The following is a 57,056-nucleotide window of genomic DNA, read 5'->3' as shown; positions in this document are numbered from 1 at the left end:
TGGCGACAATGAGGCCTTGGTCAGTGACTTTACGGCCTTCTTAGATCAGGCCCCTGTCACTGGTGAAGTGACCATCGAGGAAGATGGGGTTCACCTGCATGTCGACGGGAAGGCTTCTCACGGCGCGATGCCTGAAAATGGGATCAATGCCGGGACTTACTTAGCGGCCTTTTTAGCTGGCCAAACTTTCACTGGTGCAGCAATCGACTTTTTAACGTTCGTGCGCGACGATGTTCACGATGATACAGTCGGTGCACATCTAGGTGTTGCCATCACTGACGCGGTCATGGGTGCTTTGTCACTGAACATTGGGATTTTACGCTTTGCTGGACAAGCAGGTCAGGTAACTTTGAACTTCCGCTATCCTAAGAATACGACTGCTGAAGCACTCACTGATGCGGTGGTAAAGGCTGCTCAAGCGCACAATGGCACGGCTAAAGCTGGTCGGGCGATGGTGCCACATTACGTGGACGCCGAGGATCCGATCGTTAAGACCCTGTTAAACATTTACCACGAACAGACCGGCTTACCAGCCAAAGAAGAAGTTGTTGGCGGTGGCACGTACGGTCGGTTGATGAAGCGGGGCGTTGCCTTTGGTGCCATGTTCCCAGATACACCTGATACGATGCACCAACCCAATGAATTTATTCCGGTGGACGATCTATACCGAGCTGCCGCGATTTACGCACAGGCCATTGCTGAATTAGGTAATCAAACGGATGCTGATTAGTTTGAAATTTTTACCGGGCTAGTCACCTTAATAACAAAATAAATCCCCCACAACCGGCTTAGCTTCGAGCTGTTGTGGGGGATTTATTTTGTTATTGAAAAGATTAATGGCGAATTGCCGCTAGATGTTCATCAATTTCGGCTAAGACTTCTTGGATGTTTTTAGGATCCTCTAAGTCGTATTTTTGCAAATCAACCTTCATTTTTGGTGAGGCATCATATTCGCGGTACCAATCCTTGTAAGCGGACCACATCTTGTAGTAGTAGTCGCGTAGACCTGGGTCGTCATCAAACTGCTCGTAATCACGACCGCGTTTTTTAATCCGGTAGAGGATCGTTTCAAAGTCGGTTTCAGAATAAACCATTAAGTCGGGTGCCTTCTTCGGCAACTCTTGCAGCTCATTCATCATATTGTCGAGTAATTTTAGGTAGACATCAAGTTCAGTATCCGAAATGTTGCCTTCCTTGTTGTTTTCTTTTGTGAATAAGGCGTCTTCGTAGATTGACCGGTCGAGGACGTTATTATCGTCCGCCAACGCTTGCTTGATCATTGAAAAACGTTTATTTAAAAAGAAAATCTGGAGCAGAAAACCGTATTGCTTCGGATCCTTGTAGTATAGGGGAAGGACCGGATTATCACCAACCGGTTCAAAAAAAGCTTTCGTGTGTAAGTGATCTGCGATTAATCCAGTCAGAGTGGTTTTACCAACCCCGATCATGCCTGCGGTAATTATCACCATGATATCTCCTCATTCAAGTTTTTTAACACTACCACATATAGTACAACATTTTGCGGCTGGCTACCGGATGTATTGCTGACAATTCATTGAATAAAAGAGCGCCAGACAAGGTGTCTGACGTTCAAAAAAAATTTATTCCTTTGGTGCGTGGTCGTTAGCTGCTTTTAACTCGTCCCGAATTTCCATCAACAGCTGGTCTGTTTTGGTATCTTCCGCTTGATCGGCTTCTTTTTTGGGCATAAAACGATTGATCGCCTTTACCATGAGGAAGACAACAAACGCGATGATCAGAAAGTTAATGATCGCATTGATGAAACTACCGAACCGAAAGCTGGCGCCACCTAGTTTAACGACCCAACTGGAGAAGTCGATGCCGCCAGTAAATAAGCCTAGGAGCGGATTGATTAACGTGTTTACCAACGACTTAACAATCGCGGTGAAGGCGGAGCCAATGATCACCCCAACGGCTAGGTCGATCACATTGCCTCGCGCAATAAATGTTTTAAACTCTGACCACATACTCGATAAATCCTCCATTTTGTCAATTGACGATCATGAAAATTGCCAATTTGGTTTAGATTTATTGTAGCGAATGCAAGCAGTTGTGACCAGTCTGCTGATTAAAATAACGCCTTTACTGCGGGATTTTTGGTTACGGGTTAACGATGAATTTGGCTTCATGCCCAGCATCTAATGCAATGACGTTGTTGGCCACGATTTCAGCCATCGCGTCACGGGCTTCGACCGTTGCATTACCGATATGCGGTGTTAATACGACATTATCTAATGCTTTGAAGCCATCCGCGACATGAGGCTCATCGGTATAAACATCGAGGGCTGCGCCAGCAAGTTGATGATTTTGCAGGGCTGTTAGTAAGGCTGCTTCGTCAATAATTGGGCCTCGGGCCGCATTAATTAACACGGCACTAGCTTTCATTTGAGCCATTGCATCAGCGTCGATGAGGTGACGGGTTCCATCCGTCAGTGGAACATGGACGGTAATGATATCAGCGGCACTGAGAATTTCAGGGACCGTCGCGTAGGTCGCGTCTAAGGCGAGTTCGGTTTCACTCGGCAATGGTTTACGCTGACTGTACAAAATATGCATATCAAAAGCATGGAGACGTTTAGCGACTGCTTGGCCAATGCTGCCCATGCCAATAATTCCGACTGTTTTACCGGCAAGTTCGTGGCCTAAGAAAAATAAGGGAGCCCAACCGGTAAAACCAGTGCTGCGCATGAGTCGGTCACCTTCAGCAATGCGATGAAGCAACGCCAGAATTAAGCCAACCGTGACTTCAGCCGTCGATGTTGTGGAGACTGCTGGGGTGTTGGTGACCAGAATGTGATGCGCCTTCGCACTAGCAATATCGATGTTATTGAATCCAGCGCCATAATTAGCGATCAATTTCAAATGTGGTGCGGACTCAATAATGTCGTTGTCGACTTGCGTTGATAATGCGGTGATGAGAAAATCTGCATCAGCCACGGCCGTTTTTAATTGATCATGGTCAATTAAACCATCACCGGTGTAAGCATTAACGGTCAAACCGGCATCGTGTAGCAGGGCACTTGCCTTGTCGGGAAGTGGTGCAGATACGAAAACTTTACTCATAAGGATTCACTTCTTTCATTTTTTTAACGTGTCACATTGATTCGACTTAACTATACACCACGAAATCGTTTACATCATTGTCACGCCCTTGCTTTTTCGGTATGCTGAATGAGAAGCAGAGACGATGTCATGATGACAACGATCTAAATGGGAGTGACAATTTTGATTAAATTAATTGCAAGTGATTTGGACGAGACGTTGCTCGATACAGATGGCACGTTGAGTGCTAAAAATATTCAGGCGATTAAAGCAGCGACAGCAGCTGGTGTGTACTTCGTGCCCAATTCAGGACGAGGATACGAATCCTTTGAAGATAATTTACAGGCGCTGGGATTGGCGCAACAGCCTGGTCAGTATAAAATTTCGTTTAACGGCGCCGCTATTTTGGAGAATGCAGGTGACCGTGTGTTGGCGACAAATGGCATTCCGTTTGCGGTTGCTAAAGGGGTCTTTGATGCAGGACGAACGTTTGATCAGGTGAGCTGTCATGCCTACACCTTGAATCAGTTGTACATTTATCATCAAACACCCACGGACGCCGCCTACATGGCTTCACGGGCCGTTCCGTTTACGCGATTGGATGAACCTGACTTAGGCTTTTTAGCGAGCGAGCCAATCATGAAAGTGATTTTTGAAACACCGGATGTGGCCCGGCAACATGAATTAGCTGATTTTGTGATGGCCCAGTACGGGGATGACGTCGACGTGACTTTTTCTTCTGGACGGTACATCGAATTTAACCGCAAAGGCATCAATAAAGGCCGTGCTTTACTGCAGTTGGCCGAATTACTGCAGCTTGACCAAAGTGAAACGATGGCGGTGGGGGATAATTTTAATGATTTATCGATGATTGAAGCAGCTGGTGTTGGGGTAGCAGTAGCTAATGCCGTGCCTGAAGTCGCGGCCGCCGCAAAGTTTGTGACCAAGGCGACCAATGATCAAGCAGCGATGGCCGAAATTATTCAAGAACATGTTTTACCGAGTTATCACCATGGCTGATGTAGTTGAACAGTTGGCTACTGCAAAAGCTCGTCAATCACTAGTCGCTATTTATAATTTTGCCGATGCTGAAACTTTTAGCGTTGGAACAATTCTAGCAACAGACGCCTCACATGTGTTGTTAAAAGTAGTTGATCCAAATGGTTCGACCAACGGCATTCAGTTAATTAATCGAGCCTTTATTGGCGAAGTCAAATTAACTTCTGACTATTTACGGAGCATAGCCGTCTGGCAGCAAGCCGCTCAAATAGGTGGGTATGGTGATCCCTGGCAGTTAGCTAACCAGCTAGCTAAGGTCACGTTGCCGACGGAAGACCTACTGCGCTAAATTTTGCGACAAGCACTTCAAACCCAACAGGTGATCAATATCGCGACCATTCAGCAATTGGCTGACGAACAGTTAATTGATACTGATTTTACTGGGGTTATCAGTGACTTTGTGGGGGATACAGTCGTGTTGGATTATTTAGATCCGTGGGATTTAAGCGACAAATGGCAATTACAGATTCAGCTGAGTGAAATTAATTCATTGCGTTTTGGGGCAGCGGTTTGTGTGCGCATGGCTGCCTTACGAGCTCAATATTTATGACAATGATTACGGATTTTAAGCGATAATGTTTGCTTATCTCAAAGAAGTCCTGTATAGTGACTTTATTGTGTTGATAGTACGGTTATAAATTACTTGTTCTTCAAATGAATGAATGATGACTTTCTAGCTCACTTGTAAATGCAAAATTAATGATGCGCAATGCGCAGGAGGTTTCATTCTTATGGAACAAGGTACAGTTAAATGGTTTAACGGCGACAAAGGTTTTGGCTTCATCACTCGTGAAAGTGGCGATGATGTGTTCGTTCACTTCTCAGCAATCCAAGGCGACGGCTTCAAGACGTTGGATGAAGGCCAACACGTTACCTTTGATGTTGAAGACAGCGACCGTGGCCCACAAGCTACTAACGTTGTTAAAGCGTAATTTTTAAATCGATTAGGTTTTAACACGTTTGTGTGTTATGCTTGGTCAAGCGATGTGAAATAAATCATCGCACTCTCAGTGACTTGGAACAGCATTGAGTCACTATTTAACGTTTTACGAGATAAGACAAATAGGTGCACCTACCGATACATCCTGTATTGGTGGGTGTTTTTTTGATTTGTAGTTTCTGTCGATTCATTGTTGTCGATGTACCGGTTGCTAACCAGCAAGTCCGAAATTGTCATTGACACAGTTGGCAACTGTGGTTTACCATGATGTCATTCCAGTCAGATATGATTGACGGGTTACCGATTCACAGAGAAGAACTGATCGCTGCAACAGTTCTATTCGGGCCCGTTCGTTACTCCTGACTCAAGCGACCGGTGACCCAAAGCCGGACCGATTGACCGCGTTATTGGTCACGAGAGGCAGCCTTTGTGATGTGTTGATATTGTATATTGTCAAGGGCTGTGAATTTTGGGTGGCACAACGTTAATGACGTCCCTAACTGCATTTGCGGTTAGGGATTTTTTTATGATTTTTTACGACTAAAGAGGAGTGAGTGGAATGGCAGAAATTAAGATTACGTTTCCAGATGGTGCAGTAAAATCCTTTGAGGCGGGAATCACAACTGAAGAGATTGCCAAATCAATCAGTATCAGTTTGGCGAAAAAAGCTGTTGCCGGCAAATTGGATGGTGAATTAGTCGACTATAAGGCGCCATTGATGGCGGATGGTAAGCTGGAAATTGTTACTAAAGATGCACCTGAAGCGCTAATCGTTTTACGGCATACGGCCTCACAGATTTTAGCAAACGCGCTGCATCAATTGTATCCTGATATGCACTTTGGGGTTGGCGAAGCCAATGAAGATGGTTTCTTCTTCGACACGGATAATCCTGCCCAACAAGTTAGTTCTGATGATTTGGCGACAGTTGAAGCGAAGATGCGTGAACTGGTGAAGGCTAACTTACCCATTAAACGGGAAGTTTTGAGTAAAGCTGATGCCTTAGCGTTAGTTGAAGGCGACCCTTATCAAACGCAACTGGTTGAAGAAGCAGCTGCTCAAAATGAGAATCAAGTCGTGGTTTACCACCAAGGCGATTTTGTTGATTTAAGCGACGGGGTCCAAATGTCAGCCACTGGTGCCGTTAAAATCTTTAAACTGTTATCGGTTGCCGGTGCCTATTGGGAAGGCAAGTCGTCTAATCCCATGCTACAACGGATTTACGGAACAGCATTCTTTGATCAAGCTTCACTGGATGCAGATGACGTTCGGCGTCAAGAAGCGCATGACCGTGACCATCGGGTGATTGGTAACGACCTGGACCTTTTCTTCGTCGATCCTAAGGTCGGTGCTGGTTTACCTTACTGGATGCCAAACGGTGCCACGATTCGTCGGACGATTGAACGCTACATCATCGATAAAGAGTTGGAACACGGCTACGAGCACGTTTATACGCCAGTGCTGATGAACTTAGATGCGTACAAGACATCTGGTCACTGGGACCACTACCGTGAGGATATGTTCCCACCAATGGATATGGGTGATGGTGAACTGCTAGAATTGCGGCCAATGAATTGTCCGAGTCACATTCAAGTGTACAAGCATCATATTCGCTCTTACCGTGAGTTACCATTGCGAATTGCGGAATTGGGGATGATGCACCGTTACGAAAAATCTGGGGCTTTGTCTGGTCTACAGCGGGTTCGGGAAATGACGTTAAATGATGGACACACGTTTGTGACGCCAGACCAAATTCAAGACGAATTTAAGAAGATTTTGAACTTGATGGTTGAAGTTTATGCAGACTTTGATATTAAGGACTACTCATTCCGTTTAAGCTATCGTGATCCAGAAAACACGGAAAAATACTATGCTAATGATCAAATGTGGGAAAAGGCACAAACAATGTTGAAAGGGGCCATGGATGACCTCGGATTAGACTACGTTGAGGCTGAAGGGGAAGCCGCTTTCTATGGACCAAAATTAGACGTTCAAACGAAGACGGCCCTTGGTAACGAAGAAACGCTATCAACGATTCAACTAGACTTCATGCTGCCAGAACGATTTGACTTGCACTATGTGGGTGCTGATGGTGAAGAACATCGCCCAGTGATGATCCATCGTGGATTAGTTTCCACCATGGAACGTTTCACAGCGTACTTGACGGAAATCTATAAGGGTGCTTTCCCAACCTGGTTAGCACCACATCAAGTTTCCATTATTCCTGTCAGCGATGATCATCAAGGTGATTATGCACAGAGTTTACGGAAACAATTTGCAGCAGCAGGTATTCGAGCAACGGTTGATGATCGCAACGAAAAGATGAACTTTAAGATTCGTGACGCACAAACGCACAAGATTCCTTACACGCTGGTTGTGGGTGAGAAGGAAAAAGCTGATGAATCAGTCTCTGTTCGGCGCTATGGGCAAGATGACTCAGTTAGTCAGAGTCGCCAAGACTTTCTGTCCACGATTTTGGACGATTTAGCCAGTTATTCACGTGATTAGTAGGTTGATTGCCAGCCAATAAATTTTTGGCTAAGTTGCGGTGGCTAGCGCACTGAAAACGCGTTCGCCAGACCTGAAGCCTCTGCCCAACCAACAACCACAACCGGGCCAAATATGCCCAATTGTGATTGCCCGTTGGTGCTCGGTTTCAAAACGGTCTGGTTCACGCTCTGGAAAAAGGACTTGACGCTAGCTCATCAATTTATTATGCTATTAGCAATCAAATATGAACCTTTAACGTAGTCCTGTGAGGCTAGTAAGGGATCGGCTAACGTTTACCTATTTATGAATAGCTAAACGCCTCGAAACCACTTGCCTACTCGGTAAGTGGTTTTCTTTTCGGCCGGCAACCTTTCAGACAACGGGTTCAATCCTTGTGTTTTTGGAAAGGGGTTTCCTATGCAACAGCAGACGTACCATGATGATGAGGCAGTCCTTGATATCCACGATCGACCAAAATTTTGGCCGTGGGTCGGCTTGTCACTTCAGCACATGTTCTCCATGTTTGGCTCGACAGTAATTGTGCCCTTATTGGTTGGCTTGAGTCCCAGCATTGCGCTCTTTTCCTCAGGGGTGGGGACGCTTTTACACATCATGATCACCCAACGTAAAATTCCAGCCTACATGGGCTCAAGCTTTGCTTTTATCACACCAATGTTAGCGTTAATGAAAACGACTGGTTATCCTGGCATTGGGCAAGGGGTTGTCGCGGTTGGATTAGTCTATTTAATCGTGGCTGGTTTAATCGGCATGATCGGATCCGGCTGGGTCGATCGGGTGTTACCACCGATCGTGGTGGGACCGATTGTGATGGTCATCGGTTTATCGCTAGCCGGTAGTGCGGCGACGGACGCGATGATGAAAAATGGTCACTACAACTTGATGTACTTTGGCATTGCCATGGCGACGCTGTTACTGGCCATTTTCTTCAACATGTTATTCAAAGGATTTCTGGGTTTGATTCCCGTATTATTGGCGATTGTGTCGGGCTACATCATCAGTATTTTCGCGGGGATTGTTGATTTACATGCGATTGCCGTGGCGCCTTGGTTTAAATTGCCAGACTTTCAAGTCCCTGGTTTGACGTATCACTTTCATCTGGAGTGGGGCGCGATTGTGACGATTGCACCAATTGCTTTTGTGACCATGACCGAGCACATGGGGCACATTATGGTGTTAGACAACTTGACGCACCGGAACTTCTTTAAGGACCCAGGTCTAAACCGCACGTTGGCCGGGGATGGCGCTGCATCAGTAGTGGCTGGCTTAGTCGGAGGCCCAGCAGTGACAAGTTATGGGGAAAACATTGGGGTGATGGCCATTACCAAAGTTCATAGCGTGTATGTGCTGATGGGTGCGGCTTTGTTTGCCATCATCTTCGCCTTTGTGAACAAGTTAAATGTATTGATTATGGCAATGCCACTTCCGGTTATTGGGGGAATCAGTTTCTTATTATTTGGGACAATTGCCACCAGTGGTGTGTCTGTTTTGATCAACAACCACATTGATTTGGGGAAGAAACGTAATTTGATGATCGCGTCGTCAGTGATGGTCATCGGAATTGGTAATGCTTATCTACAACTTGGTAATTTTCAATTCACTGGCTTAGCCTTTGCGACGATTTTAGGCATTGTGCTTAATCTAGTGTTGCCTCAAGATGCGGCCAGTGAAAAAGTGAGTGGCGAATTGAAACCGAATGAGGAAGCGGAGTAATCTAAGTCAACCACTTGATCGAGCTGCTTGACATCTCTTAGGACGTCCTGTATTATATTTAACTGTTGAGAAAAGCAGAAGCACCCGCTTCTCGCCTCGGTGATATGGTTGCCAGGCTAAAGATGAGTTGAACCGGATTAGGGTGACCTAGTGCGGACGGCGGGTGATTTCAATCACCCGTCTTTTTTCTGTTAAATCTCTTCATTGTTGATTCGCTAAGAATTTATGGAGGTGAATACCATAGCTCAAGATACTTTGGTAAATAACGCAATCCGTGCCCGCGAGGTTCGGTTGATTGCCGCTAACGGTGACCAGCTTGGTGTTAAGCCAACCAGCGAGGCCCAACAGCTTGCCGATGATGCAAACTTGGATTTGGTGCTGGTGGCCGCAAAAGCGAAACCACCAGTTGCCAGAATCATGGATTATGGGAAGTACCGCTTCGAGCAACAAAAGAAGCAGCGTGAAGCTCGTAAGAATCAAAAGACGGTCGAAATGAAAGAAATTCGGCTCAGTCCAACGATTGACGAAAACGACTTCAATACGAAGCTGAAAAATGCGGAAAAGTTCCTGCAAAAGGGTAACAAGGTTCGTGTTTCGATTCGGTTCCGTGGTCGGGCGATTACGCATAAAGAAATTGGACGTGACGTTTTGAACAAAATGGCGGCGGCCACTAAGGAAATCGCTGATGTTCAACAACACGCCAAAATGGATGGCCGGAGCATGTTCTTGGTTCTGTCACCAAAGCCAGAAAAGTAAGTTAATTTATTTAGGAAAGTGAGTGTTGAGCTGTTCGTGAACTTGACGCTCCTGTTTAGAGGAGGACATTCTTATGCCAAAGCAAAAGACTAACCGTGCCGCTGCCAAGCGGTTCAAACAATCCGCAAAGGGCGGTTTTATCAGCGGCAACGCTTATACAAGTCACCGTTTCCACGGTAAGACCAAGAAGCAACGTCGTCAATTACGTGGTACCAAGATGATGGATGCAACAACGGTTAAGACTTACAAGAAGTTGTTATTGACCAAGTAATTATCAACACTAGAATCTGACCAGACTTGGTCAATTATTGGAGGAAACAATTATGCGTGTTAAAGGTGGAACTGTTACTCGGCAACGTCGCCGTAAGATGATCAAATTAGCTAAGGGCTATCGTGGTCCTAAGCATATTCAATTTAAGGTTGCCAAACAACAAGTTTGGAAGTCATGGCAATATGCTTACCGTGACCGGAAAGCAACTAAGCGTAACTTCCGTAAGTTGTGGATTGCTCGGATTAACGCAGCGGCTCGTCAAAACGACATGAGCTACAGCACATTCATGCACGGTTTGAAAGTTGCCAACATTGAAATGAACCGTAAGATGTTAGCTGACTTAGCGGTCAACGACACCCGGGCGTTCAACTCATTGGTTAAAGAAGCTGCCAAGGCTTTGAAGTAACCTCATCTAAATGCATTTAGGGATCACTACCAGATTTGGTAGTGGTCTTTTTTTGTTTGGTGTGCATTTATCGGCCGGCAAATAATTCACAGTGAAATATAATTTATCGTTCGGGTCTGGCTATTGACGCCACTTAGGCAAACCTGCTAAATTAGTAACAATTTATTTTGAGTAGTTACTCGTTAAGTAAACGTAATCATAACGTGCTCGGCATAACGTTATATAGGAGGAATTGATCACCATGACCAACTGGAATGACAAGTTCGCTAAACAAGGTTTAACTTTTGATGATGTGCTGCTGATCCCCGCAGCTAGTGATGTATTACCGAATCAGGTTCAGCTACAGACACAATTGGGACGTAATTTAAAGCTGAACATTCCCATCTTAAGTGCCAGTATGGACACGGTGACTGAAGCACGTCTGGCAACAGTCATGGCCCAACAGGGTGGTTTAGGGGTCATTCATAAAAATATGAGTATTGAAGCTCAGGCCGAAGAAGTTAGTCACGTTAAGGCGGCCACGGTTGATCTGTCATCCACACCTGATGCGGCTGTGGATGAAAAAGGTCGCTTACTAGTTGCCGCGGCGGTCGGAGTTACCGCTGACACGTTTGAACGAGCAGAACGTTTGTTTACCGCTGGGGCGGACGCCATTATTATCGATACCGCACATGGTCATTCTAAAGGGGTGCTCGATAAGATTGCTGAAATTCGTGAACAGTACCCAGAGCGAACATTAATTGCCGGTAACGTGGCAACAGCTGCTGGGACTCGCGCCTTGTTTGAAGCTGGCGTGGATGTAGTAAAAGTTGGAATCGGGCCAGGTTCGATTTGTACAACGCGCGTAGTTGCTGGCGTTGGGGTACCCCAAATTACGGCGATCTTTGATGCCGCGCAAGTTGCTGCCGAATATGGCAAACAAATCATTGCCGACGGTGGCATTAAGTATTCCGGTGACATCGTTAAAGCATTAGCGGCTGGTGGCAACGCCGTGATGCTGGGCAGTATGTTAGCCGGAACTGATGAGGCACCGGGCGAGATTTTCACTGGTGATGATGGTAAAAAGTATAAAACGTATCGTGGCATGGGTTCCTTGGCTGCGATGGAACACGGCTCTTCTGACCGCTATTTCCAAAGTGGCGTTAAAGAAGAAAAGAAGTTGGTTCCAGAAGGTATTGAAGGCCGGACGAGTTACAAAGGTCCAGTGGCCGATGTCTTGTTCCAAATGATTGGTGGCCTGCGCTCAGGAATGGGTTATACCGGTGCACATACTGTGGATGATTTAATTAATCATGCGCAGTTTGTACAAATCACGAATGCTGGGTTGATCGAGTCTCATCCTCATGATGTACAGATCACGAAAGTTGCACCAAACTACAAACGGGCTTAATAACTAACTGACGATTGATGAGGAGAACCCATGCAAACAATGGATCAAACAAAATTTGATCGGGTCGTTGTATTAGACTTTGGCAGTCAGTACAACCAGTTGATTACCCGACGAATTCGCGAATTTGGTGTTTATTCTGAATTGAAACCGCACACGATGACGGCAGCTCAAATCAAACAGATGGGCGTTAAAGCGATCATTTTTTCCGGCGGTCCCAACAGCGTTTATGCAAAAGACGCATTGACGGTTGACCCAGCCATCTATGAATTAGGCTTACCGATTCTAGGGATCTGTTACGGAATGCAGTTGATGGCTAAAGACCTGCCTGGTGGCCAAGTAGTGCCGGCTGAAGATAACGGGGACTATGGTCAATCTACCATGCATATCGATGATGAACAGTCGCCACTTTTCAAGGGGATGGCTGCTGATCAGCAGGTGTTGATGAGCCATGGTGATTACGTTAAACAACTGCCCGATGGTTTTGAAAAAATTGGCAGTAGCGCTAATTCGCCAGTGGCAGCGATGCAAAATGTCGCGCGGGGCTTTTATGGCTTGCAATTTCATCCAGAAGTGCGGTTGACTGAACACGGCAACGACATTTTACGCCACTTTGTCTTTGACATTGCCGGCGCTACTGCGAATTGGACAATGAGTGATTTTATCGACATGCAGTTGGCTGAGATTAAGCAAACGGTCGGCGATAAAAAGGTCTTATTAGGCTTATCTGGTGGCGTAGATTCCAGTGTGGTTGCTGTATTGTTGCATCGGGCAATTGGCGACCAATTAACCGCGGTCTTTGTTGATCATGGTTTGTTACGTAAAGATGAAGCCCAACAAGTCCTCGATAGTCTACAAGGCAAATTCGGTGTGAACATCGTCGCAGTTGATGCCAGTGATCGTTTCTTAGGCAAACTAGCGGGGGTAACGGATCCTGAAACCAAACGTAAGATTATTGGTAAGGAATTTATTGAGGTCTTCAGTGATGAAGCCCGCAAGTTAGATGGGGTCGACTTCCTTGCCCAAGGCACGCTGTACACGGATGTGATTGAATCCGGCACGGATACCGCACAGACGATTAAATCCCATCATAATGTTGGTGGACTGCCAGAAGACCTGCACTTCAAACTTATCGAACCACTAAATAAGCTGTTTAAAGATGAAGTGCGTAAGCTTGGCGAAGAACTTGGTATGCCGCATGAACTTGTGTGGCGGCAGCCATTCCCAGGTCCAGGATTAGCGATTCGGGTGCTTGGTGCAGTGACACCAGCCAAGCTAACACTGGTCCGCGAATCAGACGCAATTTTGCGCGCTGAATTTGCCGCGGCCGGCTTGGACAAAACCGTTTGGCAATATTTCACCGCTTTACCTGGCATTCAAAGTGTCGGCGTGATGGGCGACGGCCGCACCTATGACGAGGCCATCGTGATTCGAGCAGTCACCAGTGTCGACGGCATGACCGCCGAATTTGCTGAAGTTCCTTGGACGGTGCTTGGTAAGGTATCAGCTCGCATTGTCAATGAGGTGCCTGGGGTTAACCGCGTCCTGTATGACATTACGGGCAAGCCACCGGCAACGATTGAGTACGAATAAAATGTAAAATAAACAGCCATTATCTGTGGGTAATTATCCTTAGATAATGGCTGTTTTTACTTGTTTATAGGTATTCTTGAATCTGATAGATTCGTATGTTTTAACACTAATTCTTGGGAGAAAATCTGGGAGATTTATTTTTAAGTATTTTCTCCCAGATTTATCGCTTGATCCCATTCATGACATGCAACATACCGGCCTCTGTTCCACGGGTGTAGTCTTCTGTCATCTGAACATGTTTATGGCCTAGCCAGTGCATGACGTCCATACTAGGCAAATTTGATCCTGTAGCTTCAGTAGCAAAGTAGTGCCGAAGCAAATGTGGATGCACTTCAATTCCATACGCCTTGCTCACTTTCTTTAGCATTCGATTAGGATACGTTGGATGAACGGGCTTACCATTATCTTCATTCAAATAAACAAAATCATCATCCGAAATAGGGAGGTTATTGCGTCGTCTAAGGTTTTCAGATTCATCGATGACATAATGACACATTTCTACGATATCGCCAAATACATAAATGGAACGGTTAGTGTCAAGTTTTCCTCGGCTTCCGCTAATTGAGTTATATCTTGACGAACTTTTAGTTCAAACGCATTAGCGCTTGTGCCATTTTGTTAAAGTTGTGTCCTGCCGCTGCGTGTTCTTTAATTGTCCCCTGTAAAACACTAACATGAGCGACAAAGGGTGGGTTCATTAAACCACGTGTCGATGGCTTAGGAGATTGCTTTAAAGGCGTCTCAAGTAGCGGGGGCTGCGATAAGCTCTTGATTAAGTCCTCATTTTGTTCGCAATCAATAATCCGCAACATCGCAGCTAATCCTGCTTTCGACCATGATCGACCTTGTTTCTTCAAACGGTAGGTATAACGCCGATGATTGGCTTCACAATTACCCAGGCCTTTTAGATTTAAGTCTTGTGATCGTGGGCTCAGATAAGTCCAATTACGCCTAAGGTAAGCCCGCAATAAAATGAGATTCGTAACCGCATCGGGATCGACCTCCAAACGAGCAGTGGCGATGCTCTCAGCTGTATCCAAAACGACTTCGACCTGATCCCAATTCGCATAATAGATGGCTTGTCGTAGCTTCTTGGTTAAGATCGGAAATGGCGTCATTCGTTCTTTGATCTTGCGAGACAAGTGGTAATGATCAAGGACATGAATCTGATACTTGACATGTGGGACTAACTCACGAAAGCGTAGTGGCTCGTAACCACTCCCATTATCACTGCCTGTAATGACGGTGGTCTGTTGGACATCATAATATTGACCAATGTAGGCACTGGCTTCCGCAAATGCCTGGGCATGACTCACATGACTGATCACATGTCGCTTCATCAACCGATGACGATACCCATTAATCATGACACCTTCACTAATCTGTATGCGATGGACCATGACACGCTGTTGACCTTTAAGTTTGACTTCAAAGGCATCGCCTTCAATGTGTAATCGTGAAACTTGGCGGCGTTCAGAAGTCCTTGTGCCATAAGCCGCCTCGGCTTGACGCACTTCTTCAAGCTGAGCACCCACTTCATGACCAAGCTGATTGATCGTCTGATGACTGATGACTGATGGTGGCTGGTGTTAATTGATTAACTGTCAGGGCTATACTACGCATCGTGCCATGTGAAATCAGCTTCGCCACGCGCGCCTTGAAGAGAGCAGAATACCGTTGCTTGGACTGGAGGCCTATCGCTTGGTCAAATGGATAAAAGCAGTCACCATTAGCCGTCACAACTAACCGCCGTTTAAAGGTCACTGAACCAAAGAGACGTTGAATGGTTCGTGAATCTTTGCGCAGAATCTGATGACCTTGATGAAGACATAATTGGTCATCAAAGGCTTCAAACGTGACACTGACTTCGGCACAAATAAACTCAGAAAATTTTTGAAGTAACTCATTCTCTAATGTTAAGAATGGCTGATTTGTGTTTAAACTGGCGCTAACTATTGATACAATCGGAGACATGGAAGACCGCTTCTTTCTAATTTTGTGTGGTAACTCAATTAGAAGATAGCGGTCTTCTTTTGTCAATTTGACCTTACCGAGAGAAACTTTACACTAACATCGATATCGAAGCACTATTTCCAGACATTGACCGAAAGCAGACTGCTGCTGTTCGTCAATTCTTCAGCAAAGATTTTCAGCAGTTTCGGCGGTATACAAATGAGGACTTGACTGCGTTAAAGTCGCCGGTAAGCGATGGCATGCCTAAATCACCTAGTTTTCGCAATACCGCCGAAGAAAATATCAGCCGTCAACTTGCCGCACAGACCATTTTCGACGAGGTTATATGGTCGATCAGAAGTTACAAGCAGCCCAGTAAGAAGATCTTAACTACCTGCTATCTTCACGATGTGGCAGACTTTGAGATTCACTCTCAGATAAATGTTGAACACACTCGTTACAACGAGCTAGAAACGAATGCACTGGTTGAGTTCGCTGATGTGTTTGACAAGTATAGTTCGGAGTATGACCTTCACGTTTATAAAAAAGCGGACTTCTAGCGGGAAAAGAGTGGGCGAAAAGTGGATTCGAGCCGGCGTATAGTGGTAGTGTGAAATAGTTAAGGTGAGAGTCTACATGCTAGTTCACTCCTTGACCAGCTTTATTCATTCACGAGAGCGTTGTTACAGTATTGTAACGGCGCTCTTTTTATTGTTAAATAAGTGTGAATGAATAAAGGTGAATGAGGATATGTGAAATGAATGAAAATGATGCACTTAAGGAAATAACAGATGTTCGTCGGATGGTTGGTCAGGCTGACTTGGAGATTAAGCTGTTTCTTATTTGGAGAAGACCGACAAAAAAAGAAACCGTGTTTAGCCTTGCTGAGAGTACAGCAGAAGACATAAAGCGATCTTTTGTGGATCGTCTTTTGAATGATTACAAGGAAGACGCCGAGCTAGTTAAGTATAGTGTTGAATTAGAAAATACGGGATGTACAATTTTTGGGGATGTGCCGGACTTTCCTTTAATCACTGATTATATTGACAAGCTTGACCCGGAAAAAGAACCACTGGAATATGTAAAAAATTTGAAAACTATTCGTCAACATCTGAAATGGGTCAAGGGATACGTTGTAGATCTTTCTACGGATGATGATGACGCTTATTTATTTGGGACTACAACGAGTTTTAACTCGCTCGTCTCTAAGCATAGCTTAGGGTTGGTAGGAAATGTTGATGACGACGGGATTTCAAAGCTGGGTGATGATGATAAGCTCATTGGGCTAAATCCGGTAACCACTTGTTTTGTTCATGGCGCAGCTTGTATAATCGCTAAAAAAAAGCAATTTGAGGATCTTTTTCATTTGCTAGATTTGTATAAGAGTAATGCTGCAAAGACGATTGGCTATTTGCGTCAACGATCATCCTTTTACCAAGGATTAGAAGGGATTGAAGAAGACTTGGATAAGCACCCTGTTCTTTACAGGAGTTTATCTAATTTGGCAAATCATGAGGAACGTATCGATGCAATTACGAACCACCTACCAGAAATTAAGGACATATTAAAAAACAAGACCTTTGAGGAGTCCTACGATAAAATCGTTTTAAACGATGAAGGGTTGCTTTATTCGTCAGATTCATTAAACCAGTTTCTAAAATTACTGAATGAAAAACCAGTCAGCTCATTAATCACAGGAGATGAGTTTGAGGCTGCTAGGCTAGAATAGGAGGTTGAAACCTTATTTATAGACTTCTGCTATTTCTGATCTCTTATATACCGCTATATGTTGTGATTTTTGCTCAGGAGCTTATACGGAATCTTTCCGTTAAGAAGCATGTGAGCCTTTGTTCTGCACTTAAAGTCATGTTTACTCACATTACTCTAGGAGGGATTTCGATCAGCATAGCCATTCTTGCCCCACTTTTCTTAGTTATTTTATGCAAATGGAAAATCAGGAAAGGGATGGGAATATCGGTGGATGTTGAGGAAATGACTATGACGAGTGATTCGATTGTTGGATACTTAATGACGTATGTTATTCCTTTTTTGAGTATTGGAGTAAAAATCACCACTCCAATTCTTTTGACTAATATATTTTTATTTTTAACGGTCATGATTCTTTTTATAAGATTAAATATTGTTTATCTAAACCCGCCGTTGGTTTTAGCAGGATTTAATGTATTTGTTGGCAGGGGCGGACAAGTTCATTACCTCACTCGTAATAGTTTGGACGATTTAGAAAGTTTGCGTCTATCAAAACAGCGAATAAAGAGATATAAATTAACGTCTGATTTTTATTTTTTACCCAAACAGAAATGAGAAACCTATAACTAGGAGGTGATGTGCCATCAAAAAGAAAAAGTTAACACCGCAACAGTGGGTGTTCGCCGATGAGCACGTCATTTTCTGCAACGCTACTGAAGCGGCAATTAAAGCGAAGTACGCGAAGAAGTCGGTTGGCAGAATGCTAGTCGACTTTTAAAACTGTACATGAATGGTTTAACAGATAAAGAAGAGCGCCCGGACGATTACCGAAAAGAATTACGAACTCAGTGGCAAGCATAGAGGGTATAGCTCAGTGCTGTATCGACGGAGTGAGGGAGGTGGTCAATCGCAGCTGATAACGAGGTGCACATCAGAGTGCATGCCTGATAAGCATGAGGTCGGTGGTTCGAGTCCACCTATACTTGTTGGCGTAAGTCAAAAATAAAAAAAGAAGGCAAGTCTTAGATAATGGCTGTTTTTTCACTTACGTACATGTTATGGCGTTGATATAAGTCAGATTGAAAAAATGTCACCCGTGAAGTACCTGTTTATCAGATTTAATTTTCAAGTCTGAGCTTATTAGACCGTCATAAAATAATAAAGCTTTTACCATAATTATTGACTCGATTAAATGATAAATGCTTCTATGCAAAAACAATGCTTTTTTGTAAATCAACAACAGCTCTGATTTATCTAAGTGATTTTCTGTATCCTGCTGCTTGGGCTTCTGCTTCTGAACTGAATATTACTTCATAGGCCGGATTAATGTGATAGTTAGCTTGATCAGGGGTATGGTAAATAAGACTACGTGAGTTTCCGATGATTGGGCCAGAGTTGGTATTTACAGTAGATGTGGGAGTGTTTGCTTGCCGTGAACTTTCAAGTGCAGCCTGTGAAGCAGCTTTAGAGGAAGCTTCTAATTCACTCACAGCTAGAGAATTTGCGATAGATGAACTTTCTTCTAATGATTCGCTTCGACTTTCCGCAATTGATTCACTTTCGAATTGGCTGGACGCAATGCTTTCGGAGTTCTTACGCGATGATTCTTTTTGGAACGTTTTAAAAGCCTCTTTATTTTTTTCTTTGTTACTCCTGGTATGTTTTGATTTGTGTATTTTTATTTGGGTTTGCATATTACTTTTCGGATTGGCTGGACTAGAACTGTTGCTGTTAAATGGACTGATTAGTGAGGAGAGCGCAAAAAGTGCTGTGAAGAAAATCAGGGTCCATTTTAATGATTTATTCATTTTATTGTTTGTATAAAGTCGATAGGCAAGGTATCCAAAAACAATTGCAAAGATAATACTTAATATTACAGTCATAGAATGAATCTCCTGATATATGTATTTTTAATGAATTGTAGTTCTGGTTATATTTCTCGTTGTGCGAAAACTTATATAACTCATTATTTAAAATTAAGAGTTGTATATACTGCTAATAATATAAATATATAGTGAACCCAAACTCTGTGCAATAAAAGTTAGCGAATTATTTGTTTTTTGTTATAAGGATACATATACTTTAGCCACTATTGAAAACTCTTATTGGTTTGCGAAAAGCAAAAGAATTAATCATTAAAAATAGTGACCGAACATCTGTATCCTCAAATCAAAAGTTTGGTAACCACGAAGAACTATGCAGTTTGAAAAACGTTTTAAGTTGGAAAATGAACTAGATGGTAGTGGCTTGCATAACGATTGATTTTACAACTTAAACAAATATGTAGAAGTATCATATTTAAAAATAAGTTCATTACTATTGTCCACGTGAATGGGTTAGTTGATATACAGTATTGTCATCACGCTTGTGATTTTGCTTTCCGCCAGAAATCTCCCTAAATTTTCGGTATACTTAAGCTATCCTAAAGAAGTGAGGTTATCTCGATGTATCGAAATAAGGTTTACTTAGCGAGTCCGTTTTTCTCAGACGAACAAAAAGCCCGCCTTGAAACAGTGGTAGCGGCATTGCGGCAGAATCCAACGATTGCTGGCGATGATATTTTTATTCCTCAGGAGCATCAAGAAGAATCGTTGCCTTTTGGTTCCTTTAAGTGGCAAGATGCAGTGTTTGCCAGTGATACCCGTCAGGTTAAACGCGCGGATGTGGTGGTCGCGATTTTGGATTATAAACACGAAGACGGCAATCCGGAGCCCGACGCGGGGACCATTTTTGAAATCGGGGCCGCTTGGGCGTGGCACATTCCCGTGGTGATGGTGCAATTTAACCCCGAGAATGAATTGAACTTGATGTTGGCGCGGTCATTAACCGCGATGTTTACCGGTGATAAGATTGCGAATGGTTTAGCAACGTACGACTTCAATAATTTGCCAACTCGTTATAGCGATATGAAAGTATTCTAAAAAAATAAACGCGACTTGCCCGTGTCACCTAAGACATCGGTTAGTCGCGTTTGTTTTTGATTAGTAAAATTAACGACCGTGGTGTTGATCCCAAACCATCAGTCCGAGAACGATCAGTAAGATAAGCACAACGCCTAATAGCGATTGGACACCGATCGTTCTGGTCATGATCGTGGAAATGAATGCACCAATTCCAAAGCTCGCAGCTACCCAAAAGCTATCACGGAGCAGTAAACGGCTGGTGGCGCGATCACCATGCCCAATAAGTAAATTGAGAAGTGAGGCGCCGACCGTGCGCAAATTTCCCGTGGTCATCGTCGTATTGTAGGGATGATTGTTTAGCACCCGAAACGTGTGAACCTGAAAAGCCGCAAAGAGTGATAGGCCACTGGTGACGGCAAGACTGGGTAAAAATGGCAATAACAGATCGATTAAGAATACTCCAGCTAATTCAGCAATAATGCTGAGTTCCTGCCAAATGATGGCACCGGGACGATGAAATAATTGCTCAATAACATTAGCCAACCCGGCACCAATCACAAAACACAAAATTGGCACGATGTAGGCTAAGGCCTTGGTTAAATGACCATCAGCGAGATTAAGCCCTAGTAAGATGACGTTCCCAGACTGAAGACTTGAAAAGACTTCACCGTGGAAAATATACGTGTAGGCGTCAAGATAACCACCGACACCGGCAAGCAACACGCCGGTGATAAGTGACTCATAGATTGGTCGGGGAGATGGCGTGGTCGATTGCATAGTTAGACTTCCTTTCATATTGGGACTCACTTTGTACCATAGCCACTATTTTAGCCAGAATGGGGGTTAAATGCGATGATTTATTCTTCATCAATTGGTGAATTAATTTTTCTCAAAGCCGGTACTGGTTGGTGGACAACTTGGCAGACAATCTGTATCCTTATGCCATTGATTGAAAGGACATAGGTCACATGATTACAAATACAGCAGCATTTTTAACCGATTTAAAGAAAATTCTTCGTGGCTCTTTTGATGATGACCAATATTTAGTTGAAGCTGTCGTCAATCGCCTGCAATTGTCGGACACGACGCATTATGAAGTGTCAAAATGGCGAGCCAATGATCATCAGGATCACGAATTTACGTTTAAACAAAATGAAGATAGTACTTATACTTATTTGACGGCCCGTTAATTGATAAGTGGGTTCGAATAAAAAAGCCGCTTAGCTGGATTCCTTACGAATCGAACTGAGCGGCATTTTTATTAACCAGTTTTCGTTTGAGTAATATCCAGCAACTACTTAGGATTGCTGGATGTTGCGTTGTGTTTTTGGTGTCGCTGATCCCACCAGAACAAGCCAGCATAAGTAGCAAATGCTAGGAGGCTAATCACTAAACCAGTTCTGAATCCAGGGGTGATGTAAGTTAGCCGAATCTTGTGATGACCTGGCGCAAGTGTCACCGCACTCAAATTATGCGCAACTCGTTGAATTGGTTGTTGCCGGCCATCTACGCTAACTTGCCAACCAGGATCGTATGGAATGCTCAGGAACAAAAGTGGCTTGTCTTTGGGCATGTTAATTGTGCCATGCAATCGATCTGGTCGCCAATGCGGCGTTAGCTGGAGGGTATGGCGATGGAGTTGTTTAACGGAAGCCGCAAATTTGTCGGCATCCAATGTCTTTACCCAACGATCCGGGTGGCTGATCAGGTGTTTTGAACTTACTTTCAATTGAAATGACTGGCCTTTGTGGAACCGGCCTAACGGTAACACTGCTTCGGAGGAAACACTTAGCTTTGTTCGCTTTTTGGTTTGGTTGACGCGAATATTGGCGCTATCGATGGGGACGTGGGGCAAGTACATATAAATGGGGCCGTTGGTTTTGGGCCGCAAGGTGAAGGTGTAATTGTAATGATCAACGACTTGTTTTACTGTGGCTTGTTGCACCTCAACGGACCGGAAGTAGTCTGTTTTTCGTCCAGTAATCCCTTGCCACAAATGATTTTGATTCGATAAGGCTTCGTGTGGTTTTAACGTCACGTTTAATAAAGACTGGTTAGCTGCAAATCCCAGCGGTAGCGCGTTTGGGAACGTAATCAGATCGTAATCGTGTGGGGTCATACTCAACAAATAACGAACTGCAAATAAGGTGTTGGTCAATTCTGTACTACCGGCTGAGCTAATCCGCCGTTCATTTTTACTATAGAAGCCCAAACGCTGTAACGTCAGTCGTGTAGACTCGTTGAGGGTAGAACTATACAGATCAATGCCATAACTATTGAACAATAGTGGATCATTGTAATTGTTATAAACTTCACCATAAGCGGCGTTCAATAATGAGTTTTGATTATCCACTCGGTAAAAAGCGTTCGTCTGTTGAATTTTTTTGAAATAACGCTGTTCAATTGTAAAGTTACGTTGGTAACGGGCTTGATTGCCTAACTTGGCTGGGGCCAAGCCAAAATAAAAGTTAGCACCTAATTCAAGTAACGTCAGTGCCGTTAAACTAAGGACAACTAGCCACCGTTGACCGTGGGATCGTCGTTTTAAAAGCCACCAGGCGCAAATTAACCCTAGGCTACTAATGAGCCAAAAGAGGGGGCTAACGTAGTAGCTAGCGAGCGCGTCGCTTCGTCGCACGATCGGTTGAGCGATGATCGCCGTGATATACCCGATCGCTAATAGACTTAAGGCGATCAATAAATTCCGCAATAATGGTCGTTGTTCGGCAAAGGTATGGGCTTGCCAACTTTCATAAGCACACAATAATACGATGAAACTGAAAAAGTACGCATTCCGAAATGGGAATCCATTAGGCTGCTGCATCATGTGCCAGATGGTATTGAACAAGGTGATAAACATGCTGATCGCCAGGGTGGCGAGTAATCCACCTAATGCCCACTTATGGCGCCGTCCAATATTTTTTGCCGTAAAAAAGCCAAGACATAAGAGAAGCGCTAAGCTGCCTAAGTAGATGCTCGGATCATGTTCGAGTCGCGCAGGATAGTCAGCCGCATTCATGCCAAGCTGTGCTAACGCTTCCGGCCCAAACTGAGGCAGCGGTAAGAATGCCTTGATGGATAGGCTCTGTTTGCTCGTTCTTAACATGCCTAATAGCGTGGGATAAAGCACTACCAGTGAGCTCAAGCCACTTAAAATCGAGATCGCTAGATAGTGTCCAATTAAGCGACGATGGGTTCGCCAATAAATGCGCCAGGTAATCCGCCGCGGTGTCTGATCAAACTGCAAATAGATGAAGTAACAGAGCGAAAAAAGGCAGGTCATATAACCCAGATAATAGTTGGTAATAATTGTGGCCCATAACGCAAAAAAGTACAGCCGTGAATCACGACCAGCCACAAGTAATCGCAAACCTAGTGTCACCAGCGGCAATAAGATCAAGGCATCAAGCCACATGATGTCATAGAAATAGGTCGCCACAAAACCACTCAAAGCAAAGATGCTGGAAAAGAGCAAGTTTGACCAATTCGTATTGTGGTAGACGCGCCGCAAGTAGTAAGCAGTACTCAAACCAATACTACCAACTTTCAGTAAGATGATGTATGTGACTGCCAGTGGGACCTGGCTCGCTGGGAAAAAGAAAAGAATCAGGTTAAATGGGCTTAACATGTAGTAGGCAACTAATGGAAAAGCGTTGTCACCTAAGGATAGGCTAAACGAATAGAAAGAAAATTGGCCGGTCGTGATCACATGTCGAAATTGCGTCAGCCAAGCGACGTATTGGGTTCCCATATCGCTGATAAGCAAATTATGGGCGCCAAAGGGAGCGATTCCTAAGCAAGCAAAGACAATACTCACCACCACCATTGGTAGTAGAAACGATCCTAGATCATAGTAAAAGCGTTTTTGTCCGTAGCGGTTCATCATTGCATAAATTTCCTTTAGGGCCGGTTTATTTTTCTTCTTTAACGATGTAAATTGGGCGATGTTTGCTTTCTAGATAGAGGCGACCGACATAGCGACCCAAGATACCTAAACAGAAAAGTTGAATTCCGCCGATGAGCAGCATAATGCTAACCATCGATGGCCAACCAGCGACGGAACCGCCAAAGAAGAGTGCTCGAACAACGATAAAGATGATAGCAACGATTGCCAGCAGAAACGAAACGATGCCTGTAAAGGAAGCAATCGATAATGGTGCCTCAGAAAAATCCACGATGCCTTCAAGTGAATAACTAAATAGCTGAAAGAATGACCAGTGAGTATCACCAGCGACGCGATCCTGATTTTCAAATTCTAAATACTTAGTGTTAAAGCCCACCCAACTGAAAATTCCCTTGGAGAAGCGGTTGACTTCTGCCATTGATAAAATTGCGTTAACCACCTGCCGTGTCATTAGGCGGTAGTCGCGCGCGCCATTGACAATATGGGTTTGCGAGATCCGATTGATTAAGCGATAAAACATGTTGCTAAAAAATGAGCGGATTGGCGGTTCACCTTGCCGATCTACACGTCTAGCCCCGACAATGTCGTAGCCGTCATCGAGAATACCATCCACCATTTGAAGCAGAAGTTCCGGTGGATCCTGTAGGTCGACATCCATCACCGCAACATAATCGCCACCAGCATGCTGCAAGCCAGCATAAAGTGCGGCTTCTTTACCGAAGTTCCGGGAGAAAGAAACGTAATGAACGTGTTCTGGATCATTTGTTTGTAAAGTACGTAATTCTTGTAATGAGTTATCAGTGGAGCCATCGTTGATAAACCAATATTCTGGCGTAAGCGTGGGATGTTGCTCTTTTAGTTGGGCAAATACTTTCTCAACCGCCGGATAAAATAACGGGATACTGGCTTCTTCGTTGTAACAAGGGACAATAATGGAAAGAATCTGTGTTGACACGATAAGGCTCCTTTATCAGCAAAACGGTGATTTTGCGTATGTAATCTGTCATCATTATAAACAACTGTTCCATAAAGCGTGCGCTTTTCCGACAATTAAATCGAATAAATCCTAACGATTAAATTGGCAGCTAACGGTTAAACAGATTATTGCTATTAACAATGTAATAGACAACTAAGCTATAACGTAGCTGGTTTGAGGATCTGTTCAATCGGCGAGTAGGAATGATTGTGTTTCGGCATGAAAACCCTTACAGTTATGGGTAGTTAATTGTTGTTCTTTCATGTTGAACACACAAATGGAGGTCAATCAGATGGCAGTTGAAGGTTCTTTATATCATACTCGCGTCGTTAATGAAAATGGGCTTGTTGGACAAAGCTTTGTCGAAGGTAATGAAGGATTATCAATCGGGGTTAGTAGCTCGTTGATTCAGGCCTCTGGTGCTAATCCTGAACAATTTGTTGGATTCGCGTTAAGCACATGTTTCAATGCCACATTACGACTTGTTGAACAACAGCGTGGTTTGGCACAAGATACAGAAGTTTTAACGCAGGTTGATATCCTAAAAGACACATTGGGCTACAAATTTATTGTGGATGCGCAGATCATGTTTCCAAATGCCAATGAAGCGGACGCCCAGTCAATTTTAGCCGATGCTTTAAACCAGTGTCCGGTGGCAAAATTGTTAAAGGATAACGACAACGTTAACTTTAGAATTGTTGATAAATTTGGTGACACGACGACGAATTATGGTGAATAGATCGAGACTTTAGAATAGCACGCTCATCGTGACCAATGCTGGTTGGTTGCGATGAGCGTTTTACTTTACATTTAATTAAAACGGCTTAAACTGGTGGTTCTATCTCAGCTAGTTATTTAGAAAGAAGGTGGCAATAATGAAGCAGCGAGAAGTTGTTCATGGTGATTGGAACGTCGAGACATGGCAACAGGGCCATTGGGTAGTTATTATGCGCCGTGTCACCTACGAGATCGCTAAGCAAGCCGTGGATCAGATTGCCCCAACGCAGCAAACCCGCTATCGAATTCACTATGTTAATCAAGGGGGGACGCCATTTGCTTACTCGGCATGATCCTGTTGAACATTTCCATCAATTAATTTTGCTTTAACCGCCTTGAAATTTTGTCAGGGCGGTTTTTTATCGGCTTCAAGACGTCAGGGCCAAAACTAGCCGATTCGACAGTTCGTTAAGCAGCCTTGACCGCCTATTGGCTAGTTGTTTTCATCACAGTCAATTTTACCATCCGGGCAAAAACGCATCCGTAAGTCTGGTGTTTTGTGCCGGTTCGCTGCTGGCCAAAGTAGCCTATTTTATGCGGGCTTTCCTGGCGTGGCCTTGTACCCAGCGCGCTTTCAGGTTACCATAACGTTACTTAAATAATTGCTGAACCGAGTGAGACACTCAGAAAGGATGCTTTTTGTGACGCCACAATTCCTGAAAACGATGCTCGATGACCATTTAGGTCAGATTTTTGCAACGGCCGCCGATATTGAAGCGGCGGCCGGTCGAATTGCCCAGCAAATTGATACGACCAACTGGCAAACGCCCCCGCTATTAATTGGGGTTATGAAAGGAGCCGCTCAATGGACATTGGCGGTCAGCCAACAATTGACGATTCCAGCAGATTTAGATTTTGTGGCCGTTAGCAGTTACACTGGTACACAACAGACCCAACCTAGATTAACGCAAACGCCGACGCTGTCGATCGAAAATCGGCACGTTATTTTGCTTGATGAAATCATTGACAGCGGGACAACGTTAGCCTTTTTAATTGACTGGTTACAGCACCAAAATGTCGCCAGTATTCAGACCGCCGTCATGGTCAATAAGCCAATCACTCGACAACGAACAGTGAGCCTAGATTACGTTGGCTTTGATTTGCCAGATGTTTGGTTAGTTGGCTATGGGATGGATTTAAATGGTGCTTACCGTAACTTACCGGCGATTGCCGAATATAAGACTGCTGCTGTTAAGCCAACCACGGAAACGTGAGGTTGTGGCATTTAGGCGCTTATTATTTACTATAATGAAGAAAATTATCTAACCGGCTGCTTGTTGAACTTAGTTATCGAATTTTAAGAGGAATTTAAGTGGAATTTACTTGGACCGCAAATGTAACCGAACCCAGTCTTAAACGCTTTTTACTCACGCATGGTATTAGTCATCGTCTGTGGGCCAAGCAAAAACAAATTGGTGGTCGTCTCTTATTAAATGGCCAGCCAGCGACACCCGATCAGCCAGTTGCTCAGGGCGATGACATCACGCTACAATTACCTGATGAAGGTGAGGATCCTAAAGTGCCCGCAAGTCGTTTGCCACTTGATATTCCCTGGTTTGATGATCATTGGTTAGTTGTCGATAAGCTGGCTGGCATCGCTGCCGTGCCTGGTCCCAGTGGGCAGACTGATACGGTGGTCAACCGCGTTAAAGGCTGGTTAATGGCACAGCAATCGCCTGATTTGCGACCACATTTAGTAACCCGTTTAGATCGGGATACTAGTGGCTTAATGCTGGTGGCACGTGATGCGGTTGTGCAAGGCATGATTGCACCGCAAGTCGACCAGCATCAATTGCGTAAAGACTATGTAGCTTTAGTTAGCGGTCGTTTCGAGTCTGATCATGGTTTAATCGACGCACCAATCGAGCGGGTGGCGGGGCAAGTTGCCCGGCGGATCGCAGTCTCAGGTGCAGGACAATCTGCACAAACGGAATATTGGGTATTAACTCGCTATGACCAAGCAACCCTAGTGAAGTTGCGCTTGCACACGGGTCGAACCCATCAAATTCGCGTTCATCTGGCTAGTCTGGGGCACCCGTTATTAGGCGATGCGTTGTATGGTGGCCCGATCCAATGGCTGACTCGGCAAGCTTTACATGCTAGTGAGTTGACGTTTACCGATCCGTTAAGTGGGCAATCACACACGGTAACCAGTCCATTGCCTCCTGATATGCAGGCAGTGATTCAACACCTGACATCAACGAATTAGCTCTGGTGGGTTCCACTCTGTTTTCATAGTCGAGTTACACCCGGCTGGTTTCGCGTTGGTAGTCAGCCAAAGGACAGCATTTTTGGTTAGTTTCTGGTATAATAATTGGATAATTTTGTAATTTATTTCTGAGAAAAACGAGGATGTTGATAAATGGTCGCGCAGTTTAAACCGACGTGGATGATTTCTGCGATTTATAACATAACGCCTGAACAACTCAAACGCGCCGGCATTAAAACGATTTTAACCGACCTTGATAATACGTTGATTGCGTGGAATAATCCGGATGGCACGCCGCAACTGCGAGAATGGTTAGCTTTAATGAATCAAAACGGTATTCAAGTGGTCGTCGTGTCTAATAATAGCGCTAAACGCATTTCACGCGCGCTGGCAGCCTTAAGGTTACCGTTCATTTCACGGGCATTAAAGCCGTTTACCCGCGGGATCAAACAAGCTAAACGCCGATATCAACTAACCAACAATGATGTTGTCATGATTGGCGATCAACTGATGACCGATATTTGGGCAGCCAATCATGCTCATGTACGCAGTGTTTTAGTCAAACCTTTAATTGAAACTGATAAGTGGGATACGCGAATTAACCGCTTCTTTGAACGTTTTGTGATGCGGCGGTTACTGAAAACATATCCTAATTTAACCTGGCAGGAGGAATTGCGATGAGCGAACAAGCGCTAGCAGCACTTGAAACAGAAGATTTATATTGTATTGGTTGCGGGGCCAAGATTCAGACCACAACCCCGGACACCCTTGGCTATACGCCACAGTCGGCTTTAAAGAAGGGACTGGCCAATGGTGAACTATATTGCCAGCGTTGTTTTCGCTTACGCCATTACAATGAAATTATGCCGGTTTCACTGACTGATGACGATTTTCGGCGACTATTGAGTCAGATCCGTGAGGCCAATGCGCTGATCGTTTATGTGGTCGATATTTTTGACTTTAACGGCAGCATGATTCCTGGATTGCACCGATTTGTCGGTGAAAACCCGGTTTTGTTAGTGGGTAACAAAGAAGATGTCTTACCACGCTCGTTAAAACGACCTAAATTAACGGACTGGTTACGGCAGCAAGCCAACTTAAACGGTTTGCGGCCAGTGGCGACCACCCTGTTGAGTGCCAAAAATGGCCACGATGTCGATGATCTTTTGCAACTGATTGATCGTTATCGTGGTGATCGGGACGTGTATGTGGTTGGGGTGACGAATGTAGGCAAGTCGACACTGATTAATCGCATTCTAAAGCAAAATACTGGGGTCGCCGACTTAATTACGACGTCGCGTTTCCCAGGTACAACCCTAGATAAAATTGAAATTCCATTAGGTGAGGACCACGTCTTAGTGGATACGCCCGGCATTATTCATCCGGAACAGATGGCCCATTTTCTGACTGCCGATACGTTGAAGTACGTCGCCCCACAAAAGGAAATTAAACCGCGCGTGTACCAATTGCAAGCAGCCCAAACGCTCTTTTTTGGGGCAGTGGCGCGGTTTGATTTGATTACGGCGAAGACGACGGCCAAGACCTCTGGCGTGACCGCGTACTTTGAAAATAATTTAATGATTCATCGCACGAAATTAGCTAATGCAGATGCCTTTTACGATCGCCATGCTGGTGAACTATTAACACCACCGACAGCGGCCGATTTGGCCAAGCTACCGGCCTTAACTCGCCATGAATTTCATCCAACTGAAAAGAGCGATTTAGTGATTGAGGGGTTGGGCTGGGTCACGGTGCCGGCTCATGTCACGGTAGCTGGTTGGGCGCCAGCCGGCGTCAGTGTTCTCTTACGCCGAGCGATGATTTAAACATGGAAAGGCAAACACACATGGATTTAAAAGGTAAACAAAAACATTTCTTACGTTCACAAGCACACAATTTGCGACCGCTTTTTTCAATCGGCAAGCACGGTCTAACCGATGCATGGCGAGAACAACTGGTCGGTGCGCTAGAAAAACGGGAACTGATCAAAGTTAGTCTGTTATCCAGTGCAGATGTTTCGTTGACTGACACAAAGACATTTATCGAGCAAAACCCGCGAATTACAGTTGTTCAGACGATTGGGCACACGTTGGTTTTATTTATGCCAGCTACTGATCCGGACGATCAAATCTTGAGTAAGCAAGTGGTTGGTCTCGCGTAACCTACGGGAATTTTGTTGAATCAGGCGGGTGATAATTATGATTACCAAAACTTTGTCAAAACAAGCACGACCAGAGGTACTGACAGAACAAGTTAGTCAAATGCCGCAGCAACGGATCGGCATTTTAGGGGGAACCTTTAATCCACCTCATTTGGGTCATCTCATTATTGCGGATCAGGTTGGTAAACAGTTGGGACTAAACAAGGTCTTATTTATGCCCAATGCGCAGCCGCCGCATGTTGATGAAAAACTAACGATTGATCCATTGCTGCGTGCGCGTATGGTTCGCCGGGCGATTTTTGGTAATCCACTGTTTGATTTAGAAATGGCTGAGATTCAACGTGGGGGCAAAAGTTTTACCTATGATACAATGGTGTCATTAAAGCAACGGCATCCACAGACGACGTATTATTTCATCATCGGCGGTGATGAGGTGGCGTATTTACCCACTTGGCACAAAATTGACGAACTGGTGAAGCTCGTCACGTTTGTGGGCATTAACCGCAGTGGCTTTAAGCAGCGGACACCCTATCCAGTGATCTGGGTTGACGTTCCAACCATTGATATTAGTAGTTCAATGATTCGTGATAAGGTTAAGCGTGGACAATCGATCCACTATTTGGTTCCGGAAGCAGTAGAAGCTTATATTAAGGAGCATCAGTTGTATCATGAGTGATTCGATTTCTTATCAGCAACAATTGTACGCGGGCACTAGGGCACAATTAATTGACGCAATTCATGCCAAGTTGAGAGATAAACGATTTGAACATGTGCTGCGTGTGGAACAGACGGCGCTGGCCTTAGCTGAACAAAATGGTGTTGACTTAGAAAAGGCCAGCATTGCTGGACTTGTTCACGATTATGCGAAGCAACGTTCTGATAAAGACTTTGTGGCCATGATTGAAAAGCACCAACTAGACCCTGATTTATTAAATTGGGGTAACGCAATCTGGCATGGCGTCGTTGGTGCTGAATTTGTTCGTGATGAACTTGGCATTGATGATGAAGATATCTTAAACGCGGTTCGTCACCACACGACTGGCGCGGTGGCAATGTCACCATTAGAACAAGTTGTTTATATGGCTGACTATATTGAACCGGGCCGGACAGTGCCTGGTATTGAAGAGGCACGGCGCATCACTAATGAGAATTTGCAGGCCGGTGTCGCGTATCAAACCGCGCATACGTTAGCCTACTTGATTAAGCAACAAGCCCCAGTTTATCCCGGCACGATTCTGACGTACAACCGGTGGGTGGCTGGCAAGAAAATGAAGTATAATTACTGACACTGACAATAGCTAAAAATGAAATGAGGAAAATTTTTTTGACAAGTAAAGAAATGCTGGAAATTGCTGTTAAGGCTGGCGATTCGAAACGAGCCGAGGACATCGTTGCACTGGATGTGGAACAGGTTAGCCTCGTGGCTGACTATTTTGTCTTGATGAATGGTGGCTCCAAACGGCAGGTTCAAGCGATTGTTCAAGCTGTGCAAGATGAAGAGGCTGATGCCGGCGTTATCGTTCGGCGCGTCGAAGGTAAAGCAGAAGGTACCTGGGTGCTGTTAGACTTTGGCGACATTGTTGTTCATGTCTTCCAAGAAGAGCAACGACAGTACTACAACCTTGAAAAATTATGGTCGGATGCGCCACTTGTAAATCTGACGAGTGGGCTAGGTGAAACGGCATGATTTACGGTTCGTTTGCCAAATTTTATGATGAACTATTTGATCCAGCCATGTATGATGCATGGCTGGATTTTGTCCGTCAACAAGCTGGTTCCCAGCGGCAACTAATCGACTTGGCCTGTGGAACAGGTCGATTAGCGATTAAGTTAAAACAGGCCGGTTTTGATGTCACCGGTTTGGATCTGGCTCCGGAAATGCTCAGCTTGGCGGCTGAACGTGCGGCTAATGCTGATGTGGACCTGCCCTTGATCGAGGGCGATTTTACAGCGCTTGGTGATTTGGGTCAGTATGAATTAATCACGTGTTTTGATGATTCATTGTGTTATTTACCTGATGAGGCCGCGTTATTAGAGGCTTTTCGTGAGGCTAAGGCACATTTGACTGAGTCAGGTCGGTATTTGTTTGACGTGATTACGCCGTACCAGACTGATACTGTTTATCCAGGGTACATGTACAACTTTCATGATGCGGAGCGGGCCTTCATGTGGAGCAGTTATGAAGGTGAACAACCACATAGCGTTGAACATGATTTAAACTTTTTCATTTGGAATGAAAGCATAAATGGTTATGAACATCATGCTGAGCTTCATGTTGAACGAACTTACTCGTTAGCCACTTACCAGCGCCTTTTACAGTCGGCTGGTTTTACGAAAGTTGCGGTATCGGCCGACTTTGGTCAACGACCTGTCGACGAGACAACGACGCGGTGGTTTTTTGTTTGTGCGGTTAATTAATTTGGAGGAATCATGATGCGAGCAGTGGGGGTGGTTGCTGAATATAATCCATTTCACAATGGGCACGCCTATCACCTAACAAAGGCCCGCCAGGTTGCTGAGGCCGACGTGGTAATTGCAGTCATGAGCGGCAATTTTGTTCAGCGCGGGGAAGCCGCTATTTTTGATAAATGGTCCCGAGCCAATCAAGCTTTGCATCACGGCGCCGATGTCGTCATTGAGTTACCTTTTCACTGGGCCGTGCAGCCTGCCCATCTCTTCGCCCAAGGGGCCTTAACCTTATTAGCAGCTTTGCAAATACCAACGATGGTGTTTGGGGCTGAGCATCCCCAAGTTGATTTTACCGCCTTGGCCGAACAATCTGTGAATGATACCCAAGCGTTTAAAAGATTTGATCAAACGTATGCGACGTTGTTTAACGCACAATTAGAGGCCAAAACAGGTTTTCGTTTGGATCAGCCTAATGATATTTTGAGTTTTGGTTATGCGATGGCTAATCAACAATTGAAGCAGCCACTGAGGTTAATGCCGATTCGACGGTTAGGGGCGGATTACCATGAGCATGTTCTTGACCAACAACTGTTTGCTAGCGCGACAGCCGTTCGACAAGCAATGTTGACGCCGACCGATCAAACGGTGAACCAATTGAGTGATCTCGTTCCTCAGCAGACGTTAACTAGCTTTTCACAGCAGCCGGTTATTGCCGGGTGGACGCCGCAATTGTGGCATTTGCTACGTCATGTATTGGTGGTCACTCCGGTAGCAGAATTAGCTGAAATATACCAGATGTCAGAGGGACTGGAATATCGCTTAAAGACCGCTGCTGAAGAAAATGACACCTGGCCGGACTTTTTGACGGCGATTAAGACGAAACGATATACGTATTCGCGGTTGTTGCGCGTTTGTTTGTACACCGTACTACATGCCACAACCGCTGAGATGGTGCCGGGGCAGTCAGAATATTTACGACTGCTTGGTTTCACGCCAGCTGGTCAACAGTGGCTCAATGAAGCAAAAAAACAGTTTACGTTTCCGCTGATCACACGTTTTGATCGAAAACTTAAGCAGAAAACACTGAATTTGGACTACCGTGCTGGAGCAATTTATGAAATGTTGACTGGACAAACTCAGGATTTTCGACATAATCCGTTGCGCGTGGTCACTAAGTAGGGTAGTATTCAGAAACGGCTTGTCGAGCTTTGCCGAAGGTTAGCGCCAAGCAAAATGATTTAGCGTTGACATCGGTCTGCGGCGCCGGTATAATGAAATTCGTTGCATTAGGAGGTTTATCGATGAAATGGTCGCTCAAAGAGCTTGAAAAGTATCACAATGAGCCACTGCGGATCGACGAAACTTTAGATGTGAAGGTGAAGACGTTAGCGCGATTTTCAGATCGCGTCATTGATATTGACCCAGTTAAAGTTACTGGACAGATCACAATCGATCGAGATGATGTGTTGTTAGACGTACATGTCAGTGGTCGGGCAGTGGTTCCATCCAGTCGGTCATTAGCGCCTGTAGCCTTTCCGTTTGATTTTGATATGAACGAGATTTACATCACTGAGGAAAGTCATTTTGATCGTTATGAAGAAAACGAAACTGTTTTACTTCTGGAAGGTCAAACCGTTGACTTGGATGAAGGTGTTATTGATAACATCATCGCCCAGATTCCAATGCAAATTCTGACTGATGACGAGAAAGACGGTCAAGCAATGCCAACCGGTAACGGTTGGGAGGTCATTGCTGAAGATGATTTCAATGCCATGCAGGAAGAAAATCAACCCACTGATCCACGTCTCGCTAAGCTGAAGGGGTTGTTCCCTGATCAGGATCAAGACTAATTATTCACTTAGCAGATTTTAAAAACACATGTGTGGATAAAATCATTTCAAGGAGGTGCTCGTTCACATGGCTGTACCAGCACGGAAAACATCTAAAGAAAAGAAGTTGAAGCGCCGTGGCCACATTAAGTTGGCTACACCAAATTTGGCTCCATGTCCAAATTGTGGTGAATTACGGATGTCACATCGTGTCTGCCCAAATTGCGGATACTATGATGGCAAGCAGGTTGTTAAAACTGCGAACGCTTAATTGATCAAAAACACCTGAGAGGCCTAGGCTCTCAGGTGTTTTTTTCTATAAATTTTGCAGACTTTTCGGTATAATATAAAGCCTATGATAAAAATCCAGAGCAAAATCAGGTATGTTCTTGAGCACTAGGCCACAGGCGGAGATGAGTATGGTTGACCAAATGAGGTTAGTTGACTTGAAACAAGGCGTGACTTGATGTTCGTTCGAGATAAAAGTAATTTGGTGGAGGCATTTGTGATGCGAGCGGGACTGTTGGTAGTGTTGATTATCGTGGGTATCGGTTACGCTGGCTACTGGAGTGTGGACTTATGGCGACATCGCCAAGAGTGGTTGGCAACGTCTGCGCCAACGTTTGCGGTGGCCTTAAGTGGTAGTCTGATTTTCTTTTTGTCCACATTAGGAGTGTCAGACTTTGCGGTTAGTACAGCGATTTACACCCCAACTAAGTGGGTGTCCATTAAACAACTGCCAGGGACGTTAAATGTGCAAGGCGTGCTCCCTTTTGTCATGATGAGCGTGGGTTTCATTGGTGTGGTTCACGTCGATGCGCTCACGTTAATTGCTTTAGTGGGAGCTCAAGTCGTTGGTGCCTTGGCCAGTCCTCGAATCGTGGTCAAGTTGCCAGAACGGGCGATTAAACAATGGATCGCAGTCGGGTTATTGTTGGCTGGCGGATTTATCTTAGCCAGTCGGTTACATTTAATTGCTGGCAATGGTACAGCAACGGGATTAACAGGTTGGACACTCCTGATTGGTTGTGTGCTGCAGGCTGTTTATGGAGCTTTAAATAATATCGGAATTGGTTCTTATGCGCTGACCACTGCGACGATCTACGCCTTAGGGCTGAATCCATTAGTGGCGTTTCCAATTATGATGAGCGGTTCTGCCTTGTCAGTAGCGGCCGGCAGCAGTATTTTCATTTATTATGGTGATTATCAACGAAAAATTGCTAGTGTTGCCAGTTTGGCTGGTTTAATTGGCGTGGCAGCCGGCTTAATTGCCTTTGCACATTTTAATATTGCGATTGTCTCTTGGCTGGTGGTGGGGGTCCTTTTTTACACCGCGATTAATTTATTTATTGGTTTAAGACGCCAACAGTCTTAGTAAATCCGGCTGGGATGGCGGTAGCGAAAACCTAGGTAAAATGATAAGATGAGAGCGTTGTTAAAAAAGGTCGTTAGTTAAACCAGAAAACGATAATAAAATAATTTGGAGTGTTAGACCAAATGGAAAATTCAGAACAAGCTGGGGCAAAAAAATACAAAATTTTGATCATCGAGGATGAAAAAAACCTTGCCCGTTTTGTCGATCTGGAATTGAAGCACGATGGTTATGAGACGCAGGTCGAATATAACGGTCGCACAGGTCTAGAGGCAGCACTCGCAACTGACTTTAATGTCATCTTGCTAGACCTCATGTTGCCTGAATTAAACGGGTTGGAAGTGGCCCGACGCGTTCGCGAAGTCAAGAGCACGCCAATTGTCATGATGACGGCGCGGGATTCTGTGATTGATCGGGTCTCTGGTCTTGATCACGGCGCCGATGATTACATCGTTAAACCCTTTGCGATTGAAGAATTATTGGCTCGGGTTCGCGCCTTATTACGTCGCATTGACATTGAGGGTGAACAAAAGAGTTTTAAGCAAACCGTTGTTGAGTACAAAGATTTGCGGATTGAAAAAGAAAACCGGATTGTTCGGCGTGGTGATGAGATTATTAACTTAACCAAACGTGAATATGAACTATTACTAACGTTGATGGAAAATATTAATGTGGTTTTGGCTCGTGATGTCCTGCTTCAAAAAGTGTGGGGTTACGAATCGGAAGTTGAGACTAATGTGGTGGATGTCTATATTCGTTATTTGCGCAATAAAATTGATCGCCCAGGTGAAGACAGTTATATTCAAACAGTCCGTGGCACGGGCTACGTTATGCGCTCATGAATCCTGAACAAACTGAAATGACAACCAAAAAGCGACGACGATTATCGTTAAAGTGGAAGTGGGCACTCGGGACTGGGACGGGTGTCTTTGTCATTTTTACGGTCGTTTTGGGCCTCTTGTTTTCTAGCTTTACCGCAGTGTTATTAAAACAAGAGCGCCAGCGCACCACAGATGCCATTAACGTCGTTAGTCAACGTCTAGATAATGAATCACAGGAATTATCTAGTACGAGTGTGGAACCGATTTTGCGTCCCCGAGAAAATCCTTATCGTCCCCAGAATCCGAGTCATCCAGATGGTAAAAGCAATCTGTATGAAGACAATGTCGTGCGTACCTTAGCCACGGATAACTTAGCCGTTAGTATCTATGACACTAGCGGAACAGAAATTTTCGCTTCTAGGGTTGATCCAGAGCCGTTTAAGGCGGTTAAACAACAATCGCTTACGCTCAGCCACTTGGAAGGTCAAGTTGTTTATGTCGGGCGTGCGCCGATCTTTTCGCGGGCTGGTCATCACTTGATTGGTTACGTGCAGGTAACGAATCAGCTGAATGCGTATTGGCGGACCTATCGACGCACTGGCTCGATTCTCATTGTTTTACTACTCATCGGTTTGTTAGCCATCTCTGTTTTTGGGTACCTGTTGGCCAGTTACTTTTTGCGGCCGATTTCTGATATCAGTGAAACGATCGCTAAGGCCAGTGAAGATCCACAGTCGAGTAGTCGGGTTCCGGAGTCACGTCGAAACGATGAATTAGCTGATTTATCATCACTGTTGAATCAAATGCTGGATCAGATGCAACGTTATATTGATCAACAACAACAATTTGTCGGGGATGTTTCCCATGAATTGAGAACACCCGTGGCGATCATTCAAGGACATATGGAGTTGCTTAATCGTTGGGGGAAAGATGATCCGGAAGTTTTAAATGAATCCATTCAAGCGACCCTTGCTGAAACCAAACGAATGAAAAGTTTGGTTCAAGAGATGCTAGAACTCTCACGAGCTGAGCAGGTGGAAATTGATTTTCGTAATCAAGTTACCAATATTCAAGAGGTCGTCAATCAAGTCTTCAGTAACTTTGAGATGATTCACCCAGACTTTAACTTTTCATTGGACGATGATTTACGACATGCCGTTTATGTGGCCATGTTTAGGGATCATCTTGAACAGGTGTTGATTATCTTATTAGATAATGCGGTGAAATATTCCCAGACGCGTAAGGAAATTCATGTTTCATTATCTGAGGATGCCCGTGACGCGCAAGTATCTGTTCAAGATTTTGGTGAAGGTATCGCACCTGAGAACATTGATCGCGTTTTTAATCGTTTTTATCGGGTTGATAAAGCACGTTCTCGCGAAAAAGGTGGCAATGGCTTGGGTTTGTCGATTGCTAAGCGTCTAATTGAAGGGTATAACGGCAAGATTGAAGTTGAGTCTGTTCCAGGCCATGGTTCGATCTTTCAGGTTTCGTTACCCATTTTAAGTGACGATCAGCGGCATCGTTTGGAAGAATTAAACGAACATCAGACACCTTTAAAACCATTAGATGATCCACTAACAGGCAGTAATTTAACCGATTAGAATTCACAAAAGGCGTAACCGACGATGTGCGGTTACGCCTTTTGCATTTGATTAGTGGTTATTGATTTTCATCATGATGATGTTGCTGCTTACCTGCATTGCGCTTCTTTGGCGGTTGCGGTGCAGTTGACGTGGCTGGCGTTGGTTGACTTGGTGCTGTTGAAGTAGGTGAGGTTGTTGTCTCAGTTGCGACAACAGGTTTTGGCGCTGCCGCTGCCTTTTGCTTTAATTCCTCAGCAACTTGTTGCCGAATTCGTGGTCGGTACCAAGCAATAATCAAAGTCTGCAAACAGGCGAAGAGACCACCGACAAAGAAGTATAACCCCAATGCAGCTGGTGTGGAGAACGTTACGAACAGAATCATGATTGGACTCATAATCATCATGGAACGCATCTGCTTTTTCTGATCTTCTGGTAGGCCCAACAAGGAAAGATAACCTTGCAGTAAGTAAGCTAAAAAGGACAGGATCGCCAAAATGAGATTAGGTTTGCCCAGATGGATCCCAAAGAAAGTGGCATTGACTAATTCTGGCGCGTAACGAATGGCGGCGTATAACGCTGCAAAGATTGGAAATTGGATGAGTAATGGTAGACAACCGATGCCGCCGGTCATTGAAATGCCGTTGTCTTTGTACAGTTTCATCATTTCTTGGCTAATGGCATTACGTTCATCCGGTGTTTTAGCGGCTTTTTGTCGTGCCTGAATGTCGGTCATCTGGGGACGAACCATCGCCATCTTTTCTTGCTGAACCGTGGCTTGGCGCGATTGGCGAATCATCAGCGGCAACAAGACCAGTCGAACGACAACCGTCAATAAAATAACGGCCCAGCCATAGCTACCACCAAGCAATTTTGCTGCCCATTCCATAAAGTGGACCATTGGTTCGCCGAGATAAGTCCAGATGTAACCAACTGGTTTACCGTGACTAGTGCGAACACAACCACTTAGAAACAGTGCGAGCGTACCAAGCATCGTTAAACTTAGTACCCGAGTATTTTTTTTCATAATCTTTTGTGTAAATCCTTTCGACTAAGCATTCATAACCTGCTTAGGATACTAAATAATGCCGGCGATAGCAATGGAAAGTCAATAAATGTCAAACTTTTCTAACGGCTGCAAGGCGATTGTTTGTTGGTCGACGCTTGTGACATGAATCCAGCTGGCCGGTGGATCTTTGATGGCTTCAATAAAGTTGGCCACCATTGCCGTTGATCCCTGAACGACGAGACTAACTGTGCCATCGGCATTATTTTTAGCAAAGCCAACGAGGTGATGCTGCCGCGCTAGTTGTGCCGCCGTATAACGAAAGCCAACACCTTGAACTAGACCATGAACTGTTAGTGAAATAGCTTGCTCAGTCATAATCGAAACCTCCTTGCCCGTCATTATGGTTATCCTACCATGGATAAGTGACTAATATGGTATAATTTGTAACCAGAGGAATTATTATGGAGAAAATTGAATCATTACAAAATGGACGTGTTAAAACTTGGAAAAAGTTGGCGACCAAAAAAGGGCGTGAACAATCCGGAACTTATCTATTGGACGGCTGGCATTTGGTTAAAGAAGCGTTGGCGGCCCATACAACTGTCAAAACGGTGATGGGGACAGCCGCCGCGTGGCGTGAATATGGCGATTTAATGCCACGGGATTTAAATGCATTAGAAATTAGTCCTGAGATTGCCAAGACCATCAGTGATACGGTCACACCACAAGGTATTTTTGCCGAAGTGGCTGTACCTGAGGCGGCCACGGCCTTGCCCGAGGTTGTACAGGGCGCATGGCTGTTTTTAGATGCCGTTCAGGATCCCGGCAATATCGGCACGATGGTACGAACGGCCGACGCGGCTGGCTTTGCCGGTGTGGTATTTGGCCGCGGTACTGCTGATCAATTCGCCCCTAAAGTTGTCCGTGCGATGCAAGGAAGTCAATTTCATATTCAATTAGTCGCTGAAGACCTTTATGCCGCCTTACGCTACTTCAAACGTTCTGGTTTGGCAGTGTACGGGACTAAGTTAGATCCCACCGCGGTTAATTTTCGCGAAGTCCAACCGGGCGCTGATTTTGGCTTGATTATGGGGAACGAAGGCAATGGCATGGCTGACCAGTTGGGAACATTGACTCAAGCCAATTTATACATTCCGATTTTAGGTCAAGCTGAATCATTGAACGTTGCGGTGGCAGCCGGAGTCTTGATGTTTCAACTAAAGCAAGGCTAATAATGATCACCTGGCTAAGTTGGCCGCTTAAATTGATCTCAACCGGCAGTGCTAATTAAACGGTCATGAGCGCCATTTTTGGTGACAGAGGGCTTAGTTCGTCGATGATTTAGTCATTGTGGTGGGTTTATTGAAGGTAATCTGTTCAGCGAGCTTTTGCTTTTCAAAAGTAAGCAAACCTGCTACAATAGCAGTCAATTCGTCAGTAGTAATCAACGACTTAAAAGGAAGCATTAAATGAAACCAAATGAATGGAAACAAGATGCGGAGTATGTTGCGCTAGTCGAAGATTTGTTGGCTCGACCAGAAGTTCAACGATTAGCCATGTTTGAGCAACATCACCATACGACACGCCTAGATCATAGCTTGAGTGTTTCATTTGATAGCTATCAAATTGCGAAGCAACGTGGTTGGAATTACCAAGCGGTTGCGCGCGCAGGCTTGTTGCACGATCTGTTCTATTATGATTGGCGGACGACTAAGTTTGATTTAGGGACCCATGCGTTTATTCATCCGCGAGTTTCGTTACGCAATGCTGAAAAGATCACGACGTTATCCGATATGGAAAAAGACATTATCTTGAAGCATATGTTTGGGTTAACGATGGCCTTGCCTAAATACAAGGAAAGTCTACTCGTGTCATTGGTTGATGATTACGAAGCTTCTCACGAATATTTTGGGCATGTCAAGGTGAAGGCACACACCTGGATGGAACGGTTGCACCCATCCAGAACCATTTGAGTTAATGATAAAGTGGTTATAAAAACGAGCTTGAGGGGGAAATCTGATGTCAGAGACCATGGTGGAATCGGCTGCATTCAAACTTTGTCCAAAGTTTGAAAAGACTTTTTCAATTTTAGGAAAGAAATGGAATGGGCTAATTATTGAGGCGCTTTTGGCTCAAGGGACACTGCGTTTTAAAGATATCGCGAATTCCATTGATAAATGTTCCGACCGAATGTTAGTCGAGCGTTTAAAAGAATTAGAAGAAGCTGAAATTATTACGCGAGCGACGCATGAAAATTCAGCATTGATTGAATATCAATTGACCGAAAAAGGTTCGGACATGCGTGAAATGATGGATACGATTCATGCATGGTCCGATAAGTGGAACGAGGATGTTTGTTAATCACTGATTAGAAGTGGGTTGACGAGGTTCGAGTGCTCAGCTAGAATAAATTTTTGTAAATGCAATGAGAAAAAAGAGTAGCGCAACGAATTTCAGGGAGATTGGTCTTCGACTGTAAGCCAATCAGTTAGCTGCGTGAATTCACTTTTCGAGCAGAAATTGGGCGGCAATTTTTTAATGAAGTTGCCAAAAAATTCTCCGGTGACCACCGTTACAGGTTTTGAGTGGTAGTTCGATTATTGAACTGCAACAAGGGTGGTACCGCGATCTGTTCGTCCCTTTCCTGATTTTTTGGGAAAGGGATTTTTTTATGCACTGAAATGGCGGTAGAAAATGAAGTTAAATGGAGGAGTATATGGCTTTAAAAGAACGACTTCAAGAATTGCGCGATCGCGGTTTAGCGGATATTGCGCAGAGTGAAAATTTAACCCGGATCAATGAAATTCGGGTGCAACTGTTGGGCAAGAAGGGGCCAATTACTGAAGCATTACGGGGCTTGCGTGACCTTTCCGCCGAGGAACGTCCACAGGTGGGGAGCTTTGCGAACCAAATTCGTGATGAACTGACGACCGCCATTGAGACGCGCCGTAATGAATTGGAAGCAGCGGCTAGAGCCGCACAACTTGACGCTGAGACAATTGATGTGACGTTGCCAGGGGCGCCGGTGGCCCAGGGCCAACCACACGTGATTCAACGAATTATTGATCAACTTGAAGATATGTTTATTGGTATGGGTTATCAAGTAGTTGATGGACCGGAAGTGGAAGATGATCATCATAATTTTGAGATGATGAATTTACCGAAAGATCATCCGGCCCGCGACATGCAGGATACCTTCTATCTCACACCCGAATTGTTGATGCGGACCCACACTAGTCCAAACCAAGCGCGGGCCATGGAAAATCACGACTTCAATAAGGGACCGCTCAAAATGGTCAGTCCTGGACGGGTTTATCGCCGCGATACCGACGACGCGACTCATAGTCATCAGTTCCATCAAGTGGAAGGATTGGTTGTCGATAAGCATGTGACAATGGGAGATTTAAAAGGCACACTTGAATTAGTTGCCGCTAATTTATTCGGCGATGAATTTGACATTCGACTACGGCCAAGTTATTTTCCATTCACTGAGCCGTCTGTCGAGGCCGATATCACCTGTTTTAATTGTATGGGTAAAGGCTGTGCAGTCTGCAAGTACACGGGTTGGATTGAAGTATTGGGCGCTGGGATGGTTCATCCAAATGTTTTACAAATGGCGGGCGTTGACCCAAGTATTTATGGTGGGTTCGCCTTTGGCCTAGGTCCGGATCGTTTCGCAATGCTAAAGTATGGTGTTACAGATATTCGGAACTTTTATCTAAATGACACACGCTTCTTGACACAATTCTATCAACGGGGGTAAACAACAGCGATGAAAGTTTCAATAGATTGGTTAAATGACTACCTCACCCTGGATGTGGACCCCAAGGTGCTAGGTGAAAAAATTGAACGTACAGCGGTCGAAGTTGACCGCGTCTATAAGATGAGTGATGGCATGAGTAAGTTGGTAGTTGGCGAGACCTTGAGTGTTGAACCTCATCCAGACTCAGATCATTTGCATATTTGTCAGGTAGATGTGGGTGAAGCTGAACCACTACAAATCGTTTGTGGTGCGCCTAATGTGGCCACGGGGCAGAAGGTAATCGTTGCCTTGCCTGGCGCATGGATTGGCGGCCATAAAAAAATTAAAAAGGGTAAAATGCGTGGCGTCATTTCATATGGTATGCTCTGTGCCCTACAGGAAATTGGTTTTGATGACAAGATCGCGCCGCAAGCGTATGACGACGGCATTTATATTTTACCGGCTGATAGCGTGAATGGTGAATCGGTGTTCCCAATTTTGGGGATGGATGATCCGATTATTGAAACAGATTTAACGCCGAACCGCGGCGACATGAATTCCATGAATGGGACAGCTTGGGAGATTGGGGCGATCTATGGACAAACGCCAAAATTACCTCAATTTGAATTGACGGAAGCCAATACTATGTCGACCGCTGAACGAATTAGTCTGAAGGTAGATACTAAATTAGCGCCAACGTATAAAATGCGAATTGTCAGCGATGTTAAAGTGACGACTAGTCCCCTATGGTTGCAGCGACGACTATGGGAAGCTGGTATGCGACCAATCAATAATATTGTTGATATCACTAACTATTTGATGTTGATGTATGGACAACCACTTCACGCTTTTGACTACGACAAGCTAGCTAGTCACCGGTTGACTGTTCGGTTAGCGCAAGCGGGTGAAAAATTAACTACCTTAGATGGTGAAGATCGGCAACTGCGGTCTGACGACATGGTCATTGCTGATGACAAACATGCGATTGCGTTGGCTGGTACGATGGGTGGGTTGGATACCGAAATTGATGAACATACCACCACCATTGCCATTGAAAGTGCTATTTTCGACCCAATTCGAATTCGGAAAACTGCGCGTTTCTTTAACTTGCATTCAGAAGCCTCGATGCGTTTCGAACGTGGTTTGAATCCAGATGATAACCAAACGACACTGGACCATGCAGCTGCCTTAATGGCACAACTAGGGCATGGACAAGTGGCACCAGGGACTGTAGTAGGCAGCCAAGCTGCTGTTAATCCGGTGACTATTTCAGTCACGCTGACGCGGATCAACCATGTTTTAGGAACGGATTTGGCCCTGCAAGAGGTGCAGACCATCTTTGACCATTTGAATTTTCCAACGACTAATGACGGCGAAACATTTATCGTTTCTGTACCCGCGCGTCGTTGGGACTTACACATCGAAGCTGATTTGTTTGAGGAAGTCGCGCGACTCTATGGCTATGATAACTTACCATCGACTTTACCGGCCGGTGTTACCACACCAGGTGCATTGACACCGCAGCAAACGACCTTACGCACTGCTCGTCATTTATTAGAAGGGGCTGGCCTAAATCAAGCGATCAGTTATGCGCTGACGACGGCTGACAAGGCGTCGTCGTTTATGATGCGCACCAGTCTGCCGACTCAGCTTGATTTTCCAATGAGTAGTGACCACACCACAGCTAGGATGAACTTGATCAGTGGTCTGTTAGATGATGTTGCTTTCAACATTGCCCGTAAGCAAACGGATGTGGCGTTGTACGAGCAGGGGCGCGTCTTTTATCGTGAAGGTGAGACCATTCGACCGTTGGAAGTAGAACACGTTGCTGGGGCGATCACAGGGTCATTGACACCAAAGACCTGGTCCGCAGATGCCCAACCAGTTGATTTCTTTACCATAAAGGGAATCGTTGAGCTGTTTTTGCACGATCAAGGCCTGCAAGAAACTGTTCATTATCAAGCCACCAAGCAACGGCCAGAGATGCATCCTGGCCGGACGGCAGACATTTTCTTAGGTGAGGAACTAATTGGTTTTGTCGGTCAAGTCCATCCGGACATCGCAGATCAATATAAGATTCCAGCCACATACGTATTTGAGTTAGATATGGAAGCGATTATGGATGCCACGCACAATAATCAGCAATATACGCCAATTTCTAAATTTCCAACGGTAACACGCGATATTGCGATTCTGGTCGATGAAACGGTCACAAATGAAGCGATTGTGGCGGCGATCCATCAACGAGGTGGCGCCCATTTAGCTGATGTCACGTTATTCGATGTTTATCAAGGCGCCCATTTACCTGCGCATAAGAAATCGCTAGCTTACACACTGACTTATCAAGATCCACAGGCGACCTTAGTGGAGGCTGATGTGACGAAGGCCTTTGATAAGGTGGTCAAAGAGCTGGAAACGAGTTTCAATGCTGAAATTCGTTAACCACCACTTGAACATTAAATCGAGCGGTGGCAGTTTGCCAAAGCTTTGCGACAAGTGAGTGAAGACAGTTACGAAAAAAGATCTTGTGAATCAGAAAAGCATCGCTCGCGGCCTGAATTGTTGGGGGTTGTGAGCGATGCTTTTTAACGTCATTACATGGCCGATCATTTCGGCGAGCAAGGAAAACGGTCAGTTTGGCTCTGATTATTTCAATCCCGTGTCATTCATGGGGAATGATGGTGTTACGATTACTTTTTCGCTACAATATAAAAGTGATTTTATAAGAGGAGGAAATTTTTTATGCAGCGCAGTGAACGTCGCCGCAATCGTCGTCATACCGGTCGTAATTGGCTTATCGGCATTTTTATTGCCGTCATTATTATAATTGTGGGTGTCGTCGTTGGGCGCAATGTGAGCTATTCGAATAACTTAAAAGCGGTTGATCCGAATAGTCATAAGAAAATTCAAATTGAAATTAAACAAGGGGCAACTGCGACTCAAGTTGCGACTAATCTAAAGCAAGAAGGCGCCATTAAGGACGCAACGGTTTTTACAAAATATATTTCGGATCACAATTTGGCCAATTTTAAAGCTGGTTATTTTGTATTACGGAAGAATATGAATGTGAAACAGGTTGCGACGGCCTTAAATGGCGTCGGCTCGGACACGCCGTTACTGACGAATGCGAAACACGCTTTATTGATTACAGAAGGTGAATCGGTAGATCAAATTGCCGCCGCCTTGCCAAAACATTCCCGCTACTCAAAGGCTGAATTCATGAACTTAATGACGGATCAATCATTTATGAATTCACTTGCGCAAAAATATCCCGACTTACTGAGCTCAAGTATGGCGGCAACCGGAGTTCGTTATCACTTAGAAGGGTACTTATTCCCGGCTGTGTATGATACGAGCAAAGCGAAGAGCCTGAAAGGCCTGGTTGAGCAGATGGTTTCCACAACTAATCAGCGTGTTCAACCATACCTGAGCGCCTTTAAGCAAGAAAACCTAACGGTGCAACAAGCGTTAACCCTCGCGTCGTTGGCCCAAAAGGAAGCAAATTCACCATCTGATATGCAAGAGGTAGCCGGCGTCTTCTTTAATCGGATTAAAGCACAGATGCCTTTGCAATCTGATGTTTCGGTTCAATATGCATTGCAAACCCATAAGCCGAATTTGTCCTTAGCCGACCTTAAAGTAGATTCACCTTATAATTTATACGCGAATGCTGGTTATGGACCTGGACCCTTCAATAATCCTGGGGCGGCTGCTATGAAAGCAATTGCTGCGCCAACCGATGAAGCCAAGGGGTACTTGTATTTCGTCGCCAACATGAAGACGGGGAAAATTCATTTCTCCAAGACCTTAGCGGAACAAAATGCTTACACGGCTAAGTATCAAGATGATAATAATAATCAAAAGTAATCGGGTGAAAGGAAGCCGTAAAGATGACTGAAGTAGCTAAACGACCCATTGTTATTGGTGTTACAGGGGGGTCCGGTAGTGGTAAAACCACTGTCAGTCGAGCAATTTATAACCAATTAGCTGGCCATTCACTATTAATTTTACAGGAAGATTCCTACTACAATGACCAGTCTGAGATGACTATGGCCGAACGCCAAGCAGTCAATTATGATCATCCATTAGCCTTTGACTACGATTTGATGGTCGAGCAATTGCAACAATTAATCCACTATCAGGCCATTGATAAGCCTGTTTATGATTACAAGGCGTACACACGTAGTTCTGAAACAGTGCACCAAGAACCACGCGATGTGATCATTTTAGAGGGGATTTTAATCCTGGATGATCCCAGGTTACGAGATCTGATGGATATCAAAGTCTACGTCGATACCGATGATGACATTCGAATTATTCGCCGGATTCAGCGAGATATCAGTGAACGGGGCCGAACGTTGGATAATGTCATCGAACATTACTTGGCCACAGTAAAGCCGATGTACCACCAATTCGTCGAACCAACCAAACGATATGCCGATGTCATTGTTCCTGAGGGTGGCGAAAATACGGTGGCGATTGACTTACTATCCACGAAGATTCGCGATATCTTAGCCAAGGATGGCAAAGATAGTCAATTTAAACAGGCTAATCAGCAAAAATAAGGAACAACGTTTTTAATAGCTTTTGACTAACTGGCAAAACGGCAGTGGTTAAGAGCTATTTTTGTACTGGTTTGGTTAATCATGGGGTTTGATAGCCGGATCTATTTTAAGTTAAATGGTTTAAATCAGGGTCTTTTTTCCCTAGAGCGTTTACAAGCTTTATTGTGCATGGTAATCTGATGACTGTCGAAATTAGTTTCAAAAGGAGTTTATCAAGATCATGGCTGAAGAAAAAACCTATCCAATGACCGAAGAAGGTCGCAAACAATTAGAAGTAGAATTAGAAAATTTAAAAACCGTGACGCGTCCCCAAATTATTGAACGAATTAAAATTGCCCGTGGTTTCGGGGATCTCTCTGAAAATTCAGAATACGAGTCGGCTAAGGATGAACAGTCGAACATTGAGAGTCGCATCTCACTGGTCGAAAATATGCTACACAACGCTGAGATTATTGACAGCAATGCAGTGGCTGCCGACGAAGTTTCTTTGGGCAAGGCGGTGACGTTTAAAGAATTACCCGATGAGGAACCAGAAACATATACCATTGTGGGCGCTGCTGAAGCCGATCCAATGACCGGTAAGATTTCTAATGACTCACCAATCGCTCACAGCTTAATTGGTCATAAGGTGGGGGATGAAGTTGAAATCGCGATTCCGGCTGGTTCGATGAAGGTCACAATCTTATCAGTGGAGAACGCTTAGTTGCCGTTTGCTCGTTAATTCAGATACCTTACGCGCCAACGCAGCTAAGGCATGTTTTGAACAACCGTCTTCCTCTTTGTGGGAGGCGATTTTTTCTTTAACCTTGTAACTGGTTGATCTAGTCGAGCTAGGACTCAGAAATGCTCGGCTAGCTATGCGGTGAATTTTTGGCATTTGTTGCCATTAGTGAAGTACGGTAAACTAAGAAATTGAAGTTTAGCCGAATCGGAAAGGACCTTAAATCTATGCCTGTGATTAATGAACATGACCAAGCGCAAATGTCGCGATATACAGATTTTGTCAGAAATGCACCTTATACTTCTGTCACGCAAGACCCCGGGTGGGCTGCCATTAAAGACAATTGGGAACCCCTCCATGTCACCTTAGAGCAAGACGGCAATATTGTTGCCGCCATGTCAATCTTGATGATCGAAAATGAAGCGGGTGGAAAGCTAGCTTACTGCTCAAAAGGTCCGGTTTGTGATCCAAGAGATGTTGCGACCATTGATGCGCTAGTCGCCGAAGCTGAACCGGCACTGATCGCTAATCATGTTTATGTTTTGCGAATGGATCCTGAAGTACCATTTGACGAGGCATTAAACCAGCAGTTTATTGAACATGGTTATCGCGTTCGTAATCGCAATGTCGGCATGCACGATACGATTCAGCCACGGTTTAATATGGTAATGGATTTAAAAGATCAAACGATGGATGATGTTTTGATGACCTTTCGCCCCAATACGCGTCACGATGTCCGACACTCGATTAAACCTGAATTAATGGTTGAGGCTGGCTCACAGATGGCAGAAATGGATCGTTTCTATGCCCTCTACGAAGAAATGAGTCATCGCCAAGGAATTACGTATCGACCACGTGACTATTTCGATCGAATGGTCACAGCATTTGCTGATACTGACATTTTACGGATTTTTATTGCCCATTCGCAAACGCAAGATTTGGCCGCCGCATTGGCCTTTAAATATGGGGATAAGTTGTGGTACATGTACGGCGGTTCGATTAACGCTGAGCCGAAGTTATTAGCGCCTTATCGATTACAGTGGGAAATGATCGGCGAAGCGCTCGAGGCACATAAGAATCGGTATGATTTAGGTGGCGTTTTTGCCCTTGATAAGAGTGATGGTCTGTGGTTGTTTAAGCATGGGTACGTTCGTGAGGCAACTGAATATATTGGTGAACTAGATCGTGTCTATGATGAAGCTCAATATATGAAGTTTGTGCAAGGGTAAATAAATTAAAAGCCGGTATTCATGGGGATTGACGTAATTTCATTTGTTTGCTTTCACAAAGATTTGTGCTAAAGTTAAGCCATTGAAAGCGAATTCATTATGTGGAGGCAGTTAGCATGCAAATTACGGTTACAGACGCCGCTAGTCAATGGTTTCAGCGCGAAGTTGGCTTGGAACCAGGCGATGGCATGAAATTTTATGGGAAGGTTTACGGTAAGACGCCTGTCCACGACGGCTTTTCCATGGCAATGGTGCCTGACAAAGAGCCGGACCGCCCGGTTGCCGAAACGGAAAAAGATGGGATTAAATATTTCGTAAACTATGGTGATGCTTGGTTTTTTGAAGGCTACGATTTTGTGATTGACTATGATCCCAAAACAGATGAGCCAATTTATCAGTATGTTGCTCAACCAGAGGCTTAAACAAGCGCTAATTGAATTAAGACTAAACAAAAAATCACGTCAAGTTGGCGTGATTTTTTGCTTACATGCAGATAGTCGTTCACGGTGTGCGATTGACTAATTTTGGCTTGCGCCGCGGGTGATGCTTTATTTGGCAATCTGCTGGTGCTTTTTTTGCCATCGTTTAAAACGAGGTATAGATAGTACGACTAACAATGAAACAAATGATAGGCCGAGGCCTAACCATAACCCAGGTGTTTGATACCGGAACCTAATTTTGTGGTGACCAGGTGTTAATTTGATTGCCATGAATTCATCAGCAACCGTAAATGGTCGGCTTGCATGACCGTCGACCGTCACGTGCCAACCAGGTTGGGCGGGAATCGTAGTCATAAGAATTGGTTGTTGAGCGGTTGCGGTTACGGTACCAGACACATGAGTCGTTCCCCAACTGGTCACGGTCAGTGGATGCTGTTGTAGTTTGCTAATGCCGGCCGCAAATGCATGTTGGGGCAGGTGATAGAGCGTGACGTTTTGCAGCCATAGCGCTGGTTTCTTCAAGTGAAATGTGATCGTTTGCGGCTGGTCTTTTTGCTGATCGGCCAGATTAACTAAAACTGTATTGCGAAATGTATCAAATTGCGTTAGTGGACGATCATTTAGCGTAATTTGCACATTTTCTTTTTGTAGGTTGGCGCCTAAAGACAGGTAATACGCATCATCAGTGGGCGGTGTGAACGTCAAGGTCATGTCCGCTGGTCGTTTAAGATTACGCTTGGTTAAAGTGCTTCCGGTGATATTGGTGAGTGAATTGGTATTGTGAAATGAAACCCGATCAAAATTGACGGCCTGAAAAAGTTGTGACGAGGACTGCTGGCCTAAGAGTGCATTCCACAATTGATTTTGGTTGGTCATTGGATCGCGCATGATGTTTTTTAAATTTTGGGTGGTTGGCGCTGCCATAAATCCGATCCCTAACGCCATTGGATTGCGATACGTCGTTGTTTGAGGGAGCTGCGTGATGGCGGTATACCGATGTAAATCAGGCTTCATGGTTAATGCTGGTAAATCCGCGGCAACGGATTTATGACCAGGCAATGGTGTCTCATTAACGCTCCAGAAGTATTTAAAATTAAGCAGGGCATCCATGAACTGTGTTCCATTGGCATAAGTCACGAAGCCATCACCGTCTGGATTACCGGTGAGATCATAAAAGCCGATCGTTTTGCGTTCCAAGGTGGACCCAAAGTGAGCGCCACCAGCGTAATTACCCTGCAGTGGATCATCTTTGGTTCGTTGGAAGGTGCTCCCGATTCGATAAAAACCAGCATCGCTTTTTTTAGTTGCCTGACTGGCGGTGTCGAGCGTATCGGTGTAGACGGCAAACTGGCGCTGGGGCACATAACTAATCTTATTGAGGGATAAGACGGCATTAGTGCCTAAATCGGCAATCGTCAAGATGAGGATGAAAGGGGGCAGCCAAGGATAATGTCCAGGCCAGGGTGCGAAACAAATTAACGCAATCGACATGATGATAAAGCCAGTTAGTAATTGGCCAATTGTTAAAAAGTTGACTTGATGGCGGTTAAAGTAACAGTAAGTGGTCACGCCGATGAGTAGTAGCAACGTGACGATGATTGTTCGCCATTTTAAAGGTGTTTGCTTGGGCCAGGCGATGGCGCTCAGCCATACGAGCCAAAAACAAACCACAAATGAAAAGCGATATGGATACCAAATGGGAAATTGACCGGCGTGCCACAATAGATTTAAGGGGGTGTAACAGACAGACAACCCCAAAATAGCTGTCGTCAGGCCGCCAGCCAACTTAACCGGCCATTTGACCGATGATTCAAGGAAAAAAGCGACAACTAAGATAATCACGACAGCCCCCACAAACAGGTTGGGCTGACCTTTAGGCATTTGAGCAAAGTTAAAGCTACCTGGAAAAAATTTGCCTAACATTTTTGGTGGAAAATAGTCAAATTTCCACTTAATTGGCGCCAGTGTATAGCTTGTTTTGCTGAGTTGTAAGGCCAAATACGTCGGAATTAAAATGAAACTGGCTAAGCCAACAGCGAGTAGAGAACTGCCTAAATATCTAAGCGTTGCTTGACCGACTTGGCGAAGATTTAAGTGGTGCCAGACGAGACTGAATGCCCAGTAAAGTAGCGTAAACAAGCTGATCATGTAGGCCATATAATAGTTGATGATGAAAATGGCGGCTAACCAGCCAATGTAGGGCCAGCAACGCTGGTTAACAACGAGTCGTTCTAGACCAAAAACGACTAACGGGAGTAAAATCAACGCATCGAGCCACATCAAATTTAACTGGTTGGCGACGGTCCATCCGCACATTGAGTAGGCAGTCGCCAAGGTTGGCAATCGCCAGCCGTGCTGAAGGTTTAGGCGATCAAGAACCCAAGCTAAGCTGAGACCAGCGCTGCCATACTTTAGAACGGTGATCAATAAGACGCCACTGCTGAGTCCACCTTTATAAAAGGGTAATAAGCATAGATTAAACGGACTCATTAAGTAATAGGCCCACAGGCTAGTCGTTTCGCCACCCAAGGCTTTGCCAAAACTATAAAAAAAGTTACCTGGTTGGTGTAACAAGGTATTGCGGAAGAACGCAAAAAAGTCGATATATTGCTGCCCCATATCAACGGTTAGCAAAGAGCTGCTGCCAAATGGCGCCATTCCTCGACTAGCAAAGTAGCCCGTCATGAACAAAGCAGGAATGAAGAAGCTGAGGTAGAGCGGCCAGTGATCTTTCAAATTTAAGTGAACTCGCAAAGGGGTCAATCCTTTCTCGCGTTTGAAAAAAGCATAAAGTTTAGCGTCGCCGCTTTAGCTTTCGCGTAACATCATTTACAATGATAGACGATTGCTTTAAGACGACAAAGTCATTTAGCTGGAATTACAACACAATTTAAAATTTTTAGACGACAACTGGTGTCAAGATAAGGTAGGTTGAAGCTTCTGTGTTTAATAAGTTTATTCAACGACGACGAGCAAATAGTCATCAAGATGATCAAACCATTCGGATTCCCACACGCTTAAATTTGCTATTGGTGATTGTCTTTTTGTTACTACTGGCGCTGGCTGGTCAAATGGCATATCTACAATTAAAGAACGGTGCGGCCTTTAAAGCAGAGGTCAATCGAACCGATAATACGATTGAGACCAACAATGTTCAACGAGGGATGATCTATGATTCCACGGGTCAGGTGTTGGTTGGCAATGAGGCCCATCAAGCGATTAGTTATACCAAGGGTGTAAACGTTACCGCGGCGGACATGTATCGCGTCGCCAATAAATTGGGTCGTTATTTAACGATTGATACGAGTTCACTGACTGATCGTCAAGCGGCAATTTATTATTTAGCTGACCCTGTTCATCAACAGACGGTGGCCAAAAAAATTCCCAAGGCCAACGCGTTGAGTGCCAACGCATTAGCCGAGGCCAGTGAGGACTATGTGGTTAAGCATTTTGACAATTTGTCTGATGGTCAGAAGAACGCCGCGGCTATCTTTACTAAAATGAATGGTGCATATGCACTGTCGACGACTTATATTAAGGAACGTGATGTTTCAACCACTGAGATTTCACAAATTGGGGAACATCTTTCGGAGATGCCAGGTGTTAAGACATCGACGAGTTGGTCGCGATCTTATCCGGCAGGCAATTCAGTCAAGAGTTTTGTTGGCACAGTTACCAGCGAGAAGCAAGGACTGCCAGCTGATGAAGTTAACATTTTGCTGTCCCAAGGCTATTCACGCAATGATTCGGTCGGTTCCAGTTATATTGAAAAAGCTTACGAACCTGTGTTGAAGGGGACTAAGTCAAGAACTTCCGTTGAGGTTAGCAGCGGTAACAAGATTACCAAGCAGGTCCAAGAGTATGCCGGTAAAAAAGGCGCCAATTTAGTTCTAACGGTGAATTCTAAATTTCAAGACGCAGTTCAGGCGGAGATTGACAAACAATTGCCCGGCGGTACCTGTCAAGGAGCTTATGCCGTCGTAATGAATCCTAAGACTGGCGCCATTTTAGCCATGGCCGGCGATTCTCGGAATCCAAATACTGGAAAAGTAACGACGGATGCTTTAGGTGCCATTAACCAACCGATTGTTATGGGATCTGTAGTGAAGCCAGCTATCATTACTGGTGGCTTTGAAGCAGGCGTAATTACGCCTAGCAATAACACGTTGGTCGATCAACCAATTGTGTTAACTGGAACATCGAAAATTACCACGGATTGGAATCAAAATCAAGAAATCCCAATGAATGCTGCAACGGCCTTAGAAACTTCATCGAACTCATATGCCGTGCAGATTGGTATGAAGATGGCTGGCTTCAAATATACACCTGGTGAATCCGTCAATAACGTGCCAACTTCAATGTTTCAAACGCTTCGCAATAACTTCAGCCAATACGGGCTAGGTGTGAAAACCGGCATTGATTTGCCAGGGGAATCTGCGGGCCTGAAGGGTCTTTCTGGTCGTAAGCAAATTGGTTCCGCACTGGTAGAAGCCTTTGGTAACTATGATGCTTACACGACCTTACAGCTGGCCCAGTATGTTTCTACACTGGCCAATGGAGGCTATCGGATGCGGCCATATTTAGTTGATCAAATTCGAGAAACCAATAAAAAAGGTGGCCTAGGGGCAGTTGAATATCAGGCTGAACCACAAGCTTTGAATTATGTCGATGCGAGCCCAGAGGCCAAAGCGATCGTTAAGCAAGGAATGTATCAAGTGGTTAATGGGACGTCTGCTCACCGGACGGGGGCCGACGTGTTGCAAAAAGTGAAACCAGGGATCGTCGCTAAGACTGGGACCGCTGAAACGTTTGTTAATGGACAGCAAACGGTCACTTCCAGTATCATCACCTATGCGCCGACATCGGATCCGCAAGTCGCAATCGCGGTGGCAGTGCCGGGATTGCCAGAAACAACATCTTCGTACCTCGTTAACCAGAATATTGCGGCAGCAATTTACAATCTGTACTGGAAAGATGTTCAAAGTGACAATGGATTTAAATAGCGGTCCGCGTAAAGACACAAAAAATACTAGTCATTTGTGGCAAAAAATGCTAAACTTGTTCGAGTTGAGGCGTCTTCGCCAATTTTCAAGTAGAGTGGAGGGTTAAAGATGCGCGTACACATTACCTTAGAATGCACCGAATGTGGTCGACAAACTTACTTGTCATCAAAGAATCGGCGCAACAATCCAGACCGGATTGAGTTAAACAAGTACTGCCCTCACGATCGCAAAGTTACTTTGCACCGTGAAACTAAGTAATGACTGATTAGTGTCTGGGAAATTTCTCGGACACTTTTTTGTTTGATTTAAACCCTGCTGGACAATCCGTGGAGGTCATAAGTGATGCCAACAAAAGCAGCAGTAAGAAAGGCTGTTATTCAACGTCTGACAGCGCTATCACCAGCCGACAAAGACAATCAGGCGCAACAATTAATCAGCGCGCTAGTGAGCCATCCTTGGTGGCAAGCCGCGAGAACGATTGGTTTGACGATGAGCACCTCGATTGAATTAGATACGCGGCCACTCATCGCGCAAGCACTAGCGGCTGGCAAGACCGTCACTGTGCCAAAAACGTTGCCTAAACGACAGATGGCCTTTGTTGCGTTAGGACCGGGAGTGACGTTTGAACCTTCCGCTTTTGGTGTTGCTGAGCCAATTGGTGGGCAAGAAATTGCCGCTGCCGATCACGATCTCATTATTGTGCCAGGCCTTGGATTTGCTGATGATGGCAGTCGATTGGGTTTTGGCGCCGGTTATTACGACCGTTATTTAGCCCATTATGCGGGTCACACGATCAGTCTGGCACTGGCAGCGCAGCGTTTTCACCAAGTGGCCTGGCCACAAGCGCCCTTTGATATCAAAATTGAAGAAATCATTTCTATTCAGGAGGATTACCATGACTAACTGGCGCAAGTTTGTAAATGGGGCTCCAGTCACGGCCGGATTAGTGACGGTTAATGTTGTGGTCTTTGTCTTGATGGTGGCAGTCTACCATATTCAAGGCGTGTCGCTATTCAGTACTTTTTCGGGCCAAAGTTTGCTAGCGGCTGGTGCTCGATATACACCAGCGATCCAAGCTGGTCAGTGGTGGCGGTTGTTTACCCCGATGTTTATTCATATGAGTGTGATGCATTTAGGCATGAATATGGTCGTTCTTTATTTTTTGGGTCAACAGATTGAAACGCTGTTTGGTCATTGGCGGCTACTGATTATCTATTTAGTGAGCGGTATGACGGGGAATATTTGGAGTGCCATTTTTCTGCCAACCACGCTGTCAGCAGGCGCCAGTACCTCGATTTTTGGCCTGTTCGGTGCGTTTATTATGCTGGGGATAATCTTTCGCGGCAACCCTTATATTCGGGCCATGAGCCGACAATTTATCTTATTAGTGGTTTTAAATTTAGTGATGGATATTTTTAGTGCAGGTATCGATATCTGGGGTCACATTGGTGGTTTGGTTGGCGGATTTGCGATTGCATTGGTAATTGGGGTGCCAACGGCTCGTGGTCAGATTAAATGGATCTGGCGTGGGCTGGGTGGACTAGCATTGTTAGCTATCTGTGCGATCGGATTGCCATTATTATAAATAGTCATTGAGGTGGATGATGAAAGCAAATTTATATCGTGATGATCCAGATGCGCTTCGGACGCTATATGATGTTCAGCAACTCCTAAAAGTTTTCGGAATTTATGTTTACGTGGGTAAGCGGTTGTGGGACATTGAAATGATGGCGCTAGAGTTAGATCATTTATATGAAATGAACGCGATTGACAAACCTACGTGGTTAAAAGCCAAGGTCGTGCTGAATCATGAGCATCGCATCGAAGAGAAAAAGCAGGCGCAAGGCTAGGCACCGCTTGCGTAAATGTGTACAATGTTATTATTGATTAAAAGCGAGTTAATTGGATTGAGCGACATCGAGTTGGAGGGGTATTCGTGTTAGTTGGAGCATCAGTTGCAGAAATTATTTTAGACATCATTGGGATTGCTGTGATCGTTGGTTGGATCGGATGGCGGATTTATATTATTATTCGGCGTCGTCAGGTCTC

Annotated in this window: 64 protein-coding genes, 1 tRNA gene and 2 other annotated features (2 of these 67 only partly in view); of the genes, 52 read left to right on the top strand and 13 right to left on the bottom strand. The window is 44.8% G+C overall.

The genetic code is table 11. The features are described 5' to 3' along the window. Positions 1 to 730 carry the 3' portion of a dipeptidase PepV gene (gene pepV, locus AC27FN_RS03175; protein ID WP_487166560.1) on the top strand. The gene continues 689 nt to the left of window position 1, outside the view, so 730 of the gene's 1,419 nt are visible here — the last part of the coding sequence; its start codon lies off the left edge, out of view; the stop codon is at positions 728 to 730. A gap of 103 nt (positions 731 to 833) precedes the next feature. Here pepV and AC27FN_RS03170 read toward each other — a convergent pair whose 3' ends face one another. The 3 genes from AC27FN_RS03170 to AC27FN_RS03160 form a co-directional block, all read right to left on the bottom strand. Continuing rightward, positions 834 to 1,469: a deoxynucleoside kinase gene (locus AC27FN_RS03170; protein ID WP_487166559.1), complete on the bottom strand. Its 636-nt coding sequence runs from the start codon at positions 1,467 to 1,469 to the stop codon at positions 834 to 836. A gap of 132 nt (positions 1,470 to 1,601) precedes the next feature. Next, positions 1,602 to 1,988, bottom strand: coding sequence for a large-conductance mechanosensitive channel protein MscL (gene mscL, locus AC27FN_RS03165; RefSeq protein WP_487166558.1), 387 nt, complete (start codon positions 1,986 to 1,988; stop codon positions 1,602 to 1,604). Between the two features lie 133 nt (positions 1,989 to 2,121). Then, the gene (locus AC27FN_RS03160) at positions 2,122 to 3,084 is read right to left on the bottom strand and encodes a 2-hydroxyacid dehydrogenase family protein (RefSeq protein ID WP_487166557.1); all 963 of its coding nucleotides are present in this window, start codon (positions 3,082 to 3,084) and stop codon (positions 2,122 to 2,124) included. 153 nt (positions 3,085 to 3,237) lie between these two features. On the opposite strand from AC27FN_RS03160, the gene AC27FN_RS03155 reads away from it, so the two are divergent. From AC27FN_RS03155 to guaA, 11 genes are all read left to right on the top strand, one after another. Continuing rightward, entirely contained in the window at positions 3,238 to 4,083 is an 846-nt protein-coding gene (locus tag AC27FN_RS03155) for a Cof-type HAD-IIB family hydrolase (protein ID WP_487166593.1), read from the top strand. Continuing rightward, a complete protein-coding gene (locus tag AC27FN_RS03150) occupies positions 4,076 to 4,411 on the top strand; it encodes a hypothetical protein (RefSeq protein WP_487166556.1) in 336 nt (111 codons plus the stop codon). Before AC27FN_RS03155 ends, AC27FN_RS03150 begins: the two co-directional genes overlap by 8 nt. Positions 4,412 to 4,414: 3 nt before the next feature. Next, on the top strand, positions 4,415 to 4,672 hold the full coding sequence (locus tag AC27FN_RS03145; RefSeq protein WP_487166555.1) for a hypothetical protein: 258 nt from the start codon (positions 4,415 to 4,417) through the stop codon (positions 4,670 to 4,672). Positions 4,673 to 4,853: 181 nt separating this feature from the next. After that, positions 4,854 to 5,054 (top strand): cold-shock protein, encoded by a 201-nt coding sequence (locus tag AC27FN_RS03140; protein ID WP_407882010.1) that lies wholly within the window; start codon positions 4,854 to 4,856, stop codon positions 5,052 to 5,054. Between the two features lie 567 nt (positions 5,055 to 5,621). Then, complete coding sequence (gene thrS, locus AC27FN_RS03135; RefSeq protein WP_487166554.1) at positions 5,622 to 7,568, top strand: threonine--tRNA ligase; 1,947 nt, start codon at positions 5,622 to 5,624, stop codon at positions 7,566 to 7,568. A 399-nt stretch (positions 7,569 to 7,967) separates the two neighbouring features. Next, positions 7,968 to 9,281: a uracil-xanthine permease family protein gene (locus tag AC27FN_RS03130; RefSeq protein ID WP_487166553.1), complete on the top strand. Its 1,314-nt coding sequence runs from the start codon at positions 7,968 to 7,970 to the stop codon at positions 9,279 to 9,281. 66 nt (positions 9,282 to 9,347) lie between these two features. Then, positions 9,348 to 9,476: a sequence feature (ribosomal protein L20 leader region), on the top strand. A gap of 30 nt (positions 9,477 to 9,506) precedes the next feature. Further along, positions 9,507 to 10,037, top strand: a complete 531-nt coding sequence (infC, locus tag AC27FN_RS03125; protein WP_407882013.1) for a translation initiation factor IF-3 — start codon at positions 9,507 to 9,509, stop codon at positions 10,035 to 10,037. Between the two features lie 73 nt (positions 10,038 to 10,110). Then, the gene (rpmI, locus tag AC27FN_RS03120) at positions 10,111 to 10,308 is read left to right on the top strand and encodes a 50S ribosomal protein L35 (RefSeq protein ID WP_487166552.1); all 198 of its coding nucleotides are present in this window, start codon (positions 10,111 to 10,113) and stop codon (positions 10,306 to 10,308) included. A 49-nt stretch (positions 10,309 to 10,357) separates the two neighbouring features. Then, on the top strand, positions 10,358 to 10,714 hold the full coding sequence (rplT, locus tag AC27FN_RS03115; RefSeq protein ID WP_407882566.1) for a 50S ribosomal protein L20: 357 nt from the start codon (positions 10,358 to 10,360) through the stop codon (positions 10,712 to 10,714). Between the two features lie 241 nt (positions 10,715 to 10,955). Further along, positions 10,956 to 12,104, top strand: coding sequence for an IMP dehydrogenase (gene guaB, locus AC27FN_RS03110; RefSeq protein WP_487166551.1), 1,149 nt, complete (start codon positions 10,956 to 10,958; stop codon positions 12,102 to 12,104). A 30-nt stretch (positions 12,105 to 12,134) separates the two neighbouring features. Further along, the gene (gene guaA, locus AC27FN_RS03105) at positions 12,135 to 13,694 is read left to right on the top strand and encodes a glutamine-hydrolyzing GMP synthase (RefSeq protein WP_487166550.1); all 1,560 of its coding nucleotides are present in this window, start codon (positions 12,135 to 12,137) and stop codon (positions 13,692 to 13,694) included. 160 nt (positions 13,695 to 13,854) lie between these two features. Here the strand turns inward: guaA and AC27FN_RS03100 are convergent, their stop codons facing one another. The 3 genes from AC27FN_RS03100 to AC27FN_RS03090 form a co-directional block, all read right to left on the bottom strand. Beyond that, the gene (locus tag AC27FN_RS03100; RefSeq protein ID WP_487166592.1) at positions 13,855 to 14,217 is read right to left on the bottom strand and encodes a tyrosine-type recombinase/integrase; all 363 of its coding nucleotides are present in this window, start codon (positions 14,215 to 14,217) and stop codon (positions 13,855 to 13,857) included. A gap of 61 nt (positions 14,218 to 14,278) precedes the next feature. Next, positions 14,279 to 15,229, bottom strand: coding sequence for an ISLre2 family transposase (locus AC27FN_RS03095; protein ID WP_487166549.1), 951 nt, complete (start codon positions 15,227 to 15,229; stop codon positions 14,279 to 14,281). Position 15,230: 1 nt separating this feature from the next. Further along, entirely contained in the window at positions 15,231 to 15,668 is a 438-nt protein-coding gene (locus AC27FN_RS03090) for a UPF0236 family transposase-like protein (RefSeq protein ID WP_487166548.1), read from the bottom strand. A 98-nt stretch (positions 15,669 to 15,766) separates the two neighbouring features. Here AC27FN_RS03090 and AC27FN_RS03085 point away from each other — a divergent pair, with 98 nt between their 5' ends. From AC27FN_RS03085 to AC27FN_RS03065, 5 genes are all read left to right on the top strand, one after another. Further along, positions 15,767 to 16,207: an ArpU family phage packaging/lysis transcriptional regulator gene (locus AC27FN_RS03085; protein WP_487166591.1), complete on the top strand. Its 441-nt coding sequence runs from the start codon at positions 15,767 to 15,769 to the stop codon at positions 16,205 to 16,207. Positions 16,208 to 16,404: 197 nt separating this feature from the next. Beyond that, a complete protein-coding gene (locus AC27FN_RS03080; RefSeq protein ID WP_487166547.1) occupies positions 16,405 to 17,376 on the top strand; it encodes a Kiwa anti-phage protein KwaB-like domain-containing protein in 972 nt (323 codons plus the stop codon). A gap of 248 nt (positions 17,377 to 17,624) precedes the next feature. Continuing rightward, positions 17,625 to 17,969, top strand: coding sequence for a hypothetical protein (locus AC27FN_RS03075; RefSeq protein WP_487166546.1), 345 nt, complete (start codon positions 17,625 to 17,627; stop codon positions 17,967 to 17,969). A 28-nt stretch (positions 17,970 to 17,997) separates the two neighbouring features. After that, on the top strand, positions 17,998 to 18,132 hold the full coding sequence (locus AC27FN_RS03070; protein WP_487166590.1) for a terminase small subunit: 135 nt from the start codon (positions 17,998 to 18,000) through the stop codon (positions 18,130 to 18,132). Between the two features lie 84 nt (positions 18,133 to 18,216). Beyond that, positions 18,217 to 18,340: transfer RNA gene (locus AC27FN_RS03065), tRNA-Ile, on the top strand. 264 nt (positions 18,341 to 18,604) lie between these two features. Here the strand turns inward: AC27FN_RS03065 and AC27FN_RS03060 are convergent. Beyond that, on the bottom strand, positions 18,605 to 19,237 hold the full coding sequence (locus AC27FN_RS03060) for a sunset domain-containing protein (RefSeq protein ID WP_487166545.1): 633 nt from the start codon (positions 19,235 to 19,237) through the stop codon (positions 18,605 to 18,607). Positions 19,238 to 19,798: 561 nt separating this feature from the next. On the opposite strand from AC27FN_RS03060, the gene AC27FN_RS03055 reads away from it, so the two are divergent. Beyond that, positions 19,799 to 20,275, top strand: a complete 477-nt coding sequence (locus AC27FN_RS03055; protein ID WP_487166544.1) for a nucleoside 2-deoxyribosyltransferase — start codon at positions 19,799 to 19,801, stop codon at positions 20,273 to 20,275. Between the two features lie 69 nt (positions 20,276 to 20,344). On the opposite strand, the gene AC27FN_RS03050 is transcribed toward AC27FN_RS03055, so the two are convergent. Beyond that, positions 20,345 to 21,034 (bottom strand): YoaK family protein, encoded by a 690-nt coding sequence (locus AC27FN_RS03050; protein ID WP_487166543.1) that lies wholly within the window; start codon positions 21,032 to 21,034, stop codon positions 20,345 to 20,347. A 191-nt stretch (positions 21,035 to 21,225) separates the two neighbouring features. On the opposite strand from AC27FN_RS03050, the gene AC27FN_RS03045 reads away from it, so the two are divergent. Beyond that, positions 21,226 to 21,447, top strand: coding sequence for a hypothetical protein (locus tag AC27FN_RS03045; RefSeq protein WP_487166542.1), 222 nt, complete (start codon positions 21,226 to 21,228; stop codon positions 21,445 to 21,447). 104 nt (positions 21,448 to 21,551) lie between these two features. Here AC27FN_RS03045 and AC27FN_RS03040 read toward each other — a convergent pair whose 3' ends face one another. Beyond that, complete coding sequence (locus tag AC27FN_RS03040) at positions 21,552 to 24,143, bottom strand: YfhO family protein (protein ID WP_487166541.1); 2,592 nt, start codon at positions 24,141 to 24,143, stop codon at positions 21,552 to 21,554. A gap of 25 nt (positions 24,144 to 24,168) precedes the next feature. Beyond that, positions 24,169 to 25,116, bottom strand: coding sequence for a glycosyltransferase (locus AC27FN_RS03035; protein ID WP_487166540.1), 948 nt, complete (start codon positions 25,114 to 25,116; stop codon positions 24,169 to 24,171). A gap of 313 nt (positions 25,117 to 25,429) precedes the next feature. Between AC27FN_RS03035 and AC27FN_RS03030 the strand changes: the two genes are divergently transcribed. From AC27FN_RS03030 to AC27FN_RS02950, 17 genes are all read left to right on the top strand, one after another. Beyond that, positions 25,430 to 25,876: an OsmC family protein gene (locus AC27FN_RS03030; protein WP_487166539.1), complete on the top strand. Its 447-nt coding sequence runs from the start codon at positions 25,430 to 25,432 to the stop codon at positions 25,874 to 25,876. A 136-nt stretch (positions 25,877 to 26,012) separates the two neighbouring features. Further along, entirely contained in the window at positions 26,013 to 26,207 is a 195-nt protein-coding gene (locus AC27FN_RS03025; RefSeq protein WP_487166538.1) for a hypothetical protein, read from the top strand. A 348-nt stretch (positions 26,208 to 26,555) separates the two neighbouring features. Further along, on the top strand, positions 26,556 to 27,128 hold the full coding sequence (locus AC27FN_RS03020) for a phosphoribosyltransferase (protein ID WP_487166537.1): 573 nt from the start codon (positions 26,556 to 26,558) through the stop codon (positions 27,126 to 27,128). A 98-nt stretch (positions 27,129 to 27,226) separates the two neighbouring features. Further along, complete coding sequence (locus AC27FN_RS03015; RefSeq protein ID WP_487166536.1) at positions 27,227 to 28,123, top strand: RluA family pseudouridine synthase; 897 nt, start codon at positions 27,227 to 27,229, stop codon at positions 28,121 to 28,123. 153 nt (positions 28,124 to 28,276) lie between these two features. Then, on the top strand, positions 28,277 to 28,804 hold the full coding sequence (locus tag AC27FN_RS03010) for a YqeG family HAD IIIA-type phosphatase (protein WP_487166535.1): 528 nt from the start codon (positions 28,277 to 28,279) through the stop codon (positions 28,802 to 28,804). Beyond that, positions 28,801 to 29,949 carry a ribosome biogenesis GTPase YqeH gene (gene yqeH / locus AC27FN_RS03005; RefSeq protein WP_487166534.1) on the top strand — a complete coding sequence of 383 codons (1,149 nt, stop codon included), beginning with the start codon at positions 28,801 to 28,803 and terminating at the stop codon, positions 29,947 to 29,949. Before AC27FN_RS03010 ends, yqeH begins: the two co-directional genes overlap by 4 nt. 20 nt (positions 29,950 to 29,969) lie before the next feature. Continuing rightward, positions 29,970 to 30,284, top strand: a complete 315-nt coding sequence (locus AC27FN_RS03000; RefSeq protein WP_487166589.1) for a YhbY family RNA-binding protein — start codon at positions 29,970 to 29,972, stop codon at positions 30,282 to 30,284. 37 nt (positions 30,285 to 30,321) lie between these two features. Next, complete coding sequence (locus AC27FN_RS02995; RefSeq protein ID WP_487166533.1) at positions 30,322 to 30,960, top strand: nicotinate-nucleotide adenylyltransferase; 639 nt, start codon at positions 30,322 to 30,324, stop codon at positions 30,958 to 30,960. Beyond that, positions 30,953 to 31,570: a bis(5'-nucleosyl)-tetraphosphatase (symmetrical) YqeK gene (gene yqeK / locus AC27FN_RS02990; RefSeq protein WP_487166532.1), complete on the top strand. Its 618-nt coding sequence runs from the start codon at positions 30,953 to 30,955 to the stop codon at positions 31,568 to 31,570. Before AC27FN_RS02995 ends, yqeK begins: the two co-directional genes overlap by 8 nt. Before the next feature lie 23 nt (positions 31,571 to 31,593). Beyond that, entirely contained in the window at positions 31,594 to 31,971 is a 378-nt protein-coding gene (rsfS, locus tag AC27FN_RS02985; protein WP_487166531.1) for a ribosome silencing factor, read from the top strand. After that, positions 31,968 to 32,702 carry a class I SAM-dependent DNA methyltransferase gene (locus AC27FN_RS02980; RefSeq protein ID WP_487166530.1) on the top strand — a complete coding sequence of 245 codons (735 nt, stop codon included), beginning with the start codon at positions 31,968 to 31,970 and terminating at the stop codon, positions 32,700 to 32,702. Before rsfS ends, AC27FN_RS02980 begins: the two co-directional genes overlap by 4 nt. Positions 32,703 to 32,714: 12 nt before the next feature. Continuing rightward, complete coding sequence (locus tag AC27FN_RS02975) at positions 32,715 to 33,872, top strand: nucleotidyltransferase (protein ID WP_487166529.1); 1,158 nt, start codon at positions 32,715 to 32,717, stop codon at positions 33,870 to 33,872. A gap of 122 nt (positions 33,873 to 33,994) precedes the next feature. Next, a complete protein-coding gene (locus AC27FN_RS02970) occupies positions 33,995 to 34,543 on the top strand; it encodes a YceD family protein (protein WP_487166528.1) in 549 nt (182 codons plus the stop codon). Between the two features lie 67 nt (positions 34,544 to 34,610). Then, a complete protein-coding gene (gene rpmF / locus AC27FN_RS02965; protein ID WP_407882066.1) occupies positions 34,611 to 34,793 on the top strand; it encodes a 50S ribosomal protein L32 in 183 nt (60 codons plus the stop codon). A gap of 237 nt (positions 34,794 to 35,030) precedes the next feature. Continuing rightward, positions 35,031 to 35,897: a hypothetical protein gene (locus tag AC27FN_RS02960; protein WP_487166588.1), complete on the top strand. Its 867-nt coding sequence runs from the start codon at positions 35,031 to 35,033 to the stop codon at positions 35,895 to 35,897. A gap of 122 nt (positions 35,898 to 36,019) precedes the next feature. After that, entirely contained in the window at positions 36,020 to 36,736 is a 717-nt protein-coding gene (locus tag AC27FN_RS02955; protein WP_487166527.1) for a response regulator transcription factor, read from the top strand. Next, entirely contained in the window at positions 36,733 to 38,319 is a 1,587-nt protein-coding gene (locus AC27FN_RS02950) for a HAMP domain-containing sensor histidine kinase (protein ID WP_487166526.1), read from the top strand. Before AC27FN_RS02955 ends, AC27FN_RS02950 begins: the two co-directional genes overlap by 4 nt. 58 nt (positions 38,320 to 38,377) lie before the next feature. Here AC27FN_RS02950 and yidC read toward each other — a convergent pair whose 3' ends face one another. Together yidC and AC27FN_RS02940 are read right to left on the bottom strand one after the other, a co-directional pair. Next, complete coding sequence (gene yidC, locus AC27FN_RS02945) at positions 38,378 to 39,325, bottom strand: membrane protein insertase YidC (RefSeq protein WP_487166525.1); 948 nt, start codon at positions 39,323 to 39,325, stop codon at positions 38,378 to 38,380. Positions 39,326 to 39,406: 81 nt separating this feature from the next. Continuing rightward, the gene (locus tag AC27FN_RS02940) at positions 39,407 to 39,682 is read right to left on the bottom strand and encodes an acylphosphatase (RefSeq protein ID WP_487166524.1); all 276 of its coding nucleotides are present in this window, start codon (positions 39,680 to 39,682) and stop codon (positions 39,407 to 39,409) included. Positions 39,683 to 39,768: 86 nt separating this feature from the next. Between AC27FN_RS02940 and AC27FN_RS02935 the strand changes: the two genes are divergently transcribed. From AC27FN_RS02935 to AC27FN_RS02890, 10 genes are all read left to right on the top strand, one after another. Further along, a complete protein-coding gene (locus AC27FN_RS02935; RefSeq protein WP_487166523.1) occupies positions 39,769 to 40,539 on the top strand; it encodes a TrmH family RNA methyltransferase in 771 nt (256 codons plus the stop codon). 237 nt (positions 40,540 to 40,776) lie between these two features. After that, positions 40,777 to 41,280, top strand: a complete 504-nt coding sequence (locus AC27FN_RS02930) for an HD domain-containing protein (RefSeq protein ID WP_487166522.1) — start codon at positions 40,777 to 40,779, stop codon at positions 41,278 to 41,280. Between the two features lie 46 nt (positions 41,281 to 41,326). Next, positions 41,327 to 41,668 carry a winged helix-turn-helix transcriptional regulator gene (locus tag AC27FN_RS02925; protein ID WP_487166521.1) on the top strand — a complete coding sequence of 114 codons (342 nt, stop codon included), beginning with the start codon at positions 41,327 to 41,329 and terminating at the stop codon, positions 41,666 to 41,668. Positions 41,669 to 41,723: 55 nt separating this feature from the next. Continuing rightward, positions 41,724 to 41,951 (top strand) — a binding site (T-box leader). A gap of 72 nt (positions 41,952 to 42,023) precedes the next feature. Continuing rightward, positions 42,024 to 43,070, top strand: a complete 1,047-nt coding sequence (pheS, locus tag AC27FN_RS02920) for a phenylalanine--tRNA ligase subunit alpha (RefSeq protein WP_487166520.1) — start codon at positions 42,024 to 42,026, stop codon at positions 43,068 to 43,070. Positions 43,071 to 43,079: 9 nt separating this feature from the next. Next, positions 43,080 to 45,491: a phenylalanine--tRNA ligase subunit beta gene (gene pheT / locus AC27FN_RS02915; protein ID WP_487166519.1), complete on the top strand. Its 2,412-nt coding sequence runs from the start codon at positions 43,080 to 43,082 to the stop codon at positions 45,489 to 45,491. Positions 45,492 to 45,791: 300 nt separating this feature from the next. Beyond that, positions 45,792 to 46,916: an endolytic transglycosylase MltG gene (gene mltG, locus AC27FN_RS02910; RefSeq protein ID WP_487166518.1), complete on the top strand. Its 1,125-nt coding sequence runs from the start codon at positions 45,792 to 45,794 to the stop codon at positions 46,914 to 46,916. A 23-nt stretch (positions 46,917 to 46,939) separates the two neighbouring features. Further along, positions 46,940 to 47,614 (top strand): uridine kinase, encoded by a 675-nt coding sequence (gene udk, locus AC27FN_RS02905; protein WP_407882084.1) that lies wholly within the window; start codon positions 46,940 to 46,942, stop codon positions 47,612 to 47,614. Between the two features lie 220 nt (positions 47,615 to 47,834). Then, positions 47,835 to 48,317: a transcription elongation factor GreA gene (greA, locus tag AC27FN_RS02900; RefSeq protein ID WP_407882086.1), complete on the top strand. Its 483-nt coding sequence runs from the start codon at positions 47,835 to 47,837 to the stop codon at positions 48,315 to 48,317. 245 nt (positions 48,318 to 48,562) lie between these two features. After that, entirely contained in the window at positions 48,563 to 49,564 is a 1,002-nt protein-coding gene (locus AC27FN_RS02895; protein WP_487166517.1) for a lipid II:glycine glycyltransferase FemX, read from the top strand. Between the two features lie 116 nt (positions 49,565 to 49,680). Beyond that, complete coding sequence (locus tag AC27FN_RS02890; RefSeq protein ID WP_487166516.1) at positions 49,681 to 49,986, top strand: HesB/YadR/YfhF family protein; 306 nt, start codon at positions 49,681 to 49,683, stop codon at positions 49,984 to 49,986. A gap of 126 nt (positions 49,987 to 50,112) precedes the next feature. Here the strand turns inward: AC27FN_RS02890 and AC27FN_RS02885 are convergent, their stop codons facing one another. Next, positions 50,113 to 52,758, bottom strand: a complete 2,646-nt coding sequence (locus AC27FN_RS02885; protein ID WP_487166515.1) for a YfhO family protein — start codon at positions 52,756 to 52,758, stop codon at positions 50,113 to 50,115. A gap of 188 nt (positions 52,759 to 52,946) precedes the next feature. Here AC27FN_RS02885 and AC27FN_RS02880 point away from each other — a divergent pair, with 188 nt between their 5' ends. The 6 genes from AC27FN_RS02880 to AC27FN_RS02855 all read left to right on the top strand — a co-directional run. Beyond that, positions 52,947 to 55,007: a peptidoglycan D,D-transpeptidase FtsI family protein gene (locus AC27FN_RS02880; protein WP_487166514.1), complete on the top strand. Its 2,061-nt coding sequence runs from the start codon at positions 52,947 to 52,949 to the stop codon at positions 55,005 to 55,007. A 108-nt stretch (positions 55,008 to 55,115) separates the two neighbouring features. Then, the gene (rpmG, locus tag AC27FN_RS02875; protein ID WP_081495844.1) at positions 55,116 to 55,265 is read left to right on the top strand and encodes a 50S ribosomal protein L33; all 150 of its coding nucleotides are present in this window, start codon (positions 55,116 to 55,118) and stop codon (positions 55,263 to 55,265) included. An 84-nt stretch (positions 55,266 to 55,349) separates the two neighbouring features. Continuing rightward, on the top strand, positions 55,350 to 55,910 hold the full coding sequence (locus AC27FN_RS02870) for a 5-formyltetrahydrofolate cyclo-ligase (RefSeq protein ID WP_487166513.1): 561 nt from the start codon (positions 55,350 to 55,352) through the stop codon (positions 55,908 to 55,910). Further along, positions 55,903 to 56,592, top strand: coding sequence for a rhomboid family intramembrane serine protease (locus AC27FN_RS02865; protein ID WP_487166512.1), 690 nt, complete (start codon positions 55,903 to 55,905; stop codon positions 56,590 to 56,592). Before AC27FN_RS02870 ends, AC27FN_RS02865 begins: the two co-directional genes overlap by 8 nt. A gap of 19 nt (positions 56,593 to 56,611) precedes the next feature. Beyond that, the gene (locus tag AC27FN_RS02860) at positions 56,612 to 56,857 is read left to right on the top strand and encodes a YqgQ family protein (protein ID WP_487166511.1); all 246 of its coding nucleotides are present in this window, start codon (positions 56,612 to 56,614) and stop codon (positions 56,855 to 56,857) included. A gap of 113 nt (positions 56,858 to 56,970) precedes the next feature. Next, on the top strand, positions 56,971 to 57,056 hold the beginning of the coding sequence (locus AC27FN_RS02855) for a rhodanese-like domain-containing protein (RefSeq protein WP_487166587.1). It continues 301 nt past the right edge of the window; the window shows 86 of its 387 coding nt (coding positions 1-86); it begins with the start codon at positions 56,971 to 56,973; the stop codon falls past the right edge of the window.

It is taken from the genome of Furfurilactobacillus sp. W61-4, from assembly GCF_057545565.1.
The sequence above is the reverse complement of the archived record's forward strand: the minus strand, read 5'-3'. Positions and strand labels throughout refer to the sequence as shown.

Excerpts from the sequence above, each read along its gene's own strand:
- AC27FN_RS02970 (WP_487166528.1), top strand. The coding sequence starts at position 33,995 with ATGAAATGGTCGCTCAAAGAGCTTGAAAAGTATCACAATGAGCCACTG.
- AC27FN_RS03050 (WP_487166543.1), bottom strand. The coding sequence starts at position 21,034 with ATGCAATCGACCACGCCATCTCCCCGACCAATCTATGAGTCACTTATC.
- AC27FN_RS02935 (WP_487166523.1), top strand. The coding sequence starts at position 39,769 with ATGGAGAAAATTGAATCATTACAAAATGGACGTGTTAAAACTTGGAAA.
- AC27FN_RS03030 (WP_487166539.1), top strand. The coding sequence starts at position 25,430 with ATGGCAGTTGAAGGTTCTTTATATCATACTCGCGTCGTTAATGAAAAT.
- yidC (WP_487166525.1), bottom strand. The coding sequence starts at position 39,325 with ATGAAAAAAAATACTCGGGTACTAAGTTTAACGATGCTTGGTACGCTC.
- AC27FN_RS02860 (WP_487166511.1), top strand. The coding sequence starts at position 56,612 with ATGAAAGCAAATTTATATCGTGATGATCCAGATGCGCTTCGGACGCTA.
- guaB (WP_487166551.1), top strand. The coding sequence starts at position 10,956 with ATGACCAACTGGAATGACAAGTTCGCTAAACAAGGTTTAACTTTTGAT.
- AC27FN_RS02975 (WP_487166529.1), top strand. The coding sequence starts at position 32,715 with ATGATGCGAGCAGTGGGGGTGGTTGCTGAATATAATCCATTTCACAAT.
- mltG (WP_487166518.1), top strand. The coding sequence starts at position 45,792 with ATGCAGCGCAGTGAACGTCGCCGCAATCGTCGTCATACCGGTCGTAAT.
- thrS (WP_487166554.1), top strand. The coding sequence starts at position 5,622 with ATGGCAGAAATTAAGATTACGTTTCCAGATGGTGCAGTAAAATCCTTT.
- AC27FN_RS03040 (WP_487166541.1), bottom strand. The coding sequence starts at position 24,143 with ATGATGAACCGCTACGGACAAAAACGCTTTTACTATGATCTAGGATCG.
- rpmG (WP_081495844.1), top strand. The coding sequence starts at position 55,116 with ATGCGCGTACACATTACCTTAGAATGCACCGAATGTGGTCGACAAACT.
- AC27FN_RS02960 (WP_487166588.1), top strand. The coding sequence starts at position 35,031 with ATGCGAGCGGGACTGTTGGTAGTGTTGATTATCGTGGGTATCGGTTAC.
- AC27FN_RS03160 (WP_487166557.1), bottom strand. The coding sequence starts at position 3,084 with ATGAGTAAAGTTTTCGTATCTGCACCACTTCCCGACAAGGCAAGTGCC.
- AC27FN_RS03025 (WP_487166538.1), top strand. The coding sequence starts at position 26,013 with ATGAAGCAGCGAGAAGTTGTTCATGGTGATTGGAACGTCGAGACATGG.
- infC (WP_407882013.1), top strand. The coding sequence starts at position 9,507 with ATGGAGGTGAATACCATAGCTCAAGATACTTTGGTAAATAACGCAATC.
- rpmI (WP_487166552.1), top strand. The coding sequence starts at position 10,111 with ATGCCAAAGCAAAAGACTAACCGTGCCGCTGCCAAGCGGTTCAAACAA.
- AC27FN_RS02930 (WP_487166522.1), top strand. The coding sequence starts at position 40,777 with ATGAAACCAAATGAATGGAAACAAGATGCGGAGTATGTTGCGCTAGTC.
- AC27FN_RS02870 (WP_487166513.1), top strand. The coding sequence starts at position 55,350 with ATGCCAACAAAAGCAGCAGTAAGAAAGGCTGTTATTCAACGTCTGACA.
- AC27FN_RS03150 (WP_487166556.1), top strand. The coding sequence starts at position 4,076 with ATGGCTGATGTAGTTGAACAGTTGGCTACTGCAAAAGCTCGTCAATCA.
- AC27FN_RS03140 (WP_407882010.1), top strand. The coding sequence starts at position 4,854 with ATGGAACAAGGTACAGTTAAATGGTTTAACGGCGACAAAGGTTTTGGC.
- udk (WP_407882084.1), top strand. The coding sequence starts at position 46,940 with ATGACTGAAGTAGCTAAACGACCCATTGTTATTGGTGTTACAGGGGGG.
- yqeK (WP_487166532.1), top strand. The coding sequence starts at position 30,953 with ATGAGTGATTCGATTTCTTATCAGCAACAATTGTACGCGGGCACTAGG.
- AC27FN_RS02995 (WP_487166533.1), top strand. The coding sequence starts at position 30,322 with ATGATTACCAAAACTTTGTCAAAACAAGCACGACCAGAGGTACTGACA.
- greA (WP_407882086.1), top strand. The coding sequence starts at position 47,835 with ATGGCTGAAGAAAAAACCTATCCAATGACCGAAGAAGGTCGCAAACAA.
- AC27FN_RS03055 (WP_487166544.1), top strand. The coding sequence starts at position 19,799 with ATGTATCGAAATAAGGTTTACTTAGCGAGTCCGTTTTTCTCAGACGAA.
- pheS (WP_487166520.1), top strand. The coding sequence starts at position 42,024 with ATGGCTTTAAAAGAACGACTTCAAGAATTGCGCGATCGCGGTTTAGCG.
- AC27FN_RS03060 (WP_487166545.1), bottom strand. The coding sequence starts at position 19,237 with ATGACTGTAATATTAAGTATTATCTTTGCAATTGTTTTTGGATACCTT.
- AC27FN_RS02980 (WP_487166530.1), top strand. The coding sequence starts at position 31,968 with ATGATTTACGGTTCGTTTGCCAAATTTTATGATGAACTATTTGATCCA.
- AC27FN_RS02940 (WP_487166524.1), bottom strand. The coding sequence starts at position 39,682 with ATGACTGAGCAAGCTATTTCACTAACAGTTCATGGTCTAGTTCAAGGT.
- AC27FN_RS02895 (WP_487166517.1), top strand. The coding sequence starts at position 48,563 with ATGCCTGTGATTAATGAACATGACCAAGCGCAAATGTCGCGATATACA.
- AC27FN_RS02925 (WP_487166521.1), top strand. The coding sequence starts at position 41,327 with ATGTCAGAGACCATGGTGGAATCGGCTGCATTCAAACTTTGTCCAAAG.
- AC27FN_RS02865 (WP_487166512.1), top strand. The coding sequence starts at position 55,903 with ATGACTAACTGGCGCAAGTTTGTAAATGGGGCTCCAGTCACGGCCGGA.
- AC27FN_RS03010 (WP_487166535.1), top strand. The coding sequence starts at position 28,277 with ATGGTCGCGCAGTTTAAACCGACGTGGATGATTTCTGCGATTTATAAC.
- AC27FN_RS02950 (WP_487166526.1), top strand. The coding sequence starts at position 36,733 with ATGAATCCTGAACAAACTGAAATGACAACCAAAAAGCGACGACGATTA.
- AC27FN_RS03170 (WP_487166559.1), bottom strand. The coding sequence starts at position 1,469 with ATGGTGATAATTACCGCAGGCATGATCGGGGTTGGTAAAACCACTCTG.
- mscL (WP_487166558.1), bottom strand. The coding sequence starts at position 1,988 with ATGTGGTCAGAGTTTAAAACATTTATTGCGCGAGGCAATGTGATCGAC.
- rpmF (WP_407882066.1), top strand. The coding sequence starts at position 34,611 with ATGGCTGTACCAGCACGGAAAACATCTAAAGAAAAGAAGTTGAAGCGC.
- AC27FN_RS03130 (WP_487166553.1), top strand. The coding sequence starts at position 7,968 with ATGCAACAGCAGACGTACCATGATGATGAGGCAGTCCTTGATATCCAC.
- AC27FN_RS03045 (WP_487166542.1), top strand. The coding sequence starts at position 21,226 with ATGATTACAAATACAGCAGCATTTTTAACCGATTTAAAGAAAATTCTT.
- yqeH (WP_487166534.1), top strand. The coding sequence starts at position 28,801 with ATGAGCGAACAAGCGCTAGCAGCACTTGAAACAGAAGATTTATATTGT.
- pheT (WP_487166519.1), top strand. The coding sequence starts at position 43,080 with ATGAAAGTTTCAATAGATTGGTTAAATGACTACCTCACCCTGGATGTG.
- guaA (WP_487166550.1), top strand. The coding sequence starts at position 12,135 with ATGCAAACAATGGATCAAACAAAATTTGATCGGGTCGTTGTATTAGAC.
- AC27FN_RS02890 (WP_487166516.1), top strand. The coding sequence starts at position 49,681 with ATGCAAATTACGGTTACAGACGCCGCTAGTCAATGGTTTCAGCGCGAA.
- AC27FN_RS03090 (WP_487166548.1), bottom strand. The coding sequence starts at position 15,668 with ATGTCTCCGATTGTATCAATAGTTAGCGCCAGTTTAAACACAAATCAG.
- AC27FN_RS03080 (WP_487166547.1), top strand. The coding sequence starts at position 16,405 with ATGAATGAAAATGATGCACTTAAGGAAATAACAGATGTTCGTCGGATG.
- rsfS (WP_487166531.1), top strand. The coding sequence starts at position 31,594 with ATGAGGAAAATTTTTTTGACAAGTAAAGAAATGCTGGAAATTGCTGTT.
- AC27FN_RS02955 (WP_487166527.1), top strand. The coding sequence starts at position 36,020 with ATGGAAAATTCAGAACAAGCTGGGGCAAAAAAATACAAAATTTTGATC.
- AC27FN_RS03000 (WP_487166589.1), top strand. The coding sequence starts at position 29,970 with ATGGATTTAAAAGGTAAACAAAAACATTTCTTACGTTCACAAGCACAC.